At 37.2% G+C, this 57,671-nt stretch carries 47 protein-coding genes, 2 pseudogenes and 1 riboswitch (1 of these 50 running past the window's edge); of the genes and pseudogenes, 20 read left to right on the plus strand and 29 right to left on the minus strand.

Features of this window, described 5'->3' with window-relative positions:
• Nucleotides 1-288: 288 nt before the first annotated feature.
• Nucleotides 289-870 (minus strand): DUF4256 domain-containing protein, encoded by a 582-nt coding sequence (locus tag BM350_RS22885; protein WP_090917498.1) that lies wholly within the window; start codon nt 868-870, stop codon nt 289-291.
• 691 nt (nt 871-1,561) lie between these two features.
• Here BM350_RS22885 and BM350_RS22890 point away from each other — a divergent pair.
• Nucleotides 1,562-2,080, plus strand: coding sequence for an AAA family ATPase (locus tag BM350_RS22890; protein WP_244548062.1), 519 nt, complete (start codon nt 1,562-1,564; stop codon nt 2,078-2,080).
• Between the two features lie 411 nt (nt 2,081-2,491).
• Nucleotides 2,492-2,881: a hypothetical protein gene (locus tag BM350_RS22895; RefSeq protein WP_090917496.1), complete on the plus strand. Its 390-nt coding sequence runs from the start codon at nt 2,492-2,494 to the stop codon at nt 2,879-2,881.
• A 549-nt stretch (nt 2,882-3,430) separates the two neighbouring features.
• Here BM350_RS22895 and BM350_RS22905 read toward each other — a convergent pair.
• A pseudogene (locus BM350_RS22905) lies at nt 3,431-4,021 on the minus strand (IS4 family transposase); the annotation flags it as partial.
• A gap of 431 nt (nt 4,022-4,452) precedes the next feature.
• On the opposite strand from BM350_RS22905, the gene BM350_RS22910 reads away from it, so the two are divergent.
• Nucleotides 4,453-4,860, plus strand: a complete 408-nt coding sequence (locus BM350_RS22910) for a nitrous oxide-stimulated promoter family protein (RefSeq protein ID WP_006097186.1) — start codon at nt 4,453-4,455, stop codon at nt 4,858-4,860.
• Nucleotides 4,861-4,967: 107 nt separating this feature from the next.
• Here BM350_RS22910 and BM350_RS22915 read toward each other — a convergent pair whose 3' ends face one another.
• Nucleotides 4,968-6,074, minus strand: a complete 1,107-nt coding sequence (locus BM350_RS22915; RefSeq protein WP_090917493.1) for a M20 peptidase aminoacylase family protein — start codon at nt 6,072-6,074, stop codon at nt 4,968-4,970.
• 317 nt (nt 6,075-6,391) lie between these two features.
• On the opposite strand from BM350_RS22915, the pseudogene BM350_RS22920 reads away from it, so the two are divergent.
• A pseudogene (locus BM350_RS22920) lies at nt 6,392-6,874 on the plus strand (GNAT family N-acetyltransferase); the annotation flags it as partial.
• 168 nt (nt 6,875-7,042) lie between these two features.
• Here the strand turns inward: BM350_RS22920 and BM350_RS22925 are convergent.
• Both BM350_RS22925 and BM350_RS22930 read right to left on the minus strand, forming a co-directional pair.
• A complete protein-coding gene (locus BM350_RS22925; protein WP_090917491.1) occupies nt 7,043-7,912 on the minus strand; it encodes an HD domain-containing protein in 870 nt (289 codons plus the stop codon).
• Nucleotides 7,913-8,023: 111 nt separating this feature from the next.
• Nucleotides 8,024-9,226 carry a DUF418 domain-containing protein gene (locus BM350_RS22930; protein ID WP_090917489.1) on the minus strand — a complete coding sequence of 401 codons (1,203 nt, stop codon included), beginning with the start codon at nt 9,224-9,226 and terminating at the stop codon, nt 8,024-8,026.
• Between the two features lie 153 nt (nt 9,227-9,379).
• Here BM350_RS22930 and BM350_RS22935 point away from each other — a divergent pair, with 153 nt between their 5' ends.
• A complete protein-coding gene (locus BM350_RS22935; RefSeq protein WP_090917487.1) occupies nt 9,380-10,087 on the plus strand; it encodes a response regulator transcription factor in 708 nt (235 codons plus the stop codon).
• A gap of 1 nt (nt 10,088) precedes the next feature.
• Nucleotides 10,089-11,834 carry a sensor histidine kinase gene (locus BM350_RS22940; protein WP_090917485.1) on the plus strand — a complete coding sequence of 582 codons (1,746 nt, stop codon included), beginning with the start codon at nt 10,089-10,091 and terminating at the stop codon, nt 11,832-11,834.
• Between the two features lie 425 nt (nt 11,835-12,259).
• Here BM350_RS22940 and BM350_RS22945 read toward each other — a convergent pair whose 3' ends face one another.
• The 4 genes from BM350_RS22945 to rlmD form a co-directional block, all read right to left on the minus strand.
• Entirely contained in the window at nt 12,260-12,967 is a 708-nt protein-coding gene (locus BM350_RS22945) for a M48 family metallopeptidase (RefSeq protein ID WP_090917484.1), read from the minus strand.
• A 247-nt stretch (nt 12,968-13,214) separates the two neighbouring features.
• Nucleotides 13,215-13,727 carry a YehS family protein gene (locus tag BM350_RS22950; RefSeq protein ID WP_090917483.1) on the minus strand — a complete coding sequence of 171 codons (513 nt, stop codon included), beginning with the start codon at nt 13,725-13,727 and terminating at the stop codon, nt 13,215-13,217.
• A gap of 607 nt (nt 13,728-14,334) precedes the next feature.
• The gene (locus BM350_RS22955; RefSeq protein WP_090917481.1) at nt 14,335-15,297 is read right to left on the minus strand and encodes a tRNA dihydrouridine synthase; all 963 of its coding nucleotides are present in this window, start codon (nt 15,295-15,297) and stop codon (nt 14,335-14,337) included.
• Nucleotides 15,298-15,525: 228 nt separating this feature from the next.
• A complete protein-coding gene (rlmD, locus tag BM350_RS22960; RefSeq protein WP_090917479.1) occupies nt 15,526-16,902 on the minus strand; it encodes a 23S rRNA (uracil(1939)-C(5))-methyltransferase RlmD in 1,377 nt (458 codons plus the stop codon).
• A 121-nt stretch (nt 16,903-17,023) separates the two neighbouring features.
• Nucleotides 17,024-17,125, plus strand: a riboswitch (purine riboswitch).
• A 179-nt stretch (nt 17,126-17,304) separates the two neighbouring features.
• On the opposite strand from rlmD, the gene BM350_RS22965 reads away from it, so the two are divergent.
• From BM350_RS22965 to BM350_RS22990, 6 genes are all read left to right on the plus strand, one after another.
• Nucleotides 17,305-18,501: a NupC/NupG family nucleoside CNT transporter gene (locus BM350_RS22965; protein WP_090917477.1), complete on the plus strand. Its 1,197-nt coding sequence runs from the start codon at nt 17,305-17,307 to the stop codon at nt 18,499-18,501.
• A gap of 320 nt (nt 18,502-18,821) precedes the next feature.
• Nucleotides 18,822-19,313: an RNA polymerase sigma factor gene (locus BM350_RS22970; protein WP_090917476.1), complete on the plus strand. Its 492-nt coding sequence runs from the start codon at nt 18,822-18,824 to the stop codon at nt 19,311-19,313.
• Nucleotides 19,313-20,224 carry a sigma factor regulator N-terminal domain-containing protein gene (locus tag BM350_RS22975; protein ID WP_090917474.1) on the plus strand — a complete coding sequence of 304 codons (912 nt, stop codon included), beginning with the start codon at nt 19,313-19,315 and terminating at the stop codon, nt 20,222-20,224. The genes BM350_RS22970 and BM350_RS22975 overlap by 1 nt, the downstream gene beginning before the upstream one ends.
• 509 nt (nt 20,225-20,733) lie before the next feature.
• A complete protein-coding gene (locus tag BM350_RS22980; protein WP_090917501.1) occupies nt 20,734-21,840 on the plus strand; it encodes a polysaccharide deacetylase family protein in 1,107 nt (368 codons plus the stop codon).
• 134 nt (nt 21,841-21,974) lie between these two features.
• A complete protein-coding gene (locus tag BM350_RS22985; RefSeq protein WP_090917472.1) occupies nt 21,975-23,066 on the plus strand; it encodes a polysaccharide deacetylase family protein in 1,092 nt (363 codons plus the stop codon).
• Nucleotides 23,067-23,161: 95 nt separating this feature from the next.
• Nucleotides 23,162-24,391, plus strand: coding sequence for an aminopeptidase (locus BM350_RS22990; RefSeq protein ID WP_090917470.1), 1,230 nt, complete (start codon nt 23,162-23,164; stop codon nt 24,389-24,391).
• Between the two features lie 93 nt (nt 24,392-24,484).
• Here BM350_RS22990 and BM350_RS22995 read toward each other — a convergent pair whose 3' ends face one another.
• From BM350_RS22995 to BM350_RS23030, 8 genes are all read right to left on the minus strand, one after another.
• Nucleotides 24,485-25,927: an NAD-dependent succinate-semialdehyde dehydrogenase gene (locus BM350_RS22995; RefSeq protein WP_090917468.1), complete on the minus strand. Its 1,443-nt coding sequence runs from the start codon at nt 25,925-25,927 to the stop codon at nt 24,485-24,487.
• A 361-nt stretch (nt 25,928-26,288) separates the two neighbouring features.
• Entirely contained in the window at nt 26,289-27,665 is a 1,377-nt protein-coding gene (locus tag BM350_RS23000) for a sigma-54 interaction domain-containing protein (protein WP_090917466.1), read from the minus strand.
• A gap of 245 nt (nt 27,666-27,910) precedes the next feature.
• Complete coding sequence (gene gabT / locus BM350_RS23005; RefSeq protein WP_090917464.1) at nt 27,911-29,272, minus strand: 4-aminobutyrate--2-oxoglutarate transaminase; 1,362 nt, start codon at nt 29,270-29,272, stop codon at nt 27,911-27,913.
• Nucleotides 29,273-29,747: 475 nt separating this feature from the next.
• Complete coding sequence (locus BM350_RS23010; RefSeq protein ID WP_090917462.1) at nt 29,748-30,650, minus strand: diacylglycerol kinase; 903 nt, start codon at nt 30,648-30,650, stop codon at nt 29,748-29,750.
• 485 nt (nt 30,651-31,135) lie between these two features.
• Nucleotides 31,136-32,566 carry an Asp-tRNA(Asn)/Glu-tRNA(Gln) amidotransferase subunit GatB gene (gene gatB, locus BM350_RS23015; RefSeq protein WP_090917460.1) on the minus strand — a complete coding sequence of 477 codons (1,431 nt, stop codon included), beginning with the start codon at nt 32,564-32,566 and terminating at the stop codon, nt 31,136-31,138.
• Nucleotides 32,567-32,580: 14 nt separating this feature from the next.
• A complete protein-coding gene (gatA, locus tag BM350_RS23020; RefSeq protein ID WP_090917458.1) occupies nt 32,581-34,038 on the minus strand; it encodes an Asp-tRNA(Asn)/Glu-tRNA(Gln) amidotransferase subunit GatA in 1,458 nt (485 codons plus the stop codon).
• A gap of 15 nt (nt 34,039-34,053) precedes the next feature.
• Nucleotides 34,054-34,344: an Asp-tRNA(Asn)/Glu-tRNA(Gln) amidotransferase subunit GatC gene (gene gatC / locus BM350_RS23025; protein ID WP_020062440.1), complete on the minus strand. Its 291-nt coding sequence runs from the start codon at nt 34,342-34,344 to the stop codon at nt 34,054-34,056.
• A gap of 141 nt (nt 34,345-34,485) precedes the next feature.
• Entirely contained in the window at nt 34,486-34,722 is a 237-nt protein-coding gene (locus BM350_RS23030; protein WP_090917456.1) for a YiaA/YiaB family inner membrane protein, read from the minus strand.
• A gap of 232 nt (nt 34,723-34,954) precedes the next feature.
• Between BM350_RS23030 and BM350_RS23035 the strand changes: the two genes are divergently transcribed.
• The 5 genes from BM350_RS23035 to BM350_RS23055 all read left to right on the plus strand — a co-directional run bounded on the left by BM350_RS23035 (nt 34,955) and on the right by BM350_RS23055 (nt 38,414).
• Nucleotides 34,955-35,437, plus strand: a complete 483-nt coding sequence (locus tag BM350_RS23035; RefSeq protein ID WP_090917454.1) for a MarR family winged helix-turn-helix transcriptional regulator — start codon at nt 34,955-34,957, stop codon at nt 35,435-35,437.
• Nucleotides 35,438-35,662: 225 nt separating this feature from the next.
• The gene (locus BM350_RS23040; RefSeq protein ID WP_090917452.1) at nt 35,663-36,844 is read left to right on the plus strand and encodes an ArsA family ATPase; all 1,182 of its coding nucleotides are present in this window, start codon (nt 35,663-35,665) and stop codon (nt 36,842-36,844) included.
• Nucleotides 36,837-37,031 (plus strand): DUF3926 domain-containing protein, encoded by a 195-nt coding sequence (locus BM350_RS23045; RefSeq protein WP_090917451.1) that lies wholly within the window; start codon nt 36,837-36,839, stop codon nt 37,029-37,031. The genes BM350_RS23040 and BM350_RS23045 overlap by 8 nt, the downstream gene beginning before the upstream one ends.
• A gap of 205 nt (nt 37,032-37,236) precedes the next feature.
• The gene (locus BM350_RS23050; RefSeq protein ID WP_090917449.1) at nt 37,237-37,722 is read left to right on the plus strand and encodes an HXXEE domain-containing protein; all 486 of its coding nucleotides are present in this window, start codon (nt 37,237-37,239) and stop codon (nt 37,720-37,722) included.
• Nucleotides 37,723-37,850: 128 nt separating this feature from the next.
• A complete protein-coding gene (locus BM350_RS23055; RefSeq protein WP_090917447.1) occupies nt 37,851-38,414 on the plus strand; it encodes a cysteine hydrolase family protein in 564 nt (187 codons plus the stop codon).
• Nucleotides 38,415-39,401: 987 nt separating this feature from the next.
• On the opposite strand, the gene pruA is transcribed toward BM350_RS23055, so the two are convergent.
• The 6 genes from pruA to BM350_RS23090 form a co-directional block, all read right to left on the minus strand.
• Complete coding sequence (gene pruA / locus BM350_RS23065) at nt 39,402-40,949, minus strand: L-glutamate gamma-semialdehyde dehydrogenase (protein ID WP_090917443.1); 1,548 nt, start codon at nt 40,947-40,949, stop codon at nt 39,402-39,404.
• A 159-nt stretch (nt 40,950-41,108) separates the two neighbouring features.
• Nucleotides 41,109-41,879, minus strand: coding sequence for a TSUP family transporter (locus tag BM350_RS23070; RefSeq protein ID WP_090917500.1), 771 nt, complete (start codon nt 41,877-41,879; stop codon nt 41,109-41,111).
• Nucleotides 41,880-42,147: 268 nt separating this feature from the next.
• On the minus strand, nt 42,148-43,326 hold the full coding sequence (locus tag BM350_RS23075; protein ID WP_090917441.1) for a CamS family sex pheromone protein: 1,179 nt from the start codon (nt 43,324-43,326) through the stop codon (nt 42,148-42,150).
• 16 nt (nt 43,327-43,342) lie between these two features.
• Nucleotides 43,343-45,352: an NAD-dependent DNA ligase LigA gene (gene ligA, locus BM350_RS23080; protein WP_090917439.1), complete on the minus strand. Its 2,010-nt coding sequence runs from the start codon at nt 45,350-45,352 to the stop codon at nt 43,343-43,345.
• Nucleotides 45,353-45,367: 15 nt separating this feature from the next.
• Nucleotides 45,368-47,608: a DNA helicase PcrA gene (gene pcrA / locus BM350_RS23085; protein WP_090917438.1), complete on the minus strand. Its 2,241-nt coding sequence runs from the start codon at nt 47,606-47,608 to the stop codon at nt 45,368-45,370.
• Nucleotides 47,609-48,298, minus strand: a complete 690-nt coding sequence (locus BM350_RS23090) for a heptaprenylglyceryl phosphate synthase (RefSeq protein WP_090917437.1) — start codon at nt 48,296-48,298, stop codon at nt 47,609-47,611. It lies immediately after the preceding gene.
• A 195-nt stretch (nt 48,299-48,493) separates the two neighbouring features.
• Between BM350_RS23090 and BM350_RS23095 the strand changes: the two genes are divergently transcribed.
• The 3 genes from BM350_RS23095 (at nt 48,494) to BM350_RS23105 (ending at nt 50,098) form a co-directional block, all read left to right on the plus strand.
• A complete protein-coding gene (locus tag BM350_RS23095) occupies nt 48,494-48,877 on the plus strand; it encodes a YgaP family membrane protein (protein ID WP_090917435.1) in 384 nt (127 codons plus the stop codon).
• A 198-nt stretch (nt 48,878-49,075) separates the two neighbouring features.
• On the plus strand, nt 49,076-49,921 hold the full coding sequence (locus tag BM350_RS23100) for an SPFH domain-containing protein (RefSeq protein ID WP_090917433.1): 846 nt from the start codon (nt 49,076-49,078) through the stop codon (nt 49,919-49,921).
• Nucleotides 49,922-49,936: 15 nt separating this feature from the next.
• The gene (locus BM350_RS23105; RefSeq protein ID WP_090917431.1) at nt 49,937-50,098 is read left to right on the plus strand and encodes a type II toxin-antitoxin system antitoxin; all 162 of its coding nucleotides are present in this window, start codon (nt 49,937-49,939) and stop codon (nt 50,096-50,098) included.
• A gap of 14 nt (nt 50,099-50,112) precedes the next feature.
• Here the strand turns inward: BM350_RS23105 and purD are convergent, their stop codons facing one another.
• The 6 genes from purD to purL form a co-directional block, all read right to left on the minus strand.
• Complete coding sequence (gene purD, locus BM350_RS23110) at nt 50,113-51,378, minus strand: phosphoribosylamine--glycine ligase (RefSeq protein ID WP_090917429.1); 1,266 nt, start codon at nt 51,376-51,378, stop codon at nt 50,113-50,115.
• Between the two features lie 231 nt (nt 51,379-51,609).
• Nucleotides 51,610-53,145, minus strand: coding sequence for a bifunctional phosphoribosylaminoimidazolecarboxamide formyltransferase/IMP cyclohydrolase (purH, locus tag BM350_RS23115; RefSeq protein ID WP_090917428.1), 1,536 nt, complete (start codon nt 53,143-53,145; stop codon nt 51,610-51,612).
• A gap of 36 nt (nt 53,146-53,181) precedes the next feature.
• Nucleotides 53,182-53,760 carry a phosphoribosylglycinamide formyltransferase gene (gene purN, locus BM350_RS23120; RefSeq protein ID WP_090917426.1) on the minus strand — a complete coding sequence of 193 codons (579 nt, stop codon included), beginning with the start codon at nt 53,758-53,760 and terminating at the stop codon, nt 53,182-53,184.
• Nucleotides 53,757-54,797: a phosphoribosylformylglycinamidine cyclo-ligase gene (purM, locus tag BM350_RS23125; protein ID WP_090917423.1), complete on the minus strand. Its 1,041-nt coding sequence runs from the start codon at nt 54,795-54,797 to the stop codon at nt 53,757-53,759. The genes purN and purM overlap by 4 nt, the downstream gene beginning before the upstream one ends.
• A 328-nt stretch (nt 54,798-55,125) precedes the next feature.
• Nucleotides 55,126-56,541: an amidophosphoribosyltransferase gene (gene purF, locus BM350_RS23130; protein WP_090917421.1), complete on the minus strand. Its 1,416-nt coding sequence runs from the start codon at nt 56,539-56,541 to the stop codon at nt 55,126-55,128.
• Nucleotides 56,526-57,671 carry the 3' portion of a phosphoribosylformylglycinamidine synthase subunit PurL gene (purL, locus tag BM350_RS23135; RefSeq protein WP_090917419.1) on the minus strand. Its footprint extends 1,074 nt past the window's final position, so the window shows 1,146 of its 2,220 coding nt (coding positions 1,075-2,220); the start codon falls outside the window, past its right edge — the gene reads right to left on this strand; the stop codon is at nt 56,526-56,528. Before purL ends, purF begins: the two co-directional genes overlap by 16 nt.

The raw sequence follows: 57,671 nt of genomic DNA on the forward strand, positions 1-57,671 counted from the left end.
GAAGATTATTATAAAAATTTATTAAAAAGATTGAGGTATGTTCGGAAGCTATTAGTTTTATGTACTATAATCCTTAACAAAATGAATTATTTTTACAGTTTTTCATACTTCTATTTCATAAATGCAAACCTATTCTAGCTTTTTAGCTCTTATTCAACATAGTAGTCCAATACATAAAAATCGGGTACAATTCTTGCTACAGAATTGTGCCCGATAGTTGAAAAATAAAATTAAAACTCTTCCCTACTGATCCATCCTCAAATTCAAATTTAGCTGTCTTTGCAAAATTTAAACCCTTAGCGAGCCACGAAACCCCCTGGCGGCATAATAGGATTCTGCTCCATTGTGATACACGAAGACGTGCCCAAAGCGACAATCGCAAAAAAGGGCACCGCCGAGTTCTCTAATATCAGTCGGTGTTTGCACCCAACTCGACGTTTTCTTATCGAAACTTTCAAGATTCTGCAACGCTCGGTATTGTTCTTCCGTTAATAGTTCAATATTCATAGCACTTGCCATATCAATAGCATTATTTTCTGGTTTATGTTTTTTTCTTGACTCTAGCCCTTCACGATCGTAACAAACACTTCTGCGACCTTTAGGGCTTTCCGCTGAACAATCATAAAAAATGTATTCACCCTTCTTTTTATCATACTCAACAACATCCGGTTCACCGCCAGTTCTTTCCATTTCATTGAGCGACCATAGTTTTTTAGTATTAGCATCCAGCTTAGCTTGAACTTTAGCCCATTCAAGACCTTTATGGCGGTTCATGTTTTTCTCAAAACGAGCTTTCAATACTCTGAGTAATTCTTCACGTTGTTCTAATGACAACTCTTTTTCATTGTTAATTTCAGTTTCTTTTGTCATGTTAGTTTCTCCCTTATTATTTATAGACATAATATTTTTTTGTGAGGATTAGTTATTTTCTTATTTTAATCTTGTCTTTTTATTTATTGCAAATCGAGAAAAGCGACACCCGTTTTAGGGGTAATCACAGGGTTGCTGCTCTAGCCCGTCACATAATTTATATAAAATGGAATTTGATTAATGAACTATGGGGTTTCTAATGGGCGTTTCTAGGAATAGAAGGAGCATCCATATCGGGAAATTCGTACATTTAGACACAAATTTCCCGGTATAGTGTTGTACCCCATCGCTATCAACTTAACAAAAATAAACTACCCCAAAACGATAAAATTAAGAAATTTTTATTTTTTGTTTTGAGGTAATTCTAAATTCTTAAATTGATAGGCATGTATGGTGACCCCATTAGAAAACATTGCATCCCTAAAAACACCCTTTTTATGTCCACTAACATCAATAGTTATTTCATAGAATTGAAACTACTTTTTTGCATTTTAAATTTATTAAAAATGTGTATCCCAAGAAACTACGTATAATAAGCATGTAATAAGAGTCTTTTTGTAAAATTAAAGAAAAAGAATTATGCGAAGTCGTAATTCTTTCAATACAACCCCTTTCACTATGTAACTGAAAGGGGGATTCGAGTGCAGGACTAACAAACATAGGATTAATAATAACTAACGGAGGGATTTCAGTGATATATTTAATTACTGGACCGATGGCAAGCGGCAAATCTACTGTTGCAGAATTGATGGCAAAAAAATTTGAGAAGTCAGTACACTTACGTGGGGATATCTTTCGTAAAATGATTGTTTCTGGCCGAAAAGAAATGAGCGAAAATTCTAGTGAAGAAGCTGAAAATCAGCTGGATTTGCGCTATCAACTAACAGCAGAAGTTGCAAAAGGTTACAGTAATGCGGGTTTTACTGTTATTGTGCAAGATAATTACTATGGTGAAAAACTTCCGTATATTCTAGAATTAATGGCTCCGGAGAAAGTGGAACCAATTGTTTTAATTCCTAATGCTAATGTTATTCGAGAAAGAGAACGTAATAGAGGCAAAACTGGTTATATTGGCTTTAATGTTGATGATTTACGAGAAGAGTTTTTAAAAACTACTCCGCATATTGGATTATGGATTGATAATAGTGTAGAACAACCGCATGAAACAGTTGATCACATTATGAATGAGTTAGGAATGGAATCAAATTAAAAGTCCCCATAATAGGGGTCTCGCATGCCCATCAACTTAAGAATTTTATAACACCCCTAAAACAAAAAATTGTACATTTTCACCGGGAGATGCCAATTTTCTCGTTTTGGGGTATTTGCTTTTCTTAGCTTGATAGGTATGGGGTAAGACCACATGCCCATCGAGCTAAGATTTTGAGACACCCCCATAACGAATATTTTACCTTTTTACAGTTATTTATGAGAATTCGGCTCATTTTTTTCATTTTGGGGAAGAATCAATTTCTTAAGTTGATGGCGATGGGGTCTCGCCCCCACACGACGAGCCAGCACTCCAAACAAAAAGCAATAAAAAATCAAAAGGCATATATCTTATGTTTAATGCGCATGTAGTGATATCTTCATGAATAAAATTTACTGGAGGTGTATGGATATGGACTGGTATAGTATTGCATTGATGGCAGCCGGGGTCATCGGCGGTAGCACTGCGATAGTTCACGGGATACTGATGAAATCGCTGATAATCAGGCCGATTGAGGCAGTTTTTGTGGCGAATGAGCAGATATCTGCACCGATACAAAAGATCGTGCGATTGCTTTTGCATTTTACCACATTCAACTGGTTAATCAGTGGGCTCACCTTGATTGTCGTCGCAATCTGGTTCAAGCAGGACGCAAGACTTGTGACTGGCTTATTTGCAGGTAGCTCTTTTTTATATGGTGCTATCATCTCTTTTTGGGTAATGCGCCGTCCTCATCCTAGTTGGATTTTGTTTTCTGTTGCGCTCCTTTTAATCGTCTTAGGATTAATGCCGATGGTCTAAGGCTTTACTTAGAGTACTGCTAGCATTTTAGAAAAAACTCATGCTACGCAAAAAATAAAATGAGCTGTCCATATGGGCAGCTCATTTACATAATGAGAGTTATCAGAAGTAAATGGAATCTGTTTTACAAATTTAACAACCTTTTTGTTATCATCGTAATAAAAGGAGGAAAAGGGAATGAATAACTTTTCATCTTTAATTTCAATAATAGGAGTATTGTTATTAGTTATCGCAATATTTTTTAATAAACCACGTAAATAATCTTTTTATATGCTGCTATTATTTCAAGATTACACTTGTTTTGATTAATGAATATTCTATTCGTGCTCGGTTAACATAACGTAACATTATCGGTAGCAAGGAAAAAGGTGGACTCTTACTCTCACAAGGGATTCGCCTTTTTCTTTTTCTATGATTCTATTCATAATTTTATACATTTCTATCCTGGCGTGGGTTTTAGGGTTCTCGTTTGTTACTGGATTAGCCGAAAAACTGTATAAAATCTTGCATACTCTTAGCGTGGTTTTTTTCCAAAATGCTGACGGTACCCCGAATACATAAATCATTCGCTGTCACAGTTGGGACACACAGAGAACCGTAGGTTCGATCATGTTGTTTACCTGGACCGGTATGAATATGTAGGAACCGTCCACTTAATAAATCATATTCAAGCTGAATTTTCACCCCCGCTGTATGGCTGCAGCCTCCTGCACCTGGATAAACGAATGAAAAGGAATCTGGGAGTTGAAATGCAGTTGAATCTAAAATACGAATACGCTTGAAAACAGAAGTATATGGAGAAGAAATCGGTATAGATGAGCCCAATTTTTGGTTTAGTAGTTCCGCTAATATGTGTTGTAAAAATTGGACCGCCGCTTTATTAAACCGTTGATTCAATCCCTCAGGACTGATGAGCATTTCTGTTGATGCTTCTAAACAGCTGGATAACTGAGTTAAAGAAGTTGTAGCGACATTTTGGCTCATCCATACACATAAAGCGACTAAATCCTTTGCTTGGTACTTACTGGTTCGCTGCACAAAACCAACATCTCTAGCAAGATCTCGTAATATATTTGGAGATAAGAATTTTTGAATTTCTTGAGCAAATAGTTGTAATTCATCAGATACAGAAATAGACATATAAAAACGCCATCCTTTCCTATGATTCTACAGAAAGAATAGCGTATTTTTTCATTTTAGGGGGTATTTTGTTTTGTTAGTTTGATAGCGATGGGATAGCACCAACAAAACGCGGATTCCATACGTTATACTTGATATAACAGTAAGCGTCAAACTGTCCCCACCTACCAATAGAAGCAGTTCCATGTCAAAATCTCCTTACGTACAAGACGAAAAGGAGATTTTGACATGGCTAAAATAGATCAATCAATGGCGTGGAAGAATCGAGTGGACGCTTGTCGTTCCAGTGGTTTAAGCATCCGAAGCTCGTAAGAAAAAGAAAGATGTTTATTTAAGTCTTAATACGTTCGCTTTTACTGTTGGTTATGATCGGTAGGGACATTCTCCATTAATAATTTGTAGGAAAGAGATAAACGTTAGAAAAACTGTCAATGAAAATTCATGTAAACCCTCTAAAAAAGTCTTACAATCAAAGCAGAGAGACTTTGGAACGGGAGGCACTAGCCATGAATCGAATTGAACGTGAAGAGAAAACAATTAGCATTATGATTGATATGTATTGTAAAAACGAACATGAACAAGATACTATATGTGAAGAATGCCAGAAGTTAAAAGAGTATGCTTATTTTCGTTTATCAAAATGTCCATTTCAAGAGAAGAAGCCAGCATGTCAAAATTGCAAAATTCATTGTTATAAACCAGATATGAAAGATTTTGTTAAGGATGTTATGAAGAAGAGCGGACCGAAAATGATTTTAAAACATCCATATTTCGCGGTCATGCATGTTGTTGACACAATGAAGAAGGCTCCCGACTTACCAAAAAGAAAAAAGAGCTAAAAGAAAAAACAGGTTGTCTAACAAGCCGATTTTTCCTAGGTTAAGGAAGAATCGGCTTTCATTCATAATCCCACTTAAAATCATAAAGGTAACAAATAAAAACAATACTATTTCAAAACTTCCAATACCGTTTGCTTCAAAATTTGTACGCCATCTAATATACAAGCTCGGTCAAACGTCATATGAGGATGGTGTAACCCTGGTTTTAAATTCGCACCTAATCCTAGCATGACAGCTTTTAAATGAGGCCTTTTAACCGTATAATAATGAAAATCGTCACTTCCCGCTGTACGCAGCGGTGCGGTGCAACCTTCTACTCCATATGTTTGCAGAATCCCTTTACGAAGGAACTGTTCCGCTTCCTCTGATACCACTGCCCCAGGTACATAATCGACCCAATCATAAGAAATCTTTACACCCATTGATTCAGCTGATTGAATAACTTTTTCTATCTTTTTCTTTAACTCTTCCAACAGTAAATTGTTTTCTGCCCTTACATCTAAAGCAAAATGGGCGTTCCCTGGAATGATATTTAAACTTTCACCGCCTGCTTGGCATCTCGTCATTTTAACGGAATAGGAATATTGCGGTGAAAGCCATATATTTTTCAATCCAATATTAATCATCGTAATGACATCGATCGCGTTCGTACCTTGGTGTGGCCGTGCACCATGAGCGTCAGTTCCAATTATATGAGCTTCTAAGAAGTCAGCCGCCCCGTGCCGGATAGATGGTGCTGCTTGCTTCAATGATAATTCCTCTACCGGTCGTAAGTGAATACCAAATAGGAAATCGACGTCATCCACAACACCTTTCTCCACCATTTTCAGAGCTCCACTTCCCTTTTCTTCTGCAGGCTGGAAAATAAATCGAACTGTTCCTGTTTTCCAATCCGCCTGTTTTAACTGTAAAATGAGCCCCATCACAACCGTCATATGCGCATCATGGCCGCATGAATGATTTGCTTTAAACTCTCCATCTACTTCTTGCCATAATGCGTCCATATCACCTCGAACCGCAACAACCGGTTTCCCGCTCCCCATTTCTGCGATTACACCAGGACAATCATCAAATATTTTATATGATATTCCTTCTTCTTCAAGAAATTTAGTAATATAGGCCGTTGTATTGTATTCCTTCCAACTTATTTCAGGGTTCTCATGTAAATGTTGAAAAATCTCACTTAACCGATCCTGCAAATCTATTTTTTTCAACGTCTTGCTCTCCCTTCTAAAATCGCAACTATTCTTTTAAAATTATATTGGACGCTAAGCAACCTTTTTTATTGATAACAATTCTGCTTCCCAAAAACATATTGAATATTCTTTCAAATGTCAAGGAATTCTACTTGGAGAAGAACGCAAAAAGAAACAGATAATTCACAATTATTCTCACGTTTTTTTGAAATATAATGTGAGAAAGTACCAGAAGAGAAATTAACATCACCGTTTTATTCCATCATTCCTTTATAAGGTTTTATCTCCATAATCTCACTCATGTAACTATGTAACATCAGCTATCTCAAATTCACAAACTCATTGCCTTTCGTGCGCTCTTAGTTCCGCCTCTTGATGAAGAACATTTAGGATTAGATATCGGCTTAACAGATGAGGAACTAGAACGTGTCATCTATCAAGAAGTTTCAAATGTTCATCCAACTTACCAAGGAAACGGACTTCAAAAAATATTAGCGAAAGTGATTATGGAGCAATTAAAGCAGTCCGATCACAACTATGAGTATGTTTGCTGCACCGTTGCGCCGTTTAATATTCCTAGTTTAAAAGACAAATTTGCTCAAGGGATGGAAGTTGCTGCGCTGAAGGAGAAGTATAGCGATCGATTGCGATATGTGTTTGTGAAAGAGTTGCAGAGTGAGAGACAAAAAGAATGGGTGAATATAGAAAAACTTCTCATGAGTGATATTGCTGGGCAGCAAAGGTTGCTTGCGGAAGGATATCGTGGGTATGAGATGAAGTTTTGTGATGGGGAGCATTGGGTGGGGTTTGGAAAGTAAAATAACAATAGCGTATTTTCTAATCTTATTTATTATAAGAAGAAATAAAAAGGTGAGGTACTACTATCTGTAGTACCTCACCTTTTTCAATGAAACATCCTTTTTGAAAAATGATAGAGAGAACTTGATAATTTCCTCGCTATACTTTTAATTGTATACTCGCCCTCTCTATAACTTCGAGCAGTTTCTTAAGTAATACTGATAAAATAATTCATCGGACCAACCCATTCGATGCTTTAGCTCAGTTAAATACGCTAATAAAATAAAGGAACCATCTGAATTGAACTCAAAAGAAACCCCTCTTTCTTGCAAATCATTTACTAATGGAGTGATCATTTCCATATGTCCACTACGATAAATCGCTTCACTACAAGTAGAAACTTCTCTCGCAAATTTTATTAATCCTCTTTCATGTAGCTTTTCTTTTTGTGATTCATAAATGCCATACGCACTGCTGAATAATACATCAATGTCCTTCAACGTAAGTGTTTCTTTTCCAATAAATAAATTTTGTGTTTCTTTTTCAAACACCCGAATAATTGGAATGTCCTCCTTTTTTCCCTTCAAAGCATGCAAAATACTCATGTAATACCATGATTGGTCACGTTTTCCACGATTAAAACGCGACCATACTTGATCGTCTTCTCTTTCTACATCTTCTTGAATAGACCGTAAGTTATGTAATTTATCTGCGATGATTAAAGTAATCTCTTCATTCGAACGGTGTGAAAGAGATTGGATAGTATGTTTTTTTCGTTCTTCCCATGACAATAATTTATCTGGCTCTGAAGCCGCTTGAACCAGCTTCAGCACTTCTTCGCCAAAATGCTCGCACAACTCAGCCTCGGTTGTACTCGTATCTTCCAAAGTATCATGTAATAATCCTGCAGCAATCACTTCATCACACTGCTTTTCTTTCTGTAAGATAAGTGCTACTCCAAATGGATGTATAATGTACGGAATGTTAGTACCTTTGCGCATTTGGCCTTCGTGCTTAATAGCAGCAAACTGCATCGCTTTCTCAATTAATCTGCTCATGTACCTCATCTCCTTTATTTATATTCATAACATAAACACCGTTCAGAATAAAATCTTCCGAGCGGTGTTTACTTCTCCAACCACATGTTAATTTATATTTTCTTCCGATCATTAAAGCCCTTCAACTTTACTAGAAACTTCTTTTACAGTTAACACTTCCTTAACTCGGACACACCCATCCCATGAGAAGTTTGTCCACATTCTTAACAATGTTTCTACTGGGCCTCTACTAAATCTTCTCAAGTAATAGTGGCTGGCAACCGCCTGAACGGCATAAATTACAATCGCTAAAATAACGCTCAAAATCATGCCCATCTTCCCAAATTGCCCAAGACCATATCCATAAAAAATGGATGTACAAATAACCGTTTGCATTAAGTAATTCGTCAGCGACAGTTTTCCGATATTTTCAAAGACCCTTCGAAGCATCCATTTAGATGATTTTGTATAAAAATAGGCAAACAGAAAAATATACCCAAGTGACAACAAATTCTTTCCAAGCATATCACTTACACCTACCCAATCGTTTTTAGGCGCTAAGTAAGGCATCAGCTTTAAAACAAGACTGATTGGGATGAATAGAAAAATCCCTTTCACATACAACGAGCGTTCCTTTATCGGATTCGCAAACCAATTTACCTTTGCCGCATACATCCCGAATAAAAATAATGGTGCAGACATAAATGGCAAAAACAAGAAAATAAATAAGTAAAACTCATCTGGCAAATCTAACGGATCTTCATTGAGTCGATGCTCTTTAATTTCTGCATAACTTCCACTTCCATAAACCTTCTTCGTTTGTTCAATATAATGGGCCATTTTTTCTTTCTCCTTGGCCGTCTCTTCCATATGTCCATACCCCATGAATGAAGTAAGAACTAATAGAATAATTCCCCAAACCATCAATGTTTTCTTCTTGCGGTTTAAAAATAGTAATAGGAAAAAACCCATCAATCCGTAAAAGGAAAGAATATCTCCTTCCCATAAAAAATGACCGTGTAACAATCCAAGAACAAAAAGAAATAAAAAGCGTCTCACAAAATACCGTTTTATCTTTACCCCTTTTCGCTCAAGACTTTCCTTCATTTTAATCATTGAATAACCAAATAGAAACGTAAAAATAGGCATGAAACTACCTTCTATCAGAACTTTTACAGCTTTATAAACTCCTAGATCTGCCGTAGATAATGAATAAAAATTAATTTCATCCTTACCAAATATTCCGTACTGAAAAATCAACATATTAGCCAACAATATACCTAATAAACTAAATCCCCTTATACCATCAACTGTAGAAACTCGATATTTATCCATTTTTTATCCCCTTACATGTTTTTGCTACTTTTAATTTACAATTTTAACCTTTCTATTAACGAAACAAGAGATTAACATTTCATAAACCTTTTTTACTTCCGTTCAAGTTCTCGTAATGTTCGTATGCTAATATAGTTACCGAGGTGGATAAGAATGGAAAACAAAAGTATTTTGCTTGTAGACGACGAAAAAGCTATTGTAAAAATGATTGAAATGGTGTTAAGAAAAGAAGGATTCAGCCATATTTATACTGCACATACAGCTACAGATGCTTTAGCAATTCTAGAAAAAAATTCAATTGATATGATCGTACTAGATGTTATGCTTCCTGATTATAGTGGATTTGAATTATGCCCAAAAATCCGTGCAATTTCAAATGCTTATATTTTATTCTTAACAGCTAAAGTATCGGATCTTGACGTCTTAACTGGATTTGCGATTGGCGGAGATGATTACGTCACAAAGCCATTTAATCCACTCGAGATTGCAGCAAGAATTAAAGCGCATTTTCGTAGAACTTCATCCGTAGAAATTTCACGAATCCTTAACAAGAAGAAGCAATATAACTTTGGAAGGTTTTTAATAGATGAAGACAAAGGAGAATTATTTGTGAACGGTCAGCCAGTTTCTTGCCCGACCCAAGTATATTTACTTTTATTGTATTTGTGCAAACACCCAAACAAAGTATTCTCAAAATCTGAACTTCTAGAAGCCGTTTGGGGATTTACCCATTACGTAGATGATAATACCGTATCTGTCCATGTAAGACGAATTCGAGAACGAATTGAAGAAGATCCAAGTCAACCGCAATTTTTATTAACGGTCCGTGGCCTCGGATACAAACTGGTTGAGGGGAAGTAATATGAAACCATTACGAAGAAGGTTAATTTTTCACTTCTCTCTTCAATTTATTACCTTATCAATTGGGATGATTTTATTAGTTTTTGCTCTATTTTTTTTATTGATTCAACAAATTAGTAGCCAAGAATTAAGACGAAACTTTCAAGCCGGGATACTAGATTGTATTACGACCGATACGATAATCGAAAATGGCGAGGCAAAAATTGATAAGAAATGGGAAAAATTTCTTCGTGAAAGACAAATGTGGGCACAAATTGTCAATGATCAAGGACATGTGATTACATCAAGCAATGCGCCTTCCTCCCTGCCTGAACACTATTCTGTGGGCGACATTTTAGAAATAAAAGAAACGAAACATTTTAGTGAGTTTACCGTTTTAACTAAAGTTGATAATACATATAAAAAAGACCACATTTTTATGGTTGGATATAAAGATACACAACAGGATATATTGGAATCATTTGTTAAAAATTACAACTTACATGGTCAGATTTCCGAAACAAATAGAGCTGAATTTGAAGAACAGCTCAAAAAAACAAACGGCACACTTCATATTATTAACAAACAAGGGGATATTATCGAGAATATTGGGAAACCAATGAATCTAAAAAAATATGATCCTTTAGATATTGTTTTAAGAGAAACCGCACCTGGTATTCATTCAACGAAGATGTCTGTTTATAATGATCCTTCTTCCGATAAGATTTGGATTTTACATACACCAAAAAAGAAAGATAAAAATCAAACACTATCTATCATGGAGGAATATCTTATTGGGTTTGGTATCGTAGGTGCCATCGTGTTGTTAATTACGATTACCCTTTCTTCTTGGAACGGTTTCCGTTATGGCAGACCGCTATTTCTTTTTACAAGTTGGTTGGAAAGAATGGAACAAGGCAATTATGATGAAGTATTAACCGAAAAAGAAAGAAAAAAAATCTACCGCAAAAACGGTAAAGTAAGAATGCGTTATCGTTTGTATAAAGAAGTTATCAATGCTTTCTACAAAATGGCGGAAAAACTAGATGCATCGGTAAAAGAACGAGCAAAGCTGGAAAAAACACGAGAAGAATGGATGACCGGTATTTCTCATGACCTTCGTACCCCCCTGTCTTCCATCCAAGGATATGGACATTTATTAGAAAGTGGGCATTATGATTGGTCAGCCGAAGAACTTGAAGAAATAGGAAAAACGATTCGCGAAAAAGGAGATTACATGCTTCACCTAATTGAAGATTTTTCACTTACGTTTCAGCTAAAAAATAATAATCTCCTTCTTTCTAAAGAAACATATCAATTGAATAATCTCCTTGAAACAATTTTTAATAGATTTTCCGATGATCGAACATTACAAGACTATTGCTTTCACTTTAAGCCTATTCATAAACAAGTAGAAATTGAGGCAGATAGAAAATGGTTCGAGCGAATGATGGACAACTTAATTTTTAATGCCATTAAACATAATCCTAGCGGAACAACTATCACCATTGGGGCCTCTGAATCTCCAAAAGGACTACAAATCTGTATTGAAGATAACGGTGTCGGCATGGATGAAGAAACGATGGGACAGTTATTTGAACGCTATTACCGCGGAACGAACACCGATGAACAAATAGAAGGAGTCGGCCTTGGTATGAGTATCGCCAAACAAATCGCTACTCTCCATGGAGCTACATTAGAAGTACAATCTGAAATTGGAAAGGGAACAAAAGTGGATATATACTTATCAAAAGCTTCCTCGTTATAATGAGGAAGCTTTTCTTTATATATAACGGCTTAAAAACTATTATCTCGGAGATTGACTTCCCCATTTCTTATGCTCCATTGCACACTTATTAGCTGATCTCACTATTTTCTACGTAATGGCTAGCGGCTAATGTCGAGAAACTTAGCTACTTTTGACTTATTATGTTTTTAACAAGATCGATATTTAATTTTTACTCATTCTATATAAAAGAAAGGTGAGACACTACTAGTAGTAGCGCTCACCTTTCTTTTATTTATAACAATTTCCCCGTTTACTTCTCGCTCTTTTCAAGCCAAGCCACACACTCCACATGTCCAGAGTGTATGCGGCAATACAATGGAGTATTTGTGAGTTCAGTTATAAGAAAAGAAGCAATTATAAACTAAAACTGTAGTGCAATAGTAATCGCTCCAACGATATCACTACTAAACAGTCATTTTCCAGCTTGATAATGCTAACCAGTCTTCCATTTCCTTATAATCAGGCATTATCTTCCCAACAAGGCGCCAAAAGGATCGATCATGATTTAGATGGACCATATGGCACATTTCATGAACGACTACATAGTCGATTACCCTCGGCGGTGCCATTGCTAGCTTCCAATTAAATGTTAACTGCCGCTTTGAATCACAGGTTCCCCAAGTACGGTTACTATCTGAAATATGGATTGAACGCGGCTTTGTTTTAAAGTTACTTTGATAGGATTTGATACTCTTCTCTACTAACGCTTTACACCGCTGGTAATAAAATCGTTTTAAAGCTTGTTTTATTTTCTCATCCTCAAGCTGTTTCACATATATATGCAGCTTATCCCCTTCAAACACTGCATGGTCTTGCCCGATACTTGCATCTTGAGAGATCTGTATCGGATATGTGTTCCCTAAATACAGAAAGTTCTCCCCTTGATCATAGACCCTCTCCTGTGGCCCAAGCCTTCTATCCTTCATTTCCTTGGATGTTTTCTGAATCGAATCCCATTTTTCCTCTAACAATTGGAGCACGTATTCAACAGGCGTTCCTTTAGGAGCCTGGACTTCAACGTTTCCGTAAGAATCTATATAAATGCCTATGGATTTTCGCTTCTTGTAATTTATATGAAAACTAATTGTCTCACCTGAGTATGTATGTATCATTTCATCACCTAGAGTATTCGTTCGTGTTATTTTTGCATTATGCCTATGCATGATGTATTAAAAATGATTAAAAAATAAGAGTAGGATAAAAACTTCCTACTCCATCCATCGTATCGTTTACTTTCTTAACATGAATACACATGTGCACTCACCATGCAAATACATGTAATATTAATTAGTTACAACACTTGTTACTTCGAGATAATTTTCTCCCACATCATTTATGTGTAAAAGAATTCGTAATTCCTTATCCTCTATATTTTACAGCTAATCCCTTTAAGAAATTCCTTGCGTATCTATCACCGCACTCTTTATAATTCTTATGGCCTTCTTTTCTTAATAGAGCGCTTAATTCTCCTTTTGTTACCATGACTCCTACGTCTTCTAATATATCAAGCATATCCTCACTTGTTAATGCTAGTGCTATTTTCAATTTCTTTAGAATGAGATTATTGACACTTTCATTATTCTTTAAAGACATCACTTGTCTATCCGGTTGCCCTGGTTTTGGATCTTGTTTTCCTCTTTTAAAAGTAATAAAACCATTCAAAAATGACTCTAGCATAATATTATTGCATGTTATTTCGTAATCATTGTCAGCTTCATCATGGTAACTGTTTTTTGATTTTGTAAGCATCTTCCGCATTTCTTCTTTTGTTACTTCAATGCCACCAAGTTTAAATACCTCCACCATATCTGTATCTTTTATATCCATAGCATATCTTACTCTAATCAATATATCATTATTGCTTATACTCATCGTTAACCCTCCTAAAATATTGACTATTTGCACAGCAGTCAAAGCGTATCCTCTAAAACGCTCTAAATTTCAACGATTATCATGTTAAATATAATAGTATCACCAAGAATCGTCCTTAAGATTGTACTCCCCAACACTTTTAAGGTAATGCCCGCTAAATTAATACTTTAACACTTTAAAGACATGTTTTATAGTTTTACCCGAATTAATACTTGTGAAGGTTATACCAAAAACCCCACGAAGACCTTGAGTCTGAGGAAAGATTAACATGATTTTTTGATTCATTCCTGTCTCTTTCATTCCGCCTGTGGATCTGCTCTATATTTGTTAAACCCGGAAGTACGCTTATAAGATTCTTTCCGCCGCAACATTAAAATGCTGCCATTTGTACAGAACTGGAGATAGCAACCATAGACATTGCCTCAGTACCGTGAATTCAAGTACACCTCTATAAATCATGCTTGTAGTAAAATAGCCCGAAGGGTTGACTAAAAGAAAAAGCAATGCTTTGATTTCTCAAAAACACTGCCCGTTTCCTGCCCCAAACTTATTTTACAAAAGACGACTTTCCCGCATTCAGCCTCCACAGTTCACTGTCCCCGTCCCATCAACATTCTTTTTCAAAGTTATCAAGCAATGCACGCACTTCATCTGTTGATTTCGTACTCATCAATTGATTTCTTAATTCAGCAGCTCCACGGAATCCTTTTACATAAATTTTGAAAAAGCGATGAAGCCCTGTGATTGAACGTGGTAGTACTTCCGCATATTGATCTTGAAGATCAAGCTGCAGTCTTAAAAGATCAAGGTATTCTTTACTGCTATGCTCTTTTGGCTCTTTTTCAAAAGCAAAAGGATTTTTAAAAATACCTCGCCCAATCATAACGCCATCAATACCATATTGCTGGGCAAGCTGCAGCCCAGTTTGACGGTCAGGAATGTCTCCATTGATTGTTAGTAGCGTATTTGGTGCGATACGGTCACGTAATTTTTTGATTTCCGGAATTAGCTCCCAATGCGCATCTACTTCGCTCATTTCCTTTCTTGTACGTAAATGAATAGAAAGGTTCGCAATATCCTGTTTTAAAATATGCGTTAGCCACTCCTCCCACTCATTTACATCCTTATAGCCAAGTCGTGTTTTCACGCTGACAGGCAGCCCGCCCGCTTTTGCTGCTTGAATAAGTTCTGCCGCAACGTCTGGACGCAGAATAAGGCCACTACCTTTCCCTCTCGATGCCACATTCGGTACAGGGCAGCCCATATTAATATCGATGCCTTTAAATCCTAGCTCTGCCATGCCAATACTCATTTGACGGAAATATTCGGGATTATCCCCCCAAATATGTGCCACTATTGGCTGTTCATCTTCTGTAAAAATCAAACGGCCACGCACACTTTTCATACCCTCTGGATGACAATAGCTATCCGAGTTTGTAAACTCTGTGAAAAATACATCCGGTCGACCGGCTTCACTTACTACGTGACGAAAAACAACATCTGTCACATCTTCCATTGGTGCAAGTACAAAAAATGGTCGTGGTAAATCACGCCAAAAATTATCTATCATTTCAAACTCAAATCCTCTCGCTATGAAGCCAAATGTTCCACTTCTTTTACACTTATATTATGCTTAATAACTTATTATCAAACACAAGTACATTTGGACATTTATAATTTGTGAAAAACTATTGTGAAAATCGGCAATGTTTATTTTAACCAAAATCAGTCCTGAATGGTATTTTTATAAACAAAAAAGCAGATGGCATAGATTTTTTCTATATCAACTGCTTTTCTATTATACCAACTTCAACCAAGCCACACACTCCACATGCGTAGTATGCGGGAACATATCCACAGGCTGAACCTCCTGCGTCTTATACCCACCTTCTTCAAGCACTTTCAAATCACGAGCAAGTGTCGCTGGGTTACATGATACATATACAACACGTTTTGGTTTCATGTCGATGATTGTGTCTAATAGTGCTTCATCACAGCCTTTACGAGGCGGATCGACGACGATTGTGTCGGCGATGATGCCTTGTTTGTACCAGTTTGGGATAACTACTTCTGCTTCTCCTACGCCAAATTCAACGTTTGTCATGTTGTTTAGTTCTGCGTTTCGGTTTGCGTCTTCGATTGCTTCTGGAACGATTTCAACGCCGTATACTTTTTTTGCTTTTTGCGCTAGGAATAAGGAGATTGTTCCGATGCCGCAATATGCGTCGATGACTGTTTCGTTTCCATCTAGTTTTGCGTACTCGAGTGCTTTGTCATATAGCACTTTCGTTTGTGTTGGGTTTACTTGATAGAAAGAACGGGCTGAAATCGCAAATTTAATGTCACCGATGTAGTCATAAATATATTCTGATCCGTATAGGACTGTTGTCGCGCTGCCGAAAATGACGTTTGTCCGTTTGTTGTTTACGTTTTGGATGATCGATTTTACACTTGGGAACTTCGCTGTGATTTCGTCGATGATTGCCTGTTTGTTTGGAAGTTCTGCGGTGCATGTAATAAAGACAAGCATAATTTCCCCTGTTACTTGTCCGTAGCGAGCCATAACGTGACGAAGTGTTCCTTTGTGGCGCTCTTCGTTGTACGCTGTTATGCCGTGCTTTTCACAAATGCGTTTTACTTCTTGAATTAATGTATCGTTTTCTTCTGCTTGGATTAAGCATGTTTCCATATTAATGATGTCATGCGTTCCTTGGCGGTAAAAGCCAGCGACAAGTCCGCCTTCACGTCCGCCAATTGGTACTTGTGCTTTATTTCGATATACCCATGGGTTTTCCATACCAAGTACAGGGTGAACGGGTATATCATGTAGTCCGCCGATGCGCTGCATCACGTCACGTACTTGTTTTTCTTTTGCTTGTAGTTGTCCTTCATATGTTAGGTGCTGAAGCTGACAACCGCCGCACTGATTGTATACTGGGCATTCTGCGTCTTTGCGATATGGGCTTTCTTTATGAAGCTTCATTAAACGACCAAAAGCAAAGTTCTTTTTTACTTTAATAATTTTAATTTGCGCTTCTTCACCTGGTAATCCGTTTTTGACGAAAATAGGATAGCCCTCCACTTTCGCAACACCGGCGCCGTCATGTGTTAAATCTTCAAACACTACATCTATAAACTCGTTTTTTTCAACTGGTGGCGTCATTTTATTACTCATTTTCCGACCTCTCTTTTTTCATAACACTGCGTTACATTTTACCATACTCCCTCGCTCTTTAGCCATTGGAAGAAAAAATCTATTGACGACAATTCTTTATAAATGTTACGCTACTACTAATTGCATACGGATGGTGTTACCTCATATATACTTGATGATATGGATCGAGAGTCTCTACCCGGCAACCGGAAATTGCTGGACTATGGGGAAAACTAATGAATAGTAGCTTTTTTATTATATATATAAAGACTCATATTGATTAGCTTTCTCGCATAGAAGGAAGTCGATCTGTATGGGTCTTTTTTTATTTTTATTTTAAAGGTCAGACATCATACGTATGACTTGAAACCTTTGAGGGTAACTCCTCTATTTACTTAACAGCATCTGAAAGGAGAAAATTTTGTGCACTATGTAATGAGTATTATCGGCATTCTTGCCGTATTAGGAATTTGTTTTGCTTTCTCTACCAACAGAGCAAAAGTGAATTTCCGCGCTATTATTATTATGCTTGTTTTCCAAATTTTAATTGGTTGGTTTGTATTTGGAACAAAGATTGGTCAGCAAATTATTGTTTTTATCGGTCAAGTCTTCAATAAATTAATTAAACTTGGTACGACAGGTGTAGACTTTTTATTTAACGGCATTCATAAAGATTTTGTCTTTTTCTTTAATGTATTATTAATTATTGTCTTTTTCTCTGCACTACTTTCTATTTTTAGTTATCTTGGCATTTTGCCTTTTATCGTTCGCGTTGCTGGCGGTGCGATTTCAAAAATTACAGGTTTGCCGCGTGTGGAATCGTTCCACGCTGTAAACTCAGTCTTCTTTGGATCAAGTGAAGCATTACTTGTTATTAAAAATGACCTGCAGCATTTTAATGCAAACCGTATGTTTATCATTTGCTGCTCGGCAATGAGCTCTGTATCAGCTTCTGTCACAGCATCTTATGTGATGATGTTAGATACAAAATACGTATTAGTAGCCTTGCCGCTAAACTTATTCTCCAGTCTTATCGTTTGTTCATTATTAACACCAGTTGATACGGCACAAGAGGATGAAAAGCTCCAAAAGTTCGATAAAAATATGTTTGGTAACAGCTTAATCGATGCAATGATTAACGGTGCATTAGACGGTTTAAAAGTAGCCGGAATTGTTGCGGCATTAATGATTGCTTTTATCGGTGTAATGGAAGTTGTAAACTTCGTAATCTCTTCCGCTTCAGGTGCAATTGGTCATAAAATTACATTACAACAAATCTTCGGTTACATTCTTTCACCATTTGCTTTCTTAATGGGAATTCCAGCACACGATGTTATTTCTGCTGGTGGTATTATGGGAACGAAGATTGCATTAAACGAATTCGTTGCGATTCTCGATTTAAAGAAAATCATGACAACATTATCCCCGCGCACAGTTGGGATTGTTACAGTATTCTTAATTAGCTTCGCAAGCATTAGCCAAATCGGCGCAATCGTTGGTACAATTCGTGCTCTATCTGAAAAACAAGGGAGCGTTGTATCACGTTTTGGATGGAAACTCCTTTGCGCTTCAACATTAGCCTCTATTTTATCTGCGACAATCGCAGGATTATTCATTTAACTATATAGATAGCTTCCTATTTTTAAAATAGGAAGCTATTTTTTATTTTCTTCACAAAACATATATATAGTTTCATTCTTTCAACATACAACTCACTACTATGCAAAACACACCATGACTGCTACTCGCTTACTACTTTTGGTTTTAAACGTTGCACGTGGCAGAAAAAGTCCCTGACCGTTTCTATACACGGCCAGATGCTCTCGTCCTCCCCTAAAAAGAAAGAGAGTTTTTATGTCGGTTTTTCAATATAATTGATTCATTTAAGTGTATACATTTATTATTATTTATTCGTTGTATAAGTATAGGGAGGACAAATGATGAAGAAAGAAGATATACTCGCCTCCTATCTTATCAGTTTAGGAGAGGAAGTATTCAATCTATTACTAGCGAAAGGAGCCAAAAAAGAAGATGCTGAAGATATAATTCAAAATACTTTTTACAAAGTGTACACACTGTTGGATGATCTAACTGAAAGCAATATACGTCCGTGGTTTTTTAGAGTCGCACTCAATGAATATATTGACTTAAAAAGAAAAAAGGAACAGCAGAACATCTACTTAACTGAGGAAATTTATGCAAAGCTACAATATACAGACCGCGAATTTGATGCCATTTTAAATAAGGATGAAATTTTCTATTTATTAAAAGACATCAAAAAAGAATACAAAGAAGCTTTCTTTTTAAAGTATTACTATGATTTTTCATATGAAGAAATTGCGACTATTTTGGGCATCAAAGTAAACAGTGTAAAACAAAATTTATATCGTGCGCGTAAATTTATTCACTCAAAAATAGGAGGAAAACATTAGTGGACACTTCTTTAAAAGATGCTTTAAAAAAAGCTAAACGAAAACAATTATTAAAAATCGTCATTATTTCAATTATCGTTGTACTTCTTCTATTACCAATCCTTTATAAAACTGGCAATTACTTTGCAGCGAAAAGTTCTACAAGACTTCACGAGCAGCTCTTTTTACATAATGCAATTGCTGAACCTAATATTCAAATCAATTCTCAAGTTACGAGTAATACCTCTATGTTTGGAGGTAATATTGTGACGAATCGTTCTAAAAATATTAATGGTTATTTAGTACAATGGAGCACACTTACAAGTTCGTATGATTGGCTTCGTGTTAATATTGATCACAACGAGTTAATACCAGGGTTTTATTGGTCTGATACGGAGTTCTATGAGTATGATAAACAAACAAAGAAGAAAGTTGCGACATTTTATCACCCATCTATTAAAAAGTACTATGATGGTGTACAAAATGAACTAGGTGAAATTTCACAAATGGACAATCACGTTGCGGAAGTTGCGATTTCTTTCGATCAGCCTTATACATTACAAGAAATTCAAACAAAAATTCCTGATAATTTAAACATCGTATGGTTGTATATGACATCAAAAATTGTAGATGAAAGCAAAGGACCTATGGGTATGCCTGTTTATGGATTTGATCCATCTGATTCACCGAAAAAGGCATACGATAGCTTTATTGATGCACTTAAAAAATATGATACAGATGGTAGTGACGAAACAATCCAGAAGTTTTTAAAATCAAATAAACATAAACAGTTTGATGAGGTGAAAATTTTAGGGATAATGCTGACTGGTCAAACCAAAAATTTTAAAGCCTTAGAAAATCAAGATTTTATTCGTGGTGCTTCTGTAGGGGCTACTGCACAAATCGTCCCTTATATTAAGCCGAAGAAATAATAAGCAAGAGACCAGATGAACATTTGGTCTCTTGCTTATCAATCATTTTGTTAATTTAACAAATATCGAAATATTTCTATTTTTATTATAGAGGACAAAAAACATACGGTATGCAAATCCAATTCCATACTCTATTTTTAAACAACTATTTTATCTTTTAAAGAGCCTTATTATTTTTTTATTTTCTTTACAAACCTTATATATAAATCTATTTTAATTTTTCGACATATAAGTCGCTGCTATGCAGAATAGTTCACTTGCTCCCTTTGTTTTAAACCTTGCATGTGGCAGGAAACGGCACTGACCGTTTCTATGCGCGGCCAGATGCTCTCGTCCTCCCTTAAAAGAAAAGGGTTTTTATATCGTTTTTTCTAATATATATACATCTTCCTGATAAGTTATAAAAATCCAGCAGCCTTGTCGTAATTATCCAAAAAAGGATATTCCCCTCTCCATTCGAGAGTGATATGATTAACAAGGATATAATACACAATAGAAGGATGGATATGATGAAGAAATACGCACTATTGGCTTTACTTTCTTCTACTATTCTCGTAGGCTGCAACGCTAGCGTAACTAGTGATAAACAGAAAAAAGAAGCAGCTACCGAGAAGAAAAAAGTTGAAGCGAAAACAGTCGACGTTCCCTTAGCACAAGGGAATATAACATGGGAGCCTTTTGCACCTGATGCAAAAAACACAGTGCTCTATATGAACAATTTAAAAGATGCGTTTAAAGAAGTACAATACCACGTTTGGCGCACTGCTGATGGCCCTGAAAGCAAACAAACATTTTCATCACATGAAAAAGAACGTAACTTTGCTTTCCCATTCCACTTAAAAGCTTTCAATTTGAAACGCGGGGAATATCAAATTGAAACAACAGGATTAAAAGAAGATGGCACACAAGTACCTCTTGCTAAATCTACAATTACATTCCAACAATCTGTACCAATTCTAATGTATCATGCAATTGAAAAATACTCAGGACCCGGTGACGGTGAGTTAGGTTTGTATGTACCACCAGAACAGTTCGAATTACATATGAAATATTTAAAAGATAATGGGTATACGCTGCTGACTTTTGAACGTTGGGGTGATATAAATCGTGTTAATAAACCTATCTTTATAACGTTAGACGACGGCCGAAAAAATAATATGAATGCCCTTAAAATTTTACAAGGTTTAAAAGATGACAAATTTCACCCAGCAGCAACAGAGTTTATCGTTGCCAATGATATTGATGCACCAAATCGTCTTTCAAAAGATGAAATTAAACAGATGGTCGATTCTGGTATTTTCTCTATCCAATCGCATACATCTACTCATGCGATGATGGCTTTTTCAAACAATTACGATGAAGAATTACGAGTTTCAAAGGAGAAAATTCAAAGTCTTACTGGTCAGAAAATCATTGCTCTTGCGTATCCAGTAGGTTCTTATAACGATCAAGCTGTTGCAGAAACAAAAAAATATTACGAATTTGCAGTAACAACAGATCATGGCAATCATCTGACAAAAGGTTTACCGAACGAGCAATATTTAATTAAACGCCATTTTGTTGGACCTAAAACAACAATGGGTGAATTTACGGCATTGGTAAGAGAGCGCAATTAATAATATAAATACAAATTCCTGCCGCATAATAGCGACTGCTATGTGGAAAAATGAAAATGGATTTATATATTGTAAGGCTGTTTTTATGAATAAAGCAGCCTCTTCTTATACTTTGATTAAAGGATGCTTATACTATGAAAAAATATATTTCTACTATACTACTCTCTACTCTGTTCATCGCTGGTTGTAGTAATTCGACGCAAACAGAACCGAAAAAAGAAGCAGCAGCTTCCAAGCAGCAAACCGCTAAGAAAACAGAGGCGAAAGTGCAGTCTCAAGGGGCTATTTCATCGAATCCAATTACACACGAATCAACAAATACTGTTATCTATACAAAAGATGTAAAAGATCCCCTTACAGAGGTGCAATATAAAATTTGGCGCACTGCTGACGGAAAAGAAAGTGTAAAAACATTTTCTTCTAAAGAAAAAACAAATCATTTTTCTTTACCGTTCGATCTGAAAGAATTTGAAGGAAAGCGCGGAGAATATCAAATTGAAGCAAATGGTGTAAAAGAAGATGGAAAAATAGTTCCACTTACAAAAGGAGCAATTGTCTTTCAGCAGCATGTACCGATTCTAATGTACCATGCGATTGATGATTATAAAGCAGGCGACGGTATTAAAGACCTTTTCGTCTCCCCTGCCAACTTTGAAGCGCAAATGAAGTATTTAAAAGATAATGGCTATACACTTTTAACCTTTGAACGTTGGAACGACATTAACAAAGTGAACAAACCAATTTTCGTTACATTTGACGATGGTATGAAAAATAATCTAAACGCTTTTCATATTTTACAAAAGCTTAAAGATGACAAATTCAGACCAACTGCAACAGAATATATGATTACCAATTCCATCGATACAGATGGTTCTCTATCTACAGCTGATATAAAAGAAATGGTGAATTCCGGAATCTTCTCTGTTCAATCTCATACAGCAACACATGCGGATTTACCAAAAATCACAAACTATGAAGAAGAGCTAAAAGGTTCAAAGGAGAAACTCGAAAAAATTACTGGAAAACCCGTTATTGCTATTGCTTATCCATTTGGCCATGTAAATGATCAAGTTGTTGCAGAAACGAAAAAATACTATCAATTTGCGACAACAACGAAACCTGGACAATTTATTACAAAAGGTGAACAAGATGAGTTATTACGTATGAAACGTGTCCGTATTCATAACAACACGACTGTAGAACAGTTTGCGTTAGCAATTAAATAAGAAAATAGAACCCGATTACAATTGGGTTCTATTTATAATTTCAGAATTTTCCTGTATTATGTATATAATAAATATTGAAACAAAGGAGAATACATATGTCATTTGAACAAACATTAGAAAAATATGCTGCACTAGCCGTAAATGTCGGAGTAAATATTCAACCGGGACAAACATTAAATATTGGTGCACCAATTGAAGCTGCCCCGTTCGTTCGTCTTGTTACAAAAAAAGCTTATGAATCCGGTGCAAAACATGTATATGTCGATTGGATTGACGAACATTTAACACGCCTAAAATACGACTTAGCACCAGAAGAAGCCTTTTCTGAATTCCCTGCTTGGAAAGCGCGTGCACGTGAAGAACTAGCAAAAGAAGGCGCAGCATTTATGTCTATTTACGCAGAAAATCCAGATTTATTAAAAGGTGTGGATCCAAAGCGTATTGCGAGCGCAAATCGAGCAGCTGGGGAAGCGATGAAAACAGTTCGCGAATATATGCAAGCTGATAAAGTAAGCTGGTGTGTTATTTCTGTTCCAACAGTGGAATGGGCAGCAAAAGTGTTCCCAGATGTACCGAAAGAAGAACAAGTAGCAAAATTATGGGATGCGATTTTCCAAGCTACTCGTGCTGATTTAGAAAACCCTGTTCAAGCATGGGATGAACATAATGCGAACTTGCATACAAAAGTACACTATTTAAACGATAAACACTATAGAGCGCTATCCTACAAAGGACCAGGAACGAATTTAACAATCGAACTTCCTGAAAAACATTTATGGGTAGGTGCTGGCAGCGTTAACGAAAAAAATGTACCATTCATGGCAAACATTCCAACTGAAGAAGTATTTACAATGCCATTAAAAACGGGCGTAAATGGCTATGTAACAAGTACGAAGCCATTAGTGTATGCCGGAAATATTATTGATAACTTTACGCTTACATTTGAAAATGGGCGCATTGTAGACTGTAAAGCTGAAGTTGGGGAAGAAACATTAAAACATTTAATTGAAGCAGATGAAGGTTCTCACTTCTTAGGAGAACTTGCATTAGTACCGCACGATTCACCTATTTCTAATACAAATATTTTATTCTACAATACATTGTTTGATGAAAATGCCTCTTGCCATTTAGCAATCGGTAATGCTTATGCTTTCAACTTAGACGGTGGTAAAACAATGTCAAAAGAAGAACTTGCAGAAAACGGTGCAAACTCTAGTATTACACATGAAGACTTTATGATTGGTTCCGCGGAACTAGATATTGATGGCATTACAGCAGATGGTACACATGAACCAATCTTCCGTAAAGGGAATTGGGCGTTTTAATAAAGTGAAACTTCCATCAGTGGGGAGCTTACTGCCCGTTAATGCGGGATAAGAATAAAAAATCGCATCAACGGTTTCGTTGATGCGATTTTTTTATAGTCCTAATGAAATATATTTAATTTCTAAATACTCTTCAATTCCAAAGTGACCACCTTCACGGCCGATACCACTTTCTTTAAATCCACCAAATGGCGCTTGTGCAACCGATGGAAGACCGTCATTTAAACCAATAATTCCATATTCCAATGCTTCACTAATTTGAAACGCTTGGCTAATATTTGTTGTAAAGACATATGCTGCTAAGCCATACGGTGTGTTATTCGCACGCTCAATTACTTCTTCAGCTGTTTTAAATTTCGCAACAGGTGCAACCGGCCCAAATGTTTCTTCTGTCATACATAACATCTCATCATTCGCTTCACCGATTACAGTTGGCTGAACAAAGTGACCATTTAATTCTTCAATCTTTTGTCCTCCGTTCAGTACCTTTCCACCCTTTTGAATTGCATCTTCTATATGTTCTTGCACTTTTTCAACAGCTGACCCATCAATAAGCGGTCCGACAGTTGTACCTTCTGCAAAACCGTCACCTACCTTTAATTCTTCTACAGCTTTTTGGAACTTCTCTATGAATTTTTCATATACATCTTCTTGAACAAATACTCGATTCGTACAAATGCAAGTTTGACCAGCATTACGGAATTTCGAACCGATTACTGCTTCTGCAGCTTTATCTAAATCCGCATCATTCATCACAATAAACGGTGCATGGCCACCTAATTCTAGAGAAACTTTTTTCACTGTTTCTGCAGCACCGCGCATTAACTCTTTACCAATTTCCGTTGATCCCGTAAAGGATACCTTTCTCACACGTCCATCATTCATCCATGTATCAGCAATTGCTTTCGCGCTGCCTGTTACAATATTTAAAACACCTTTTGGAATGTCTGCTTCATGCGCTAGCTCAGCTAGTTTTAATGCTGTTAATGGCGTCTGGCTTGCTGGTTTCACAACTGCCGTACAACCAGCTGCTAATGCAGGTGCTACTTTTCTTGTAATCATAGCTGCTGGGAAGTTCCACGGCGTAATTGCTGCGATGACACCAACAGGTTGTTTCGATACAAGGATTCGCTTATTAGGGTGAGAAGCAGGAATCATTTCGCCATATACACGCTTTCCTTCTTCCGCATACCATTCTACAAAACTATTTGCATAGTTTACTTCACCAAGTGCTTCCGGGAACGGTTTTCCTTGTTCCTTTGTCATAATAGCTGCGATTTCTTCTTTCTGCTCATCAATTAATGTAAACCACTTTTTCAATTTGTTCGCACGCTCTGCTGCTGTTAACTTCGACCAAGCCTTAAATGCTTCATGTGCAGCATCAACTGCTTGCTTCGCCTCCGTTACCCCGCCTTTTGGAACAGTAGCAAACACTTCTTGTGTAGCAGGATTGTTAATTTCAATTTGCTCATGCAAATGAATCCACTCTCCATTTATGTACATCGCTTTCTTCTCTAACATTGCTTTTTTATCCAATTTGTTCGTCCTCCTTTATCTTTACTATGATATACCTTTTTATGTAACCTAAAAAATAAGGTGCTCGCAGCTACGCAGAACACTACATGACCCGCACTCGCTTTCTCCTTTTGTTTTACCTGGCATGTGGCAGAAACAAGCCCTGACCGCTTCTACGCATGGTCCATCCAAAAAAGAAAGGTTTTTATGGCGAACTTTTCAACATATAAATCGCAGCCATGCAGAACACTACATGACTCGCACTCGCTTTCTCCCTTTGTTTTAAACCCGGCATGTGGCAGAAAAGGGCACTGACCGCTACCATGCATGGCCAGACGCTCTCGTCCACCCAGAAAAAGAAAGGTTTTTTATGTCAGTTTTATCAATTTATATTTATCGGCATTTCTTCCTCTTCAATAAACTTTTTAATTTTTCTCGTTGCTGCAGACTGACTAATTTTTAGCGCTTCCGCTACTTTATAGCTTGACCCGTGTACTTTATACGCCTTCAAAATAATACTGCGCTCTACATCTTCTAACATTTCATACAAACTTTTCCCCGATTGCTCAATTGTCGACTTTTGCATAGATAACGGTAGATCCTCCATTGTAACAAGCTCATCTGCAGTAATGACAACACGTTCCATTACATTTTCTATTTCGCGGTTATTTCCTTCCCACGGATATTCTAAAAATGCATGCAACACATGCGGAGATAATGTCACACTGCGTCCATACTTCTCGTTAAAATGATGCAAGTAATAATAAACGAGCGGTAAAATGTCTTCCTGCCTCTCACGTAAAGGAGGAATATAAATTGGAATAACATTAAGGCGATAGTATAAATCTTTTCGAAACGTTCCCTGCTTCACCATCTCTTGCAAATTTCTATTCGTTGCAGCTACAATGCGAACGTCTACTTTTTTTAATTCTCTGCCCCCCACCAAGCGAAACGTTTTTTCCTGTAATACTTGTAAAAGTTTCGCCTGAATTTCAAGAGGCATTTCTCCAATTTCATCTAAAAAGAGCGTTCCTTTATGAGCCAGTTCTAAAATCCCTTTTTTCCCTTCACGATGCGCACCTGTAAAAGAACCGCCTGCATATCCAAATAATTCGGATTCAATTAAATTCATTGGCAAAGCCGCGCAATTGATTTCATAAAACATTTCATTTTTTCGATGACTCAATTCATGTAAATGGCGTACTAATCGACTTTTTCCAACTCCAGTCTCTCCTAAAACAAGAACTGTACTATCGACTACAGATACCTTTTTTATTGTTTCAACTATTCTCTCCATAGCTGCACTTTTAAAAATAAGTCCTTCATGTTCATATGTTTCTCGTAATTCTTTTTTATACGTTTTTAATTGATCGGTCATTGTCTCTACCTTTTGGCGCAATTGATAGAGCTCTGTTAAATCACGCGAGTAGCTAATAACCCTTCGTAAATTGCCCTGATCATCAAAAACTGGCCGTGTGCGAACATGTAAATATTCTCCCGATTTTGTTGTTTGTACAAGTTCAATCGGCTTCTGTTTTTCAATCACTTCAAGAGTTGCTGACGGATAAAAAATCCCTTCCTTTTGCAGCTCTTTTACACTCTTACCAATTAATTGTTCCGCCGGTAACTGGTAATGTCTTTCACACATGCTGTTTACACGAACGACAATCCCTTTCTCATCTGTTACAAAAATTTCATCAAAAGCGTATTCAAATACATCTTTTAAATCCATAAACGCTCGTTCCTTTTCCGCCACCATCCCAGTCACTCCCTGATTTAAAAGTTTCATAACCCTGTTTTGAAATACCGCAGAGTTTACCTTTTAATAGGCATAATATGCAAACACGTCCAATTTATATAATGCTTTCATATCATTATATAACAGGGAGCATGGGAACAGTGGCAAACAAGTTTTTAAAATATAGATTTAATACAGCTTCTATGCGCGGCCAGTCGCTCTCACCCCTCTAAAAAAGGAGGTTTTTACGCCAATACATATACAGCTTACACGTGCGCTTTATCTACTTTTCCATAACAAGATTGCAGCGACTCTTCTAAAATCATCAGCCCTTCTTCAAGTTGCTCATCCGTAATCACAAGCGGCATTAGTACGCGAACGACATTTCCGTACGTACCTGCCGTTAATAGCAGCAAACCTCTTTTATTTGCTTCTGCAGTAAGGTTTGCAGCTAGTTCTTTATTCGGTTCTTTCGTCATTTTGTCTTTCACTAATTCAAAGGCACACATCGCTCCTAATCCGCGAACATCACCAATGCATTCATATTTTCCAGCCATTTGATGAAAACGATCCATCACTACTTTTCCAATCTGCACAGCTCTTTCATTTAAATTTTCTTTCTCCATTACTTCAAGAACAGCTAATGCAGCACTGCATCCTAATGGACTTCCAGCATACGTTCCGCCTAGTTCACCAGGTGCAGCCTCATTCATTACTTCTTTCCGGCCAATTACACCGCTAATTGGCACGCCTGCCCCTAGCGATTTCGATACAGTAATTAAATCCGGTACGACATCGTAATGGTCAATCGCAAAGTATTTCCCCGTACGGCCAAATCCTGTTTGAATTTCATCAGCAACGAACAAAATACCATGTTCAGCACATAAACGGTGTACTTCTTTCACAAACTTTTTACCAGGGACAATAAAGCCGCCTTCTCCTTGTACAGGTTCCATCACAACAGCAGCAATACTTTCTGGTGCTACTTCTGTGATTAAAAAATTTTTAAACTCTTCAATAATGAAATCTTCATATTGTTCTTCTGTTAATCCCGCTGGGCGACGATATTCGTAAGGGAATGGAGCTTTATACACTTCTGGTGCAAATGGACCAAATCCGTTTTTATATGGCTTTACTTTACTTGTCATTGTCATCGTCATTAACGTGCGGCCATGAAACCCTTTTGTAAAGGCTATAATCCCTGTTCGTTTCGTATACTTACGAGCAATTTTCACTGCATTTTCAACCGCTTCAGCTCCGCTATTTAAAAACAAAACTTGCTTATCAAATTCACCCGGTGCTAATGCAGCTAGCTTTTCTGCCAATTCAATATACGACTCATACATCATTACGTTAAAACCTGTATGGATATATTGATCGATTTGCTTATGAAGAGCTTCTGTAACGGCCGGGTGACAATGTCCGACGTTAATTGTACCGATTGCCCCCGCAAAGTCGATAAACTGATTCCCATCCACATCTGTCACAAGTGCTCCTTGAGCCGATTGCACAAATGTTTGAATTCCATTGCTTACTCCTCTTGGTACAATATTTTGACGGCGTTCAAATAATGAAGCTGCTTTTGAACCCGGAATATTTTGATTAACTTTAGCAAAATTTGTTCTCATGATATTCTCCACCTCTTTTAGTCATTTGCTTTTTATAATGCAAAATTTGTGCCAACTTACAAATGCACGATTCTCTTATGTTTCCGTGCATCTTGATACAAAAATAAGTCCTTAAAGACTCATACCGAGTCTTTAAGGACTTATCTAAAAGATTTCTCTATATAAATCGCTGCTACGCCTGGCCAGTTGCTCTTGCCCCTCTAAAAAAGGCAGTTTTTATGTCAATTTTTTTACTTATATATAAACCCATTTTGATTTTCCAACATTCAAATCACTGCTATGCAAAACACAACATGATCTACTCTCGCTTTCTCTTTTTGTTTTAAACATGGCACGTGGCAGGAAAAGGCACTGACCGCTTCTATGCCTGGCCAGTTGCTCTCGACCACCCAAAAAAGAAAGGTTTTTTATATCGGTTTTTCAATTTGTATTTATATAACTAGTAATTTTCCATCCTTCACAAAAAAACTACCTTTTACAAGGTAGCTTCTTGTTGTTCTGGAACAAATAATTCCAAACAATGATACACATTTTCAAACTCCATCGGTGCATCACCGCCGTATTCACCGTCTAAATTAATCATTAATTTTTCTGTTGAATGTACTTTAATTCGATTTGCTTGTGTATATAACACTTTTGGATTATTGATATGCTCACCGCGCTGCGCTTGTGTCGCTGCTTTAATTAAGTCCGCAATCGAGCCTTTTTTTAATATTAACAAATCAAACAAACCATCATTAATAGATGCATACGGCGCTACTTTTTCAAAGCCGCCGACTGATCGTGTATTTGTAATTAAAAACATTGTAATTTCTTCTTGCAGTAATTTTCCATCATATTCAATTTCTACATATGTCGGATGTAAGGATGGTAACATTTCAATACCTTTTAAATAATACGCAAGCTGTCCAAGTACAGTTTTCAACTTACTTGGCACTTCATATGTTAATTCAGTTATGCGGCCACCGCCTGCAATATTAATAAAGTATGTATCATTTGCTCTTCCAAGATCGAGAGGTACCGTTTGACCAGCACAAATGATATCAACAGCTTCTTCAATTGTACGAGGTACACCAATCGCCCTAGCAAAGTCATTTGTTGTTCCAACTGGAATAATTCCAAACTTTGGACGATATTCATTTCCAACTAACCCATTCACAACTTCATTCAATGTACCGTCGCCACCTGCTGCAATAACAACGTCAAACTTACGATCTGCCGCTTGCCTCGCTGCCACAGTTGCATCTCCAGGACCTGTTGTTGCATGACATGACGTTTCATACCCTGCTTGTTCTAATTTTCGCAGTACTTCCGGTAAGTTTTTCTTAAACAACTCACGACCAGAAGTTGGATTATAAATAATTCTTGCTCGTTTCATATAGCATTAGCACAGGAAAACCCTCATTCATCAAAAAAGGGAAAGGAATAGCCGCTAAGCACTTACTTAGCATTCCTATGCATACCCTCCTTCCATTTTTCACTCTCACGAAGCCCTATAACTTCATTTTTCACATTAAGGAACTATTTATTTCATCTGATAAAAAAATTCTCTCTAAATTTAGATTTATCATTATTACAAGTTTTTTGCAACCATCTTACCATACTTAACATGACAGCATTTTGCTTATATTTGTCAGTTAATCAAACGTTTGTTTAAACGAAATACCATTTAAACAAACGTTTGATTAACCCAGAAAAACACCCATATATGGGTGTTTTTCTGATTAATCGTTGTTGTTGCTGTCTAGCTCCAGTGGCTAGAACAGTCAGTCGTTTCGCCTCCTCCGACGAAGCAAAAAGCACTTCTCTGTCGAAGGCTCCAACGCCTTCCTATTCTAATCGAGCCACCTCCGCTTTTCTTTATTATCGCTTGTTAATCTCTTCAAGTAAGATTTTATTAACAAGCGGCGGGTTTGCTTGTCCTTTTGTTGCCTTCATGATTTGACCAACTAAGAAGCCAATTGCACGGTCTTTACCGTTTTTGAAATCTTCAATAGATTGTTCGTTATTATCAAGAATTTCTGTTACGACTTTGCGAAGCGCTCCTTCGTCAGAAATTTGAACAAGGCCTTTTGCTTTTACGATTTCTTCTGGGTCTCCACCTTTTTCAATTAATTCGTTAAATACTTTTTTCGCAATTTTAGACGAAATTGTTCCTTTTTCAATTAATTGAATCATTTTAGATAAACCAGCTGGTGTTAATGCTACGTCTTGTAATTCTTTTTGTTGTTTGTTTAAGTATGCTAATACTTCACCCATTAACCAGTTTGATGTTAATTTCGCGTCTGCACCGTCTGCAACTGTTGCTTCGAAGAAATCAGACATCTCTTTCGTTAATGTTAATACATGTGCATCATAAGCTGGTAAGCCAAGCTCTTCAACATAACGTACTTTACGAGCATCTGGAAGTTCAGGAATAGAAGCACGAACGCGCTCTTTCCACTCATCGTCGATGTAAAGTTCGACTAAATCTGGCTCTGGGAAGTAACGGTAATCGTCAGATCCTTCTTTTACACGCATTAAGATCGTTTTCTTCGTCGCTTCATCATAGCGGCGTGTTTCTTGTTGAATGATACCACCAGATAATAGCTCTTTTTCTTGACGCACTTGTTCAAACTCAAGACCTTTTTGAACATAAGTGAAAGAGTTTAAGTTTTTCAGTTCTGCTTTTGTACCGAACTTTTCTTGTCCAACTGGACGAAGGGAAATGTTCGCATCACAACGAAGTGAACCCTCTTCCATCTTACAATCAGATACGCCTGTATATTGAATGATTGATTTTAATTTTTCTAAGTATGCATACGCTTCTTCTGGTGTACGCATATCTGGCTCAGATACGATCTCGATTAACGGCATACCTTGACGGTTGTAATCAACTAATGAGTAGCCTTCGCTTGTATGCGTTGATTTACCTGCATCTTCTTCTAAATGAAGACGTGTAATACCGATGCGTTTCTTTTTGCCGTCTACTTCAATTTCAATCCAACCATTTTCCCCAATTGGTTTATCATATTGAGAAATTTGGTACGCTTTCGGGTTATCTGGATAGAAATAGTTTTTACGGTCAAATTTTGTTTCTGTTGCGATTTCACAGTTTAATGCCATTGCAGCTTTCATTGCAAAGTTAACTGCTTCTTTATTTAGAGTTGGAAGCACCCCAGGATATCCTAAGTCAATTACACTTGTTTGTGTATTTGGATCCGCTCCGAATTCTGTTGGACTCGCAGAGAAAATTTTCGAATTCGTTTTTAACTCAACGTGAACCTCTAAACCGATAATTGTTTCAAAATTCATCTATGCTCGCCTCCTTACAGACTTGCTTTTTTTGTATGATAATCTGTTGCTTGCTCAAACGCATGTGCAACGCGATAAATTGTTGCTTCATCGAAGTGTTTACCGATAATTTGCAGTCCAAGCGGCATGTTATTTGCACCGAATCCACATGGAACAGAAATTGCTGGAACACCTGCTAAGTTTACTGGAATTGTTAAAATATCATTTGCATACATTGTCATCGGATCATCGATTTTTTCGCCCACTTTAAACGCTGGAGTTGGCGTTGTTGGTCCAATAATAACATCATAGTTCGCAAATACATTTTCAAAATCATTTTTAATTAGTGTACGTACTTGTTGTGCTTTTTTGTAATATGCATCATAGTAACCAGAGCTAAGTGCAAATGTACCAAGCATAATACGACGTTTTACTTCGTCACCGAAGCCTTCGCTACGCGTATTCTTATAAAGGTCTATTAAATTATTCACATTATCAGAACGAACGCCGTAACGTACGCCGTCAAAGCGTGAAAGGTTTGCAGACGCTTCAGAAGAAGAAATTAAGTAATACGTTGCTAATGCATATTTAGAGTGTGGAAGCGAAACTTCTTCCCAAGTTGCGCCCATGCCTTCTAACACTTTTAAAGCTGCTAGTACAGACTCACGAGCCTCTTCGCCAACACCTTCACCTAAATATTCTTTTGGTACACCGATGCGTAAACCTTTTACATCGCCAGTTAAACCAGCTAAGTAATTTCCAACTTCAATGTTTGCAGAAGTTGTATCCATACGGTCTACACCAGAAATAGCTTGTAGTAAGTATGCATTGTCTTCTACTGTACGCGTAATCGGTCCGATTTGGTCAAGAGAAGATGCAAACGCTACTAAACCGAAGCGAGATACACGACCATATGTTGGTTTTAAACCAACAACGCCGCAATATGCAGCTGGTTGACGGATCGAACCACCTGTATCAGAACCTAAAGAGAATAATACTTCTCCTGCCGCTACTGCTGCTGCAGAACCACCGCTAGATCCACCTGGAACATAATCTAAATTCCATGGATTCTTTGTTGCATAAAAACCAGAGTTTTCATTAGAAGAACCCATTGCAAACTCGTCCATGTTTAATTTACCGATTGTAATTGTGTCAGCAGCGTTTAGCTTTTGCACAACTGTTGCATCATAAATTGGGTCAAAGTTTGCTAAAATTTTGCTCGCACATGTTGTACGAAGACCTTTTGTTACGATGTTATCTTTCACACCGATTGGCATACCAAATAGTAAACCGTTATCTTCAGCGCCTAACTTCGCATCTAGTTCTTTCGCTTTTGCACGTGCAGTTTCTTCATCTAATGTAAGAAAAGCTTGTACTTTATCTTCAACATCCGCAATACGTTTGTAAGATTCCTCTACTAAATCCGTAACGGAAATTTCTTTGCTATGTAATTTTTTATGTAACTCTGATACAGAATGATCAAATAATGACATCGAAATTCCCCTCCTCTATTCTAATACTGCTGGAACACGGATTTGATTCTCTTTGTGATCCGGTGCATTTTTTAATACTTCTTCAACTGGTAAACCTTTTTCAGGTACGTCTTCACGCATAATATTTTTCATATCTAGTACGTGAGTTGTTGGTTTTACGTTTGTTGTATCTAATTCATTTAACTGCTCTGCAAATGTAACAATTGCATCGAGTTGTTTTTGAAATTTTTCTGCTTCTTGATCTGTAATCGCAAGACGTGCTAAATGGGCAACGTGCTTTACATTCTCAACGGAAATTCTTGACACGGCTAGGCCACCTCCATAATATATCGTACAATCTACAATACTATTGATGATACCAAATTTTCAGTAGTTCAAGCAAGTGAGCACATAAGACTTACAGCATTTTTACATAAAAAAAGAAAGGCTTTTGCCTCCCTTATCATCTTAGTGCTTTTCAATTGGTTCTTTCTTTGGAAGGTGTTCATTATCTTCCTCATTATCACGAATTGTTTTTTGCAGTACAAAACTAGACATCGTTAAAAATAATGTACCAATTAAATAATAGCCTTTTACACTAAGTGGTTCCTCTAACGTATAAATACCAATTAACATACCAGAAAGCGCACAAACGAAAGATGTCCATGCTAAAAATGTGAACGCTTGGGTGTTTCTCTTTCTCATTATTATCCTCCTTATCATTGCTCAATTCATTATTGAATAGGGAACTATTATCCATATTATGCAGGAATATGTAAAATAACCTATCTTTTGTATTACTCTAGCATATATATAGTTCTTTATAAAGAATAAAATAGATTTAGTCTGAAAAATCGAAAAATATTTGACATTTATTACAATTGAACATAGAATGAAAATATATTACGAACTTCGAAATATACGGGAGTGGAAATAATTGTTGCAATACGAACATTTTTTAGACTTACTGCTTGATAACGCCAAGAAGCTTTTCTATCCAGAAGAATGGGTAAGCCTTGATTTATCACTTTCAAAAACGGAAGTATTTTGTCTACTATGGATGGAGCGAAATACAGACATTACGATGAGTAAAATTGCGGAACTTCTCGATATTCCAATGAGTACAACAACAGGTGTAGTCAATCGTCTCGTAAAAAAGGAATATATTGAGCGCTACCGAAGTGAAAGTGATCGTCGCATTGTATTGATTCGTTTAACGGAAACTGGTATAAGGCTTGTAGAAGAAGTAAAACAAAATGCTGCTTATTACTTTAACCTTGTAACAGAAGCACTATCAGAAGAAGAAAAAGCATTTTTACTGCAGATCTTCCAAAAAATCATGAATCATATTGCTACATCACAACAAAAAACAGAAGAAAAGCTTACTTCACCTAAAATGAAAAACATTCCGATCGAATAAAGTGAAACTTTATTCAGTGGGGCTCTTCATCCCCCACTGATTATCAGCCCTCACCAATCGGGCTTTTACGGGCAGTTTATCTCCCACTTAGCTTCTGTGCACCGCCAAACTCTGAGGCGAAGATATTACGGCCCGTTAATGCGGGATAAAACCCTTTATGGGTTTTTTATTCAAACATATATTTCGACTCTCGTAATATTCGACTATCGAAACAAAGGGGATATGATGATGAGAATTATTTTATACACAGGTAAAGGTGGCGTAGGAAAAACAAGTATTTCAGCAGCAACAGCAATGCAAAGTGCAAAGCAAGGATTAAAAACGTTAGTCATGAGCACAGACCCTGCACATAGCTTAGGAGATTCCTTTGGTATGAAACTTTCATCAGAACCGCAAGAAATTTGTGAAAACCTATGGGCGCAAGAAATTAATACAATCTATGAAATGGAAAAGGGCTGGGGGAAACTGCAAAAATATATTACCTTGCTATTTACATCAAAAGCGGCTGACGATATTACTACAGAGGAACTTACGATGTTCCCAGGTATGGAAGATTTAATTAGTTTACTGCGTGTATTAGACTACTATAAACAAAAAACGTACGATGTCATCATTATTGATTGCGCCCCAACCGGTGAAACGTTAGCGATGTTAAGCTTCCCTGATATGCTCGGCTGGTGGATGGAAAAACTGTTCCCAATTAAGCGGAAAGTATTAAACGTAGTGCGCCCTGTTGCTCAGCCGCTTTTAGGAATACCACTCCCTACCGATGATGTCATGGGAGAGTTAACAAATACACTAGAGCAGCTCAGCGAAATGAGAGATATTTTATCCAACCGAGAAATAACAAGCATTCGCGTTGTTGTAAATCCAGAAAAAATGGTTATTAAAGAGGCACAGCGCAGCTTCACATATTTAAACTTATATGACTACAATGTTGATGCTATCATGATTAATCGCGTCATTCCTGATACTGTAACAGATTCGTATTTTCAAGCATGGAAAGATGCTCAAAAGAAATATAAAGCATTAATTCAGGATAGTTTTCAGCCGCTCCCTATTTACGAGGCACCTATGTTTGAACAAGAAGTAGTGGGCTTATCTATGCTAGAGCGTGTTGGCGATGCTTTATTTAAAAATGATCCGGATCCAACTGCGGTAAAATTCAACGGCCGAACGCAGTATGTCACAAAAAACGGAGATGAATATACCTTTGTTCTTTCGATCCCATTCTCTGATAAAAGTGAACTCTCTTTAAATCAGAAAGGTGACGAACTTATTATTCGCGCCGGTTCCGTAAAACGAAACATTACATTACCAAAAACATTAACGCATTTATCCATTCAAGGTGCAAAATTTGAAGGTGATGTCCTCAACATTCGATTTGGAGGTGTCGTTCATGCATGAAGATTTACTACACAAAATGATTCGGACGAAAATTGAGATTGGAGCGTATATGATAAACGAATTACCTGCCCCGCTTCAGCAGCGAGCAAAAGGGGTATTAAACATATTTCAAGAAGAACTCACTTCTTATATACAGGAACAGAAACAGCCTGCAGAAACCTCTTTAAAGCCTATAACAATTGAATAATTATATAAGAAGAGACCAGGAAAGGTCCTAGTCTCTTCTACTTAAAACTTCTTAGCTTTAATTTTATGAGAAATTAAGAATGTATCCATATTAAGACTTCCATTGTTCAACTAAAAAGGGCATATTTTTAAAAAAAATAATGTATTATCCTCACAACACACAATAATTATTTAATAAAACAGATTAGACAAAGGAGGGTTTTCAATTGAAAGAATTGGTTATTCTATTTTTATTTGCTATTACATTGCATAATTTAGAAGAAGCAGTATGGTTACCAACGTGGTCCAATCACGCCTCAAAATTCCATAAACCTATAGGGAAAAACGAATTTTATTTTGCAGTTATTGTTATTACTTCATTGGCTTACCTTTCAACTTTTTATTATCTATTCTTCCCCAATTCAAGTCTAGCTAAATATATTCTTATTGGCTTCATGGGTTCAATGATTATTAATGCTATTTTTCCTCATTTACTTGCAAGCATTGTGTTAAAAAGATATGCACCAGGACTTTTAACTGGTATGTTATTGAATATTCCTATTAATAGTTTCATTCTTTATCATTTTTTTAAAAACAACGAATTAACTTTTAGAGAGTTATTTTTATCCACACTTATAGTAGCAGGAGTATTAGCAATTTTAATTCCCATTTTATTTAAAACAGGAAAATTTGTTTCTAAACAAGTTTATTAAAAACTAAAATAAATTAATTTTAATTTAGTGTAAATTTCTTCATCTCACATTTTTTTTAAAGGAAAACTCTCTAAAGTAATGGAATAATTAAATGAATATAAAATTAAAAACTGGAGGCTGCAACTGAAATGAAAATTGCTCTTTTACTCGTTGACATCCAAAATGATTATTTTCCAAATGGAAAGATGGAACTGCGAAACGCCGATGAAGCAAGCGAATATGCAAAGCGCATACTTCAACATTTCCGTGAAACAAATCAGCCTATTTTTCATATTCAACATGTTTCCGTACAGGAAAATGCAACGTTCTTTCTTCCGAATACAGAAGGCGTACATATCCATGAAAGTGTTCGTCCTTTTCAACAGGAAACGGTCATACTTAAGCATTTTCCTAATAGTTTTCGAGAGACGCCTTTATTACAAGAATTACAAAATTTACAAATTGAACAAGTCGTTGTATGCGGCATGATGACCCATATGTGCATTGATGCTACAGTACGAGCTGCCTTTGATTTTGGCTTTACATGTACAGTAGTGCATGACGCGTGTGCAACGAAAGATTTAATCTTTAAAAATGTTTCGATTCCCGCTGTATATATTCACAACACCATTCTCGCTTCCTTAAACGACGTATATGCTGAGGTAATTAGCCAGGCGGAATTTTTACAACGTGAGCAATCCCTTCAAACTTAACAAAAGAGGTTATTTCACTTTTTCGTGAAATGTATTCAAAAAGAAACACCGCTTTCAGCGAGCAAACTGAAAGCGGTGTCTTCTTGTCTAATCATAGATTTTCCTTCAAATTGTATTATACAGGAAATTTATAAAATTTATACAAGGAAATATGACGAATGGGGCAAATTTTCTTGTAATTTTGTGTGTTTTTCTTTAAACTAAGCACAAAAAACCAAAATAAGGTAAACTGATAACAAAGGAGGTACAACTAATAAAAATTCCAATTCAGCGAAATCCACTGCTTTCTCTACTTATTATTGCATTATGCCCAATACCTTTTATTCTCTTTTTTGCAAAAGAAGCTGATGCAGGCTCTATTATAATAGGTGTCATCATAGTACCTGTTATCGGTATGCTTCTATGGGCACTATTTCATTCTTATCACGAGATTACAAGCACACATCTCGTTGCTGTATTTGGTTTCATCAAAATTATGATTCCGCTCCATGAAATAACTAGCATCAGATACACTTACAACTTACTTTCCGCACCTGCCTGGACATTTAAGCGCGCAGAAATTACTTATAGCAATTATAATATGGCTCTTATATCGTTACCAAAGGACCCCGATTTATTTATGAGAACAATGCAAGAGAAATGTCCTCTTCTAAACAAGAATAGGATCTGACCTAGAAGCCTTTTAAGGTTAGTTCCTTTCTGCGCACGCATGTCGAATGCTGCCAAACGGTGTTTATCCCGCATTAACGGGCAGTACAGATTGTGGAAGCATGGAGAAGAAGACTGCCCGTAAAAGCCCGATTGGGGGGCTTTCCATCAGTGAGAAAGTCGTCACTGATGGAAGTTTCACTTTATATTGTGTCGAATCGTCGATATATTAAAAAAAACGCCGATATATTTGAAAAATTGCTGGTATCAATTTTTCCATTTTATATTTAATAATAATTAAAGACCTTCTCGGTTACGAGAAGGTCTTTCTTATACTTCTTATAGAGTTTCAGAAGTAGTTTTTGCTTGCATGTGAAGTGCTAAGTAGTCAGGGCCACCTGCTTTAGAGTCTGTACCAGACATGTTAAAGCCACCAAATGGTTGGTAACCTACGATTGCACCAGTACATCCACGGTTGAAGTATAAGTTACCAACGTGGAAGTCTTCACGTGCTTTTTCGATATGTTCACGGTTATTAGAAACAACAGCTCCTGTTAAACCGTATTCTGTATTGTTCGCAATTGCAAGTGCATGATCAAAGTCTTTTGCTTTGCAGAATGCTACAACTGGTCCGAAGATTTCTTCTTTCATAAGGCGAGCATCTTCAGCAACGTCAGCGATGATTGTTGGTTTGATGAACCAGCCTTTAGAATCATCACCTTCACCACCTGCTACAAGTTTACCTTCTTCTTTACCAATCGCAACATAGCTCATTACTTTATCAAATGCAGCTTGGTCGTTAACAGGTCCCATATTTGTGCCTTGTTCCGCTGGGTTTCCTACTGTTAATTCATTTGTTAATTCAATTGCACGGTTTAATACGTGATCGTATACATCTTCATGGATTACTGCGCGAGAACATGCAGAACATTTTTGTCCTGAGAATCCAAATGCAGATGCAACGATAGATTTTGCCGCTAATTCAAGATCTGCTTCTTTATCAACAACGATTGTATCTTTACCGCCCATTTCAGCGATAACGCGTTTTAACCAAATTTGTCCTGGATTTACTTTTGCTGCGCGTTCGTAAATACGAATACCCACATCGCGTGATCCAGTGAAACTGATGAAGCGTGTACGAGGATGATCTACTAAGTAGTCACCAACTTCAGAGCCGCTACCAGGAATGAAGTTTACTACGCCCGCTGGTAAGCCAGCTTCTTCTAATACTTCCATAAACTTCGCTGCTACTACAGGTGTTGTACTAGCTGGTTTTAATAATACAGTGTTACCAGACACTAATGCAGCTGTTGTCATACCTGCCATAATTGCAAATGGGAAGTTCCAAGGAGAAATGATAACACCTACTCCTAATGGAATATAAGAAAAACGATTATATTCAATTGGACGGCTTTCTACTGGAATGCCGTCTTTTAATTTTAACATTTGACGACCATAATACTCCATGAAGTCAATTGCTTCTGCTGTATCAGCATCTGCCTCATTCCATGGCTTACCTGCTTCTTTTACAAGAATTGCGGAAAACTCATGTTTTCTGCGGCGAACGATTGCAGCTGCGCGGAATAAAATGTCTGCGCGCATTTCTGGTTTCGTTTTTCTCCAAGTTTGGAATGTTTCATCCGCTACTTGCATTGCTTTCTCTGCTAATTCACGACTTGCTTTTGAAACGTGGCCAACGACTTCTTCTTTATTTGCTGGGTTTACAGAAATAATTTTATCGTCTGTAGTGATCTTTTCTCCCCCAATAATTAATGGATAGTCTTGTCCAAGATAAGATTCTACTTTCTTTAAACCTTCTTCAAACGCAACTTTATTTGCCTCTACTGTAAAATCTGTAAATGGCTCATGTTTGTATGCTACTACCATTATTTTAGCCTCCCCTTAGAAAAAAACGTTTACATAAATACAATATTATTCTACACGATAATTCCGATTTGTTCAAATATTCTTAGACTTACATTTTTAAAATTAAATAATTTTTCGAATATAATAAATAAAAAAACAACATGATGCATATGCATCATGTTATGAAATATGAATGTATTCCCAGAAATTTTTACCAATTAATAAAATTGTTACTACCAAAAATAAAATTCGTATATACCCTACGCCCTTTTGAACAGCAAATCTCGAACCGAAATATGCACCTGCAATCATTGATAGACCCATAATTAAACCATATTTAAATTGAATTGCTCCTAAAAATAAAAATGTAATCAGCGATACAATATTGCTAACAAAATTTAGAATCCGACCAGCGGCAGCCGCACGGATAAAATCCAAACCAATTAATAAAAATGCAAAAATTAAAAATGAACCTGTACCTGGTCCAAAAAAACCATCATAAAATCCAATAATCAAAATGACTAAATAGAATAAAAATGTTTTTCCCTTCGTCATTTTTTTATAAGTAGATACACTACCCCAATCTTTTTTTACAATAATATAAATAGCAATTAACACAAGTAAAACTAATATAAGAGGACGCAAAACATCCGGTGGAATGAATTTTACAACAAATGCACCTGCAATTGCCCCAACAATTGTGAACGGAATAAGTTTTCCTACAATGCGAAAGTCTACTTTTTTAGAACGAATAAAATACATTGTACTCGTAAATGAACCCATTGTTGCCGCCAATTTATTTGTTGCGATTGCCGAAGCTGGAGGTAAACCTACAAACATAAGTGCCGGAAGCGAAATTAAACCGCCACCTCCAACAACAGAGTCGATAAATGATGCTAAAAAACCGAAAGCAATGAGTAGTATAATGACTTGCAAACTTAAATCTTCCATCTGTACTTTCCCTCGATCCCCTTGTATATTAACAACATTAAAAATTATAACAAAATTTTTACTATATAAATATAAATTAAAAAGCATAAAACCCCCTTTCTTTTTAAATGAGCGAGAGCATCTGACCATGCATAGAAGCGGTCAGAGCCTTTTCCTGCCACGTGCAATACGAAGACAAGAAGAGAAAGCAAGTACATGCCACTTTTTATTCTGTATAGCAGTAACTTACATACAAAAAAGCCGTTCCTCATAAAAGGAACGACTTTTCTTAATCTAACACTTGAACAAACGGCTTATCTTGTTTCACGTCACGAATAATGATTGCTTCTGGACGTTCTACAGATTTAATTGTAACTTGCACTTTAATATAATTAGGGAAATCCATAACAGCTCCAGCTATATATTGTGTAAATCCAATGACTTCTGCCTTTCCACTAAACTGAACTGGAATTTCAAGCTTCAATTCTTTTAATTGACCATCTTTATAGAATCCTCTACCCACAACTGCAGTATAATCACCTGTAAAATACTGCGCTATTTTCGCATTGAAGTTCTTTACACTTGTTGCATCGTCACGATAATCTCTTTCTGCTTCATTAGAAGGGAATAAATAATATTTTTCGTCTAGTGCTTTCCAATCGTCTACTTTATCGCTACCTTTATCAACTATTGTATACGATAAAAAGGATCCTGGTACAAGTGAAGATTTCGCTTCCTGCCTGTAGATCGCAAAAGTAATTGGAACATTTTTCAATTCATCTTTCTTGCGCAGAATTGGTAAGATTTCTTGCGCCATTTTTTTCCCTTCTTCTAGCAATGTTTTATCATCAATTTTTTGTTCACGCGGATAACCATGTTGTTCTGTGTAATAATGAACAGAATTCATCGCAAGGCCGATAACAACTCCACCTAACTCTACTTGGTTCTCATCCTTTATTTTTAAGTAATCCTGTTCTAAAATTTGCGATAAATACATTGGACTCTTTTCATTTCTCGCTTCTAATGTTTCCGGCTCTCCTGGTGGCAGCTCTGGATTTAAACCATTCGGCAGCCTCTTCTTCAACGCCTTTTCTAAATTACTCTGCTGCTCAGGTGAACGTTTTCTCCCAATTAATGCTTGTATCGTATCTTTATCTAAATACTTTCCGCCTTGAAATATATAATCTTTCGTACTAAATGATTCTTTTGCAATGCGCATTAACCCTGTTTCAAATTCATCAACATCTAAACGGCTATTTAATCCTTGCACAGCTAACCCGCGTGCCGATCCTTTTTCAAATGGAACTGCCGTTTTATAATAATCATCGGAAATCGAGTATTTCGAAATAATTGATTTATCTTTCGAATTCCCTGATTTTTCTACAATTTTTTCTTCTTTTTTTAACCCCATACTACATCCACTAAGAAGTAATCCAAGGCTTAACGCTGCTAATATAACTTTTTTCATGGTAACTTTGCACCTCTTAATTATTGAGCTCTTGTAAGAACCTCTCTTCATCCCAAACCTCAACGTTATGTTTTTGTGCTTGTGCTAACTTAGAGCCAGCAGCTTCTCCTGCAATGACTAAGTCTGTACTTTTGCTTACACTGCCTGTGACTTTCCCGCCAAGCGCTTCAATTTTCTTTTTCGCTTCACTTCGTCCCATCACTTCTAGCTTTCCTGTTAACACAACTGTTTTTCCTGCAAAATAAGACTCAATGTTTTCTAAGTCCGCTCGTTTTATCCCTTTATAAGTCATATTTACGCCATATGACTTAAATTGTTGTAATAACTCTTGTACATCTTCATTATCAAAATACGTAACGATAGATTGCGCCATTTTTTCGCCAATCTCATTAATAGTTGTCAACTCTTCTTCTGAAGCTTTCACTATGTTATCCATCGTTTCATAATGTTCCGCTAATGTACGAGCAGCCTTTGCCCCAACATGGCGAATACCAAGGCCGAACAGTAATCGCTCTAACGAATTGTCTTTTGAAGTTTCAATCGCTTGTACGAGATTTGAAGCGGATTTTTCTCCAAAACGTTCTAGTTGTAATAGCTGTTCTTTCGTTAATTTGTAAAGATCTGCAAATGTACCAATATAATTCGCATCAAATAACTGCGTAATAACACGTTCGCCTAGCCCGTCAATATTCATCGCATTACGTGATACAAAGTGAATTAATCCTTCCCGAATTTGCGCTGGACATGCTGGATTAATACAGCGAAGCGCAACCTCTTCTTCTAAACGAACGAGTTCACTCTCACATGCAAGGCAATGCGTTGGCATATGAAACTCTTCTTCTTCACCTGTGCGGCGATCTACAATAACATTTACAACTTCAGGAATGATGTCTCCAGCTTTCTTTACAACAACATAGTCGCCAATGCGAATATCCTTTTCACGAATTAAATCTTCGTTGTGTAAGGACGCTCTGCGGACAATCGTTCCTGCCACGCGTACTGGTTCTAACTCAGCAGTTGGGGTTACAACACCTGTACGTCCAACACTTAGTTCAATACCTGTCAGCTTTGTAACAACTTCTTCAGCTGGAAATTTATATGCAATTGCCCATCTTGGACTTTTTGCTGTTGTTCCTAAGCTTTCTTGAAGTGATACATCGTCTACTTTAATAACGATACCATCAATTTCATAATCAAGATGCGGACGTTTTTCTTGCCACTCTTGCACGTAATGAATGACCTCATCAATTGTTTCGCAAACTCGGCGATTCGGATTTGTTTTAAATCCAAGCTCTCCTAAAAGGTTTAACGATTCACTATGAGATGTAATCGTCTTTCCTTCTAAATCAGTAAGCCCATATACAAATAAAGATAAATTGCGCTTTGCCGCAATTTTTGGATCTAATTGACGCAATGAACCCGCAGCTGCATTTCGTGGGTTCGCAAAGACTGCTTCTCCGTTTTGTTCTTTTTCTTCATTTAATTTCACAAATGAACGTTTCGGCATGTACGCTTCTCCGCGCGCTTCTAGCGTCATTTCTTCTGTTAAACGCAGAGGAATCGCTTTAATCGTTTTTAAATTTTGCGTAATATCCTCACCAGTTATACCATCACCGCGAGTTGCTCCTTGAATGAAGCGCCCTTTTTCATAATGAAGGGAAACCGCCAGTCCGTCAATTTTTAATTCGCACACGTATCTTACATTTTGATCGTCAATTCCTTGACGTACCTTGCGATCAAAATCACGTAAATCACCTTCATTAAAAGCATTTCCTAAACTTAACATCGGTGATTTATGTGTTACTTTCTCAAAAATATCAAGAATCTCTCCGCCAACACGGACGGTTGGAGAGTCTTCTGTAAAAAATTCCGGATGTTCTATTTCTAATTTAATTAACTCTTGCATATGACGATCATACTCTGCATCTGATACAGAAGGCTGATCTAGCACGTGATACTCATAATTAAGCTTATTTAAAATGTCACGAAGCTCTTCAATACGCTTTTGTACTGCTTCTTTCGACATGACCTCATTCCTTTCTTACACTTTCGTCACTGGGGCAAATTTTGCCATTAATCGTTTAATGCCAATTGGACTTGGGAATGCAATGTCTAATTCTTTCCCATCTCCTTCGCCTTTCACACTTACAACAGTGCCAATCCCCCATTTTTGATGTGATGCTTTATCACCAACTGACCAGCCAATTTGCTCACCGCCTGTTGTTTTCACAGCTGAACGAACAACGGCTGAACGGGAACGAACTGTTGTTGTAGTTGCAGGCTTAGACTTTGCACCAAAAGTTTCACGCTTTGGTTTTACTTCATGAAGCGTTTCAATAAGATCTTCAGGAATTTCCGAGATGAAACGTGATTCTTTATTCATGCTCGTTCTACCAAATATCGTTCGCATTTGGGCATTCGTTACGTACAGTTCTTCTTCGGCACGTGTAATCCCAACGTATGCTAAGCGGCGTTCTTCTTGCATTTCATCTTCTTCCATTAAAGAACGAGTATGCGGGAAAATCCCTTCTTCTAATCCTAAAATGAACACAACAGGGAATTCCAATCCTTTTGCAGAGTGCATCGTCATTAAAATGACTTCTTCACCAGCAGTTGGATCTTCATCTACACGATCAATATCAGCAACAAGTGCTAAATCTGTTAAGAACGCAACGAGACTCTTATCTTCACTTTGTGATTCAAACGTTTGTGTAACAGATAAAAATTCATCTAAGTTTTCTAAACGTCCCTCTGATTCTAACGTACGTTCATTCTTCAGCGCATCACGGTAACCTGTTTTTTCTAATACTTCTTCTACAAGTTCTGTTACCGATAAATATTCTTGCATGTTTACCCAATTATGAAGCTGTTTTGCAAATTCTGCTACTGTCTTCGCAATTTTGGCACTTACACCGACATGCTCAATTTCATCTAATACAGCTGTCAATGAAAGACCATTTTGCACGCCATAATTAATGATCTTATCAATAGATGTTGCTCCAACACCACGTTTTGGCACATTAATAATACGCGCAAAGCTAATTTCATCATCCGGGTTTGCAATTAAACGCAAATACGCCAGCATATCTTTAATCTCTTTACGGTCATAGAACTTAATACCGCCAACAATTTTGTATGGAATATTTGATTTTAAGAAAATCTCCTCGACCATACGGGACTGGGCGTTCGTACGATACAGTACTGCAAAGTCTGTATACTTTCGATTTCCCATTTGAATTTCATCACGAATCTTTTTCGCAACAAAATATGCTTCATCTTTTTCAGTTGCAGCGCGGTAATACGAAATTTTACTTCCTATTTGATTATCCGTCCATAACTTTTTCGGTTTACGATTTGTATTATTTTCAATAACCGCATTCGCTGCATTTAAAATACTTTGCGTTGAGCGGTAGTTTTGTTCTAATAAAATAACTTGTGCATTGTTATAATCTTTTTCAAATGACAAGATGTTCGAAATATCAGCTCCGCGCCAGCGATAAATCGACTGATCTGAGTCACCAACTACACAAAGGTTTTTAAAACGTGCCGCCAATTGATTAACAAGAATGTACTGAGCACGGTTCGTATCTTGATACTCATCAACGTGAATATATTGGAATTTACGTTGATAAAACTCCAGTACTTCCGGTACACGTTCAAATAATTGAATCGTCGTCATAATTAAATCATCAAAATCAAGTGCACTATTTTTAAGAAGACGCTTTTGGTATTCTGTATACACATCGCTCGTCAACTTTTCGTATGGATCTGCAATTGAGATTTTTTTCGCATATTTTTCTGGAGATAGTAATTCATTTTTCGCATTGCTAATTCCGGAAAGAATAGAACGCGGTTCAAATTTCTTCGGATCAACATTGCGCTCTTTCATAATTTTTTTCACAACTGTTAATTGATCACTTGCATCTAAAATTGTAAAGTTACGATTAATACCAATGCGATCAATATCTCGTCGTAAAATACGCACACACATCGAGTGGAATGTTGAAATCCAAATGTCCTCTGCTTCAGGACCAACAAGTTTATCAATACGTTCACGCATTTCACGCGCTGCTTTATTTGTAAACGTAATCGCAAGTATATTCCACGGTGCAACACCTTTTTCGCCAAGTAAATAAGCAATGCGGTGCGTTAACACACGCGTCTTACCACTACCTGCTCCCGCCATAAGTAACAATGGTCCAGACGTTGTTTGGACAGCCTTTTGTTGCTGTGGATTTAATCCTGTTAATAATTTTTCTGTTATACTCATGTATTCGGCCACCTACTTTCCTTTTACAGCTTGTACTGTTGCTAAAGCTTTCTTTATATCTTCATAAATTAAATTTCCAACGACAACTGTATCCGCATATTGTGCCATTTCTTTCGCTTGGTCTGCATTTGCAATTCCGCCGCCATAATATAATGTTGCACTCTGCAGCTCAGCTTTCACTTTTTTTACAAGTTCCGCATCCCCGTATGTGCCGCTATATTCTAAATAAAAAATTGGTAAATGAAGAAGTTTATCCGCCATACGTGCATATGCAATTACATCGTCTTCTGATAGTTCACAATTTGCTTCCGTTAACTTTGCTACCTTCGCTTCTGGATTTAACACACAATATCCTTGCATGAAAATTTCATCCCAGTTCATAATATCTCCATATTCTTTCAACGCCGCATGATGAAGGCCTGTTACCCAGTCTACCTTTTGACTGTTTAATACACTTGGGATGTAATAAAAATCGAATCCTGGTGTAATCGAATCCAATGTTGAAACTTCTAATACACAAGGAACCGCATATCTACGAATGCTTACTAGCATGTGTAATACATTATCAATTGTAATTCCGTCGCTTCCGCCAACAATAACAGCGTCTGTTCCTGATTCACAAATAAGCTCTAAATGTTCATCGCTTAACTCCTTATTCGGATCAAGCTTAAATACATGTTTCCACTGTGAAATATTGTACATGAAAACACCCTTTCTTTTCTCTAATCGTCTTTACACATTCTTTCATTATAACAAAAAATAAGCTGCTGACACACGTCCCATCCAACATCTTTTTCTACGTCAAATGTTGGATTGTATACAGAAAAAGCATACAAGGAACAATAACTCTTGAAATAGATAAACCTATTTCAAAGCTGATGAAAAGGAGTGAATGTCTTGAGCAAGCAAAACATCGGCACAATCAATGCTCTTATTCGTATTACACTTGGTTTTATTCTGCTTAGCTGCAGCACTGCAAAGCTTGCAAGAAAACCATGGTGTACTTGGTCAAAAATTATGCTTTGGGTTGGGGCAATGAGAATCGCAGAAGGCATCATTCGTTTCTGTCCTATTGTAGAAGCATGCAAATTTAGTAAATATATGAACATTCCTGATTTAAAAATGCCAGGCATGGATTTTATGAAGAATGGACAGTCTAATAAACAAGAAGCACATCATACTTCTCACAACGACGAGAAAACAAGTCATGGAAGTTATGATGCTTCTGATAAGGAAATCGAAGCTGAGCTTGAAAAGGCTCTTCTCTCCAAACCGCTTTGAATCATTTGTCAACATGCAAGATGCTCTCAAAGAAACTTAGTCGCTGCAGTGGGCGACTAAGTTTTCTTTTATTTTACCACAAACAGAACTAATGTTCTATTCGGTGAAATTTTATTTTTTCTAAAAATTATAACAAGAACCTATTGTCACCTTTGATATAAAAGTGATATCATTTTTATATCAAAAGGAGGCGAGATCATGAAAGAGAAACAAGTATTTCATGTAAATGGATTTTTAGGACTGCTTGCAGTTTTAGTTTTAATTGGGGTTGGTTTATTTAGTCTTATTAATGAACTATTTGCTATTGGTATTCCTTCTTTTTTATTGGCAGCAATCCTTGCAAGTGGCATTGGTATGGTACAGCCAAACCAAGCAAAAGTGATTACATTTTTCGGTAACTATTTAGGAACCATTCGTGAAAATGGCCTGTTTTTAACAGTCCCATTTGCATTTCGTCAAACCGTTTCACTACGTGTGGAAAACTTTAATAGTAAAAAATTAAAGGTAAACGATGTCGAGGGGAATCCAATTGAAATTGCAGCTGTTGTTGTTTATAAAGTTGTCGACTCAGCAAAAGCAATCTTCGGTGTTGAGCACTATGATGCTTTCGTGGAAATTCAAAGTGAAACAGCAATTCGCCACGTGGCAACGAAATATGCATATGATAATTTCCAAGATGAAAACAGTATTACACTGCGCGGAAATTCAGAAGAAATTTCCGAAGAGTTAAAACGAGAATTAGAAGCACGTTTAGAAATTGCAGGAGTAGAAGTAATCGAAACTCGTTTAACGCACTTAGCTTACGCAACTGAAATTGCCCATGCAATGCTTCAGCGTCAACAAGCAAAAGCAGTATTAGCTGCAAGAAAAGAAATTGTAGAAGGTGCTGTACAAATGGCGAAAGATTCTATTCAAAAACTCGATGAAGAGGGTATACTTGATCTAGATGACGAAAGAAAAGCAAATATGGTTAATAACTTATTAGTTGCCATCGTCTCAGATAAAGGAGCACAACCCGTTATTAATGCAGGAAGTCTCTACTAAAGGTTGTCGGTAATCATGGCTAAAAAGAAAAGCTTCCCATTACGAATCGATCCCGAATTGTACGCAATTATTGAAAAGTGGGCAAACGACGAATTTCGAAGTGTGAATGGTCACATTGAATATTTACTTCGCGAGATGGCTAAGCAAAAGGGTAAAATAAAAAAAGAAGAGAGCTAGCTTTAAGCTAGCTCTTAATTATTTACGTGCAGAATTGCACGGTATCCAATATCTGTTCGGTAAAACAATCCATCACTTTCAATCTTTTCAATTTCTGCATATACTTTACCTTTTGCTTCTTGTAAATCTTTCGCCTTACAAGCAACAAACAACACCCGACCGCCATTCGTTACAAATGTCCCATCTTTAACATCCGTTCCTGCATGAAAGACAATTACATCTTCTAACGTTTCTAAACCTTTAATGACTGCGCCCTTTTCATAGCTTTCTGGATATCCTTTTGAAGCTAGTACAACACCAATTACTGCCTCTTCAGACCACTCTAAAGACAGCTCTTTTCCATCTAATACATGGTTACATACATCAACTAAATCACTCTCTAAACGAGGCAAGATCACTTCTGTTTCCGGATCACCAAAGCGGGCATTAAATTCTATTACTTTCGGCCCTTCACTTGTTAAAATAAGTCCTGCATATAAAATACCTATAAAGGAACGCCCTTCTTGTATCATTGCCTCAGCTGTCGGATGTAGAATGGTTTCAATTGCTTGTTCTATAGCTGACTCTGGAATTTGCGGTACCGGAGAATAGGCACCCATTCCACCAGTATTCGGCCCTTTATCACCATCAAAAGCACGTTTATGATCTTGTGCAATTACCATTGGGTATACAGTTGTTCCGTTGACAAATGCCATAAGCGAAAATTCTTGTCCATCTAAAAATTCTTCAATAACAACCTTTTTGCTAGCTTCTCCAAACTTTACGTCTTGCAGCATTTCTTTTACAGCTTGCAATGCTTCTTCTAACGTCATGGCAACTGTTACACCTTTACCAGCCGCTAAGCCGTCTGCTTTAATAACGATTGGTGCGCCGACTTTTTCAATGTATGCCACTGCTTCTTCATAATTTGTAAACGTCTCATATGCCGCTGTTGGAATATCATACTTTTTCATAAGCTCTTTCGTAAAAGCTTTACTTCCTTCAATAACAGCTGCCGCTTTGTTCGGACCAAAAACACGAAGACCTGCTTCTTCAAAACGGTCAACAATACCATTCATAAGCGGAATTTCTGGGCCAACAAACGTTAAACCAACATTATTTTCTTTCACAAAAGTAATAAGCGCATCAAAATCATTTTCATCAATTGCTACAGGCGTTGCTACGTCTTTCATTCCTTCATTTCCTGGCGCTACATATACAGCTTCTACTTGCTCTGACCTTGCGAACTTCCATGCTAACGCGTGCTCACGTCCACCACGGCCAATTACTAAAACATTCATATTTCATCCTCCATTATTCAAGTTAAAATCCAGTCTCTTCGCGATATATCGGCGGAAATGGTGCATTTATCGGCGACTTTCACAATATATCGACCGTTCTTTAACATATATCGGCGATTCGACACAACTTAAAGACCCTTCGACGCCGTTCGACACAAAAGCTAGATCATATTCAAAAGTAGAAGAAGATGACCCAAAAGTGGACTTTTGGTCATCTCCTTCGTTTCTCAATTAATGTTTGAAATGACGTACTCCAGTAAATACCATCGCAATGCCGTACTCATCTGCTTTTTGAATGGAATCTTCATCGCGAATGGATCCACCTGGTTGAATGATTGCTGTAATACCAGCTTTAGCCGCTTCTTCTACTGTATCTGGCATTGGGAAATATGCATCAGATGCAAGTGCACTTCCTTGTGCTTTCTCACCCGCTTGTGTAATAGCAATTTTCGCTGAGCCAACGCGGTTCATTTGCCCTGCACCAACACCAATTGTCATATTATCCTTCGCTAAAACAATTGCATTTGATTTTACATGTTTTACAACTTTCCAAGCTAATTTTAAATCATTCCATTCCTGCTCTGTTGGTTCACGCTTTGTTGGAATTGTGATTGTTGCATCTTCTAATGCTAAAGTATCCTCTTCTTGTACAAGTAAACCACCTTGGATAGAAGTTAACTTCTTACTAGCTGCCCTAACTTTAGCAATATCAACAGTTAACAAACGTAAGTTTTTCTTACTTTGCAGCACTTCTAAAGCTTCCTGTGAGAAAGAAGGTGCAATAATGATTTCTAAGAAAATTTCATGCAGCTTTTCTGCCGTCCTTTTGTCAATTTCACGATTTGCTGCAATAATTCCACCAAAAATTGATACTGGATCTGCTTCGTAAGCACGTGCATATGCTTCATGAATATCAGCTCCAACACCAACGCCGCACGGATTCATATGTTTTATCGCTACAACTGCTGGTTCTGTAAATTCTTTCACGATGCTAAGCGCTGCATCTGCATCATTGATGTTATTATAAGATAACTCTTTACCATGTAATTGTTCTGCATATGCAACAGAAGAAGTTGCTGCAAACGGTGCCTTATAGAACGCTGCTTTTTGATGTGGATTTTCGCCGTAACGTAAATCTTGTTTTTTCTCAAACGTAACAGTTAACGTTTCAGGGCTTTCTTCTCCTGTTTGTTCTGTTAAATAGTTTGAAATTAATGCATCGTATGCCGCTGTATGACGGAATACTTTTGCTGCTAATTTACGTTTTGTTTCTTTTGAAACTTCTCCACTTTCCTTTAATTCTGCTAATACAACATCGTAATCTTTTGGATCCACGACAACCGTTACAAACTCGTGGTTTTTCGCAGCAGATCGAATCATTGTCGGGCCGCCGATATCAATATTTTCAATCGCATCAGCAAATGTCACATCTGGTTTTGCAATCGTTTCTTTAAATGGATACAGGTTTACAACAACAAAGTCAATCGGCTGAATGTCAAGTTCATTCATTTGGGACATATGCGTTTCGTTATCACGTACAGCAAGAAGTCCACCATGGATGTTTGGATGTAATGTTTTCACACGACCATCCATAATCTCTGGAAAACCTGTTACTTCAGAAATTCCAATTACTTGTAAGCCGTTTTCTTCTAGTAACTTTTTCGTCCCACCTGTTGAAATCACTTCAATCCCTTGCTCAAGTAATCCTTTTACAAATTCTACAACTCCAGCTTTATTTGAAACACTGATTAATGCACGCTTTTTCATTTATTCTCCACCCCTAGTTGTATTAAATTTCCGCTCTTATAACTTCACTTCAGAATGTAATAAAGATTTCACCGTATCTACGTACAATCTATGTTCGACAAGTTGAATTTTCTTTTGTAAACTTTCTCGTGTATCATTTTCAGAAACTGTTACTGCTTCTTGGGCGATAATTGGCCCAGTGTCCATACCTGCATCAACGTAATGGATCGTTACACCTGTTACTTTCACACCATATTCAATTGCTTGCCCAACTGCATCTTTTCCAGGAAAGCTTGGCAATAGTGAAGGGTGAATGTTAACGATTCTCCCTTCATAAACAGCTAGCAATGTCGGACCAATTAAACGCATATACCCCGCTAGAATAATCCAATCAATCTCGTACTCTTGCAATTTCTTTACTATTTCTTGTTCGAATGCTTCCTTTGATTCATACGCTTTCGCTGAAAAGGAAAAGCAAGGAACATGATGATTATTTGCGCGCTCTATAACACGTGCGCCCGGCTGATCACATACGAGCAAACTAAGCTTTGCATCTAATCTTCCAGCCTCTACCGCGTCCACAAGTGCTTGGAAATTAGAACCGCTTCCTGAAGCAAAAATTGCTAATCGGCTCATGATACCGCGCCTCCATCAAATGTAACACCTGAACCTTTCACAGTGCGTCCGATGATACGAGCTGTTTCCCCTTGTTCTTCTAAAAGTTTCATAGCACCTTCTACATCTTCTTCTTTGACCGCTACTACCATACCAATACCCATGTTAAAAATATTGAACATTTCTTCTTTCTTTAATTGACCAACTTCTTGCAGTAAATCAAAGATTGGATGAACTGTCCAAGAACCAAGTTCAATTTGTGCTCCGATACCTTCTGGCAACATACGTGGAATATTTTCAATAAATCCGCCGCCAGTAATATGAGCCATACCAGTTACGTTATATTTCTTCAATAGTTCTAAAATAGGTTTGACGTAAATTTTCGTTGGTTTTAATAATTCTTCACCAAGTGGTAGTTCTAAACGACCATAAATACGATCAAGTGAAAGTTGTCCATCCTCTACCAACACTTTACGTACAAGAGAATAACCATTACTATGAATTCCACTAGAAGCAAGCCCAATTAATACTTGATTCTCTTCAATAGATTGTCCTGTAACAATTTTCTTTTTATCAACAATACCAACCGTAAACCCCGCTAAATCATATTCTTCCTCAGAATACATCCCTGGCATTTCAGCTGTTTCTCCGCCGATTAATGAACAACCAGCCTGACGGCATCCTTCTGCAATTCCTTTGACGATGTCTTCAATTTTACTAGGTTCTGCTTTACCGCAAGCAATATAATCAAGGAAAAAGAGTGGCTCTGCTCCTTGAACAACAATGTCATTTACACACATTGCAACTGCATCGATACCGATTGTGTCATGTTTGTCCATCATGAAAGCGAGCATTAATTTTGTCCCTACACCATCTGTTCCAGATACTAATACTGGCTCTTCTAATGCGAATTTTGAAAGATCAAACATCCCTCCAAAACCGCCTAACCCGCCTAGCACTTCTTTTCTCATCGTTGTTTGCACGTGTTTTTTCATGCGAGATACCGCTTCATATCCAGCTTCAATATCTACTCCTGCTTGCTTATATGCATTCGCCATCGTTTCTATACACCTCGTCTTTTTATACTGAAAGAATTTCTCCCGTCTACTGGGTAGTAACTGTAAGAAAAAGCGAGCTTCTACACAGCGTATAGTAGAAGCTGCTATGCTTTCTTATCGTGCTCTATATAAATCTATTTTAATTTTCCGACATATAGGTCGATGCTGTGCAGACAAAAAATGACTTACACTCTCTTGCTCCCTGTGTTTTAAACCTTGCATGTGGTAGAAAAAGGCCCTGACCGCTTCTATGCACGGCCAGATGCTCTCGCCCCTCCCTAAAAAGAAAAGGTTTTTTATGTCGTTTTTTAACTTATATATCTTTGCTTTATTTCATACTTGCTAAAAGTTCTTGCTCATAATCATAAAGAGCCGTCGGATAATCGCCATTAAAGTAAGCCATACATAAACCGCCATATTTCCCTTCGTACGGACGGCCAATTGCATTAATTAAACCCTCTTCACTTAAAAATGTTAAAGAGTCTGCTCCAATGATTTCACGAATTTCTTCTATTGAATGATTTGCTGCGATTAATTCTTTTCTTGTTTGAATGTCAATTCCATAGAAGCACGGATACTTAAGAGGCGGCGAAGCAATTCTTACATGCACTTCTGTTGCCCCAGCCTCGCGAAGCATACGAACAATTCGCTTGCTTGTTGTACCACGTACGATAGAATCGTCAATCATAACAACACGTTTTCCTTCAACAACACCTCGTACTGCTGAAAGTTTCATTTTTACCCCTTGTTCACGCAATTCTTGAGAAGGTTGAATAAACGTACGTCCAACATAACGATTTTTAATTAAACCTAACTCATAAGGAATTCCAGTTGCTTCTGCATAGCCGATCGCCGCCGAAATACTAGAATCAGGTACACCTGTTACAACATCTGCTTCAACCGGAGCTTCCTTTGCTAACAACTTCCCCATATTTTTACGCGCTGCATGGACGTTAACACCAGCAATGTTTGAATCAGGGCGCGCAAAGTAAATGTACTCCATGCTGCAAATGGCATGTTCTACATCATTTGTAAAACGATTTATCTGAATTCCTTCATCATTAATGATAAGTAATTCTCCAGGTTCTACATCACGAATGTATGTTGCTCCTACTACATCAAAAGCACATGTTTCAGATGCTACAACGTATGCATCTCCCATCTTTCCAATCGAAAGCGGACGGAATCCATTTGGATCTAATGCAACAATCATTTCATTTCCTGTTAATAATAAATAAGCAAAAGCACCTTTTACTTTGTTTAATGCATCTTTTACACTTTCAATTAATGTACCTTTTGTATTGCGTTTAATTAAATGAAGCAATACTTCTGTATCCGAACTTGTTTGAAAAATACTTCCCTCTGCCTCTAATTCACGGCGAAGCATTTTTGCGTTAATTAAATTACCGTTATGAGCTAATGCCATACTATGGTCTGAAAAGCGAAATAACAGTGGTTGAACATTCGCAACTTCAGCGCCGCCTGCTGTCGCATAACGAACGTGCCCAATCGCTGATTTTCCGTTTAAATCATCTAACTCACCGCGTGAAAACACTTCTGATATTAAACCAAGCCCTCTATGACCAGTGATTTTCTCCCCATTATTTACAACAATGCCAGCGCCTTCTTGACCACGGTGCTGCAAGCTATGCAACCCATAATACGTAACTTGTGCTGCATTTTCATGCCCCCAAATTCCGAAAACGCCGCATTCTTCATTTAGCCCCTTTATTTCATTAAGCATGGAATAGCCCCTTTCCAAGCCGTTCTCATTTCATCAACATCCACTGTAAGCAATACTTCCTTTTCTTCATTACGAATTGTTAATTGATTTGTATTTGTTACTTCCCCAACACAAAGTGCATCTACCATATTTTCAAACGCTTCTTTTTGCTCGCGTTTTACTGTAACAATAAAGCGAGATTGTGATTCTGCAAATAACATCGCTGTCGCTTCTCCAGCTAACTTCACATCTGCGCCTAATCCGCTTGTTCCCATTGCACTTTCTGCGAAAGCAACTGCTAATCCGCCTTCTGCAACGTCATGTGCTGATTGGACAAGACCTTCTTGAATCGCTGCTAGTAATTGCTTTTGACGTTTTTCTTCTACTTCTAAATCGATGCTTGGTGCTTGACCGAAAATTTTTCCATACACCATTTTTTGCAATTCACTACCACCAAACTCCGCTTTCGTTTCACCGATTATATAAACGAGATCACCAGCTTGCTTAAACTCTTGCGTTGTTACATGCTTTACGTCATGTACAAGACCAACCATACCAACAGTTGGTGTTGGGTATACTGCTTCCCCACTGCGCTCATTGTACATTGATACGTTTCCACCAATAACAGGTGTATGTAACGTGCGACACGCTTCGCTCATACCATATACTGACTTCTCAATTTGCCAGAAGATTTCTGGCTTTTCAGGGTTACCAAAGTTTAAGCAATCTGTAATTGCAAGTGGCTCACCGCCAGAACATACAATATTACGAGCTGCTTCTGCTACAGCAATTTTTCCGCCTACTTCGGGATCTAAATAAATGTAGCGAGAGTTACAATCCGTTGTCATTGCTAATGCTTTATTTGTTCCGCGAACACGAACAACCGCTGCGTCAGACCCTGGTGTAACAACTGTGCTTGTGCGTACTTGGTAATCGTATTGATCATATACCCACTCTTTACTTGCAATCGTTGGTTGTTGTAATAAAGATAGTAATGTCTCTTCATAATTCTCCACTTTTGGTGTTTCCATCTTCATTTGTTGGAATTCTGCAAAATACGCAGCTTCTTTTGAAGGCTTATGATAAACAGGTGCCTCCTCTGCTAATGCATCAGCTGGCACTTCCGCCACCATTTCACCTTTATGGAATAA

The organism is Bacillus sp. 103mf (assembly GCF_900116295.1).
Classification (GTDB): Bacteria; Bacillota; Bacilli; order Bacillales; family Bacillaceae_G; genus Bacillus_A; species Bacillus_A bruguierae.

Coding starts and splice junctions, on each gene's coding strand:
- BM350_RS22885 (WP_090917498.1), bottom strand. CDS start 870: ATGACAAAAGAAACTGAAATTAACAATGAAAAAGAGTTGTCATTAGAA.
- BM350_RS22895 (WP_090917496.1), top strand. CDS start 2,492: ATGGACTGGTATAGTATTGCATTGATGGCAGCCGGGGTCATCGGCGGT.
- BM350_RS22910 (WP_006097186.1), top strand. CDS start 4,453: ATGAAAATTCATGTAAACCCTCTAAAAAAGTCTTACAATCAAAGCAGA.
- BM350_RS22925 (WP_090917491.1), bottom strand. CDS start 7,912: ATGAGCAGATTAATTGAGAAAGCGATGCAGTTTGCTGCTATTAAGCAC.
- BM350_RS22930 (WP_090917489.1), bottom strand. CDS start 9,226: ATGGATAAATATCGAGTTTCTACAGTTGATGGTATAAGGGGATTTAGT.
- BM350_RS22935 (WP_090917487.1), top strand. CDS start 9,380: ATGGAAAACAAAAGTATTTTGCTTGTAGACGACGAAAAAGCTATTGTA.
- BM350_RS22940 (WP_090917485.1), top strand. CDS start 10,089: ATGAAACCATTACGAAGAAGGTTAATTTTTCACTTCTCTCTTCAATTT.
- BM350_RS22945 (WP_090917484.1), bottom strand. CDS start 12,967: ATGATACATACATACTCAGGTGAGACAATTAGTTTTCATATAAATTAC.
- BM350_RS22950 (WP_090917483.1), bottom strand. CDS start 13,727: ATGAGTATAAGCAATAATGATATATTGATTAGAGTAAGATATGCTATG.
- BM350_RS22955 (WP_090917481.1), bottom strand. CDS start 15,297: ATGATAGATAATTTTTGGCGTGATTTACCACGACCATTTTTTGTACTT.
- rlmD (WP_090917479.1), bottom strand. CDS start 16,902: ATGAGTAATAAAATGACGCCACCAGTTGAAAAAAACGAGTTTATAGAT.
- BM350_RS22970 (WP_090917476.1), top strand. CDS start 18,822: ATGAAGAAAGAAGATATACTCGCCTCCTATCTTATCAGTTTAGGAGAG.
- BM350_RS22980 (WP_090917501.1), top strand. CDS start 20,734: ATGAAGAAATACGCACTATTGGCTTTACTTTCTTCTACTATTCTCGTA.
- BM350_RS22985 (WP_090917472.1), top strand. CDS start 21,975: ATGAAAAAATATATTTCTACTATACTACTCTCTACTCTGTTCATCGCT.
- BM350_RS22990 (WP_090917470.1), top strand. CDS start 23,162: ATGTCATTTGAACAAACATTAGAAAAATATGCTGCACTAGCCGTAAAT.
- BM350_RS23000 (WP_090917466.1), bottom strand. CDS start 27,665: ATGGTGGCGGAAAAGGAACGAGCGTTTATGGATTTAAAAGATGTATTT.
- gabT (WP_090917464.1), bottom strand. CDS start 29,272: ATGAGAACAAATTTTGCTAAAGTTAATCAAAATATTCCGGGTTCAAAA.
- BM350_RS23010 (WP_090917462.1), bottom strand. CDS start 30,650: ATGAAACGAGCAAGAATTATTTATAATCCAACTTCTGGTCGTGAGTTG.
- gatB (WP_090917460.1), bottom strand. CDS start 32,566: ATGAATTTTGAAACAATTATCGGTTTAGAGGTTCACGTTGAGTTAAAA.
- gatA (WP_090917458.1), bottom strand. CDS start 34,038: ATGTCATTATTTGATCATTCTGTATCAGAGTTACATAAAAAATTACAT.
- BM350_RS23030 (WP_090917456.1), bottom strand. CDS start 34,722: ATGAGAAAGAGAAACACCCAAGCGTTCACATTTTTAGCATGGACATCT.
- BM350_RS23040 (WP_090917452.1), top strand. CDS start 35,663: ATGATGAGAATTATTTTATACACAGGTAAAGGTGGCGTAGGAAAAACA.
- BM350_RS23045 (WP_090917451.1), top strand. CDS start 36,837: ATGCATGAAGATTTACTACACAAAATGATTCGGACGAAAATTGAGATT.
- BM350_RS23055 (WP_090917447.1), top strand. CDS start 37,851: ATGAAAATTGCTCTTTTACTCGTTGACATCCAAAATGATTATTTTCCA.
- pruA (WP_090917443.1), bottom strand. CDS start 40,949: ATGGTAGTAGCATACAAACATGAGCCATTTACAGATTTTACAGTAGAG.
- BM350_RS23070 (WP_090917500.1), bottom strand. CDS start 41,879: ATGGAAGATTTAAGTTTGCAAGTCATTATACTACTCATTGCTTTCGGT.
- BM350_RS23075 (WP_090917441.1), bottom strand. CDS start 43,326: ATGAAAAAAGTTATATTAGCAGCGTTAAGCCTTGGATTACTTCTTAGT.
- ligA (WP_090917439.1), bottom strand. CDS start 45,352: ATGTCGAAAGAAGCAGTACAAAAGCGTATTGAAGAGCTTCGTGACATT.
- BM350_RS23090 (WP_090917437.1), bottom strand. CDS start 48,298: ATGTACAATATTTCACAGTGGAAACATGTATTTAAGCTTGATCCGAAT.
- BM350_RS23100 (WP_090917433.1), top strand. CDS start 49,076: ATGAAAGAGAAACAAGTATTTCATGTAAATGGATTTTTAGGACTGCTT.
- BM350_RS23105 (WP_090917431.1), top strand. CDS start 49,937: ATGGCTAAAAAGAAAAGCTTCCCATTACGAATCGATCCCGAATTGTAC.
- purD (WP_090917429.1), bottom strand. CDS start 51,378: ATGAATGTTTTAGTAATTGGCCGTGGTGGACGTGAGCACGCGTTAGCA.
- purH (WP_090917428.1), bottom strand. CDS start 53,145: ATGAAAAAGCGTGCATTAATCAGTGTTTCAAATAAAGCTGGAGTTGTA.
- purN (WP_090917426.1), bottom strand. CDS start 53,760: ATGAGCCGATTAGCAATTTTTGCTTCAGGAAGCGGTTCTAATTTCCAA.
- purM (WP_090917423.1), bottom strand. CDS start 54,797: ATGGCGAATGCATATAAGCAAGCAGGAGTAGATATTGAAGCTGGATAT.
- purF (WP_090917421.1), bottom strand. CDS start 56,541: ATGCTTAATGAAATAAAGGGGCTAAATGAAGAATGCGGCGTTTTCGGA.